The 57,671-nt window shown below is 52.0% G+C and carries 49 protein-coding genes (1 of these 49 running past the window's edge); 23 read left to right on the top strand and 26 right to left on the bottom strand.

What is annotated here, in order from left to right; translation table 11 throughout:
• From secD to ACK5LI_RS11445, 10 genes are all read left to right on the top strand, one after another.
• On the top strand, nt 1-1,227 hold the 3' portion of the coding sequence (gene secD / locus ACK5LI_RS11490) for a protein translocase subunit SecD (RefSeq protein ID WP_416949408.1). Its footprint begins 366 nt before the window's first position; only the last 1,227 of its 1,593 coding nucleotides appear in the window; its start codon lies off the left edge, out of view; the stop codon is at nt 1,225-1,227.
• A gap of 12 nt (nt 1,228-1,239) precedes the next feature.
• Nucleotides 1,240-2,310 carry a protein translocase subunit SecF gene (secF, locus tag ACK5LI_RS11485; RefSeq protein WP_416949406.1) on the top strand — a complete coding sequence of 357 codons (1,071 nt, stop codon included), beginning with the start codon at nt 1,240-1,242 and terminating at the stop codon, nt 2,308-2,310.
• A 163-nt stretch (nt 2,311-2,473) separates the two neighbouring features.
• Nucleotides 2,474-2,785, top strand: coding sequence for a c-type cytochrome (locus ACK5LI_RS11480; protein ID WP_416949403.1), 312 nt, complete (start codon nt 2,474-2,476; stop codon nt 2,783-2,785).
• 26 nt (nt 2,786-2,811) lie between these two features.
• A complete protein-coding gene (locus ACK5LI_RS11475) occupies nt 2,812-3,747 on the top strand; it encodes an SCO family protein (RefSeq protein WP_416949401.1) in 936 nt (311 codons plus the stop codon).
• Between the two features lie 38 nt (nt 3,748-3,785).
• A complete protein-coding gene (gene ctaD, locus ACK5LI_RS11470; RefSeq protein WP_416949399.1) occupies nt 3,786-5,417 on the top strand; it encodes a cytochrome c oxidase subunit I in 1,632 nt (543 codons plus the stop codon).
• On the top strand, nt 5,410-6,009 hold the full coding sequence (locus ACK5LI_RS11465; RefSeq protein WP_416949397.1) for a cytochrome c oxidase subunit 3 family protein: 600 nt from the start codon (nt 5,410-5,412) through the stop codon (nt 6,007-6,009). The genes ctaD and ACK5LI_RS11465 overlap by 8 nt, the downstream gene beginning before the upstream one ends.
• Nucleotides 6,010-6,017: 8 nt before the next feature.
• Complete coding sequence (locus tag ACK5LI_RS11460; RefSeq protein WP_416949395.1) at nt 6,018-6,305, top strand: cytochrome C oxidase subunit IV family protein; 288 nt, start codon at nt 6,018-6,020, stop codon at nt 6,303-6,305.
• A gap of 6 nt (nt 6,306-6,311) precedes the next feature.
• On the top strand, nt 6,312-7,553 hold the full coding sequence (gene coxB, locus ACK5LI_RS11455) for a cytochrome c oxidase subunit II (protein ID WP_416949393.1): 1,242 nt from the start codon (nt 6,312-6,314) through the stop codon (nt 7,551-7,553).
• 1 nt (nt 7,554) lies between these two features.
• A complete protein-coding gene (locus ACK5LI_RS11450; protein WP_416949390.1) occupies nt 7,555-8,403 on the top strand; it encodes a protoheme IX farnesyltransferase in 849 nt (282 codons plus the stop codon).
• Nucleotides 8,404-8,432: 29 nt separating this feature from the next.
• On the top strand, nt 8,433-8,861 hold the full coding sequence (locus ACK5LI_RS11445; RefSeq protein WP_416949388.1) for a DUF4079 domain-containing protein: 429 nt from the start codon (nt 8,433-8,435) through the stop codon (nt 8,859-8,861).
• A gap of 111 nt (nt 8,862-8,972) precedes the next feature.
• On the opposite strand, the gene nadB is transcribed toward ACK5LI_RS11445, so the two are convergent.
• From nadB to nadC, 3 genes are read right to left on the bottom strand one after another with little or no spacing between them, the layout of a single operon-like run.
• Complete coding sequence (gene nadB / locus ACK5LI_RS11440; protein WP_416949386.1) at nt 8,973-10,577, bottom strand: L-aspartate oxidase; 1,605 nt, start codon at nt 10,575-10,577, stop codon at nt 8,973-8,975.
• Between the two features lie 19 nt (nt 10,578-10,596).
• Nucleotides 10,597-11,634 (bottom strand): quinolinate synthase NadA, encoded by a 1,038-nt coding sequence (gene nadA / locus ACK5LI_RS11435; protein ID WP_416949384.1) that lies wholly within the window; start codon nt 11,632-11,634, stop codon nt 10,597-10,599.
• A gap of 4 nt (nt 11,635-11,638) precedes the next feature.
• The gene (gene nadC, locus ACK5LI_RS11430; RefSeq protein ID WP_416949521.1) at nt 11,639-12,538 is read right to left on the bottom strand and encodes a carboxylating nicotinate-nucleotide diphosphorylase; all 900 of its coding nucleotides are present in this window, start codon (nt 12,536-12,538) and stop codon (nt 11,639-11,641) included.
• A 158-nt stretch (nt 12,539-12,696) separates the two neighbouring features.
• On the opposite strand from nadC, the gene mgtE reads away from it, so the two are divergent.
• Nucleotides 12,697-14,097 carry a magnesium transporter gene (gene mgtE, locus ACK5LI_RS11425; protein ID WP_416949381.1) on the top strand — a complete coding sequence of 467 codons (1,401 nt, stop codon included), beginning with the start codon at nt 12,697-12,699 and terminating at the stop codon, nt 14,095-14,097.
• Between the two features lie 113 nt (nt 14,098-14,210).
• On the opposite strand, the gene ACK5LI_RS11420 is transcribed toward mgtE, so the two are convergent.
• Together ACK5LI_RS11420 and ACK5LI_RS11415 are read right to left on the bottom strand one after the other, a co-directional pair.
• Complete coding sequence (locus ACK5LI_RS11420) at nt 14,211-14,897, bottom strand: queuosine precursor transporter (RefSeq protein WP_416949379.1); 687 nt, start codon at nt 14,895-14,897, stop codon at nt 14,211-14,213.
• A gap of 99 nt (nt 14,898-14,996) precedes the next feature.
• Nucleotides 14,997-16,460 (bottom strand): diguanylate cyclase, encoded by a 1,464-nt coding sequence (locus ACK5LI_RS11415; protein WP_416949377.1) that lies wholly within the window; start codon nt 16,458-16,460, stop codon nt 14,997-14,999.
• Between the two features lie 191 nt (nt 16,461-16,651).
• Between ACK5LI_RS11415 and ACK5LI_RS11410 the strand changes: the two genes are divergently transcribed.
• Entirely contained in the window at nt 16,652-18,310 is a 1,659-nt protein-coding gene (locus tag ACK5LI_RS11410; protein ID WP_416949375.1) for a glycosyltransferase family 4 protein, read from the top strand.
• Nucleotides 18,311-18,849: 539 nt separating this feature from the next.
• A complete protein-coding gene (locus ACK5LI_RS11405) occupies nt 18,850-19,422 on the top strand; it encodes a glycosyltransferase (protein ID WP_416949373.1) in 573 nt (190 codons plus the stop codon).
• On the opposite strand, the gene ACK5LI_RS11400 is transcribed toward ACK5LI_RS11405, so the two are convergent.
• Entirely contained in the window at nt 19,409-20,116 is a 708-nt protein-coding gene (locus ACK5LI_RS11400; RefSeq protein ID WP_416949371.1) for an esterase/lipase family protein, read from the bottom strand. The genes ACK5LI_RS11405 and ACK5LI_RS11400 overlap by 14 nt on opposite strands.
• A gap of 182 nt (nt 20,117-20,298) precedes the next feature.
• Here ACK5LI_RS11400 and ACK5LI_RS11395 point away from each other — a divergent pair, with 182 nt between their 5' ends.
• The 3 genes from ACK5LI_RS11395 (at nt 20,299) to ACK5LI_RS11385 (ending at nt 22,567) form a co-directional block, all read left to right on the top strand.
• Nucleotides 20,299-20,517: a hypothetical protein gene (locus tag ACK5LI_RS11395; protein ID WP_416949369.1), complete on the top strand. Its 219-nt coding sequence runs from the start codon at nt 20,299-20,301 to the stop codon at nt 20,515-20,517.
• Between the two features lie 160 nt (nt 20,518-20,677).
• On the top strand, nt 20,678-21,859 hold the full coding sequence (locus ACK5LI_RS11390) for a hypothetical protein (RefSeq protein WP_416949367.1): 1,182 nt from the start codon (nt 20,678-20,680) through the stop codon (nt 21,857-21,859).
• Nucleotides 21,860-21,976: 117 nt separating this feature from the next.
• Nucleotides 21,977-22,567, top strand: coding sequence for a hypothetical protein (locus ACK5LI_RS11385; protein WP_416949365.1), 591 nt, complete (start codon nt 21,977-21,979; stop codon nt 22,565-22,567).
• A 54-nt stretch (nt 22,568-22,621) separates the two neighbouring features.
• Here the strand turns inward: ACK5LI_RS11385 and ACK5LI_RS11380 are convergent, their stop codons facing one another.
• On the bottom strand, nt 22,622-23,176 hold the full coding sequence (locus ACK5LI_RS11380; protein WP_416949519.1) for a MarC family protein: 555 nt from the start codon (nt 23,174-23,176) through the stop codon (nt 22,622-22,624).
• On the opposite strand from ACK5LI_RS11380, the gene ACK5LI_RS11375 reads away from it, so the two are divergent.
• A complete protein-coding gene (locus tag ACK5LI_RS11375; RefSeq protein ID WP_416949522.1) occupies nt 23,148-23,270 on the top strand; it encodes a hypothetical protein in 123 nt (40 codons plus the stop codon). The genes ACK5LI_RS11380 and ACK5LI_RS11375 overlap by 29 nt on opposite strands.
• An 18-nt stretch (nt 23,271-23,288) precedes the next feature.
• Here the strand turns inward: ACK5LI_RS11375 and ACK5LI_RS11370 are convergent, their stop codons facing one another.
• Nucleotides 23,289-24,041 (bottom strand): SDR family oxidoreductase, encoded by a 753-nt coding sequence (locus ACK5LI_RS11370; protein ID WP_416949363.1) that lies wholly within the window; start codon nt 24,039-24,041, stop codon nt 23,289-23,291.
• 230 nt (nt 24,042-24,271) lie between these two features.
• Here ACK5LI_RS11370 and ACK5LI_RS11365 point away from each other — a divergent pair, with 230 nt between their 5' ends.
• From ACK5LI_RS11365 to ACK5LI_RS11340, 6 genes are all read left to right on the top strand, one after another.
• On the top strand, nt 24,272-25,024 hold the full coding sequence (locus ACK5LI_RS11365; RefSeq protein WP_416949361.1) for a (Fe-S)-binding protein: 753 nt from the start codon (nt 24,272-24,274) through the stop codon (nt 25,022-25,024).
• On the top strand, nt 25,017-26,459 hold the full coding sequence (locus tag ACK5LI_RS11360; RefSeq protein WP_416949359.1) for a LutB/LldF family L-lactate oxidation iron-sulfur protein: 1,443 nt from the start codon (nt 25,017-25,019) through the stop codon (nt 26,457-26,459). The genes ACK5LI_RS11365 and ACK5LI_RS11360 overlap by 8 nt, the downstream gene beginning before the upstream one ends.
• Complete coding sequence (locus ACK5LI_RS11355; protein ID WP_416949357.1) at nt 26,452-27,111, top strand: LutC/YkgG family protein; 660 nt, start codon at nt 26,452-26,454, stop codon at nt 27,109-27,111. Before ACK5LI_RS11360 ends, ACK5LI_RS11355 begins: the two co-directional genes overlap by 8 nt.
• Nucleotides 27,112-27,457: 346 nt before the next feature.
• Nucleotides 27,458-28,795, top strand: coding sequence for an alanine/glycine:cation symporter family protein (locus ACK5LI_RS11350; protein ID WP_416949355.1), 1,338 nt, complete (start codon nt 27,458-27,460; stop codon nt 28,793-28,795).
• A gap of 279 nt (nt 28,796-29,074) precedes the next feature.
• A complete protein-coding gene (locus tag ACK5LI_RS11345; RefSeq protein ID WP_416949353.1) occupies nt 29,075-29,896 on the top strand; it encodes a hypothetical protein in 822 nt (273 codons plus the stop codon).
• A gap of 281 nt (nt 29,897-30,177) precedes the next feature.
• The gene (locus ACK5LI_RS11340; RefSeq protein ID WP_416949350.1) at nt 30,178-30,519 is read left to right on the top strand and encodes a PilZ domain-containing protein; all 342 of its coding nucleotides are present in this window, start codon (nt 30,178-30,180) and stop codon (nt 30,517-30,519) included.
• A gap of 327 nt (nt 30,520-30,846) precedes the next feature.
• On the opposite strand, the gene ACK5LI_RS11335 is transcribed toward ACK5LI_RS11340, so the two are convergent.
• The 18 genes from ACK5LI_RS11335 to ACK5LI_RS11250 all read right to left on the bottom strand — a co-directional run.
• Nucleotides 30,847-31,470: a Fic/DOC family protein gene (locus ACK5LI_RS11335; RefSeq protein ID WP_416949347.1), complete on the bottom strand. Its 624-nt coding sequence runs from the start codon at nt 31,468-31,470 to the stop codon at nt 30,847-30,849.
• Nucleotides 31,448-31,654 carry an antitoxin VbhA family protein gene (locus ACK5LI_RS11330; RefSeq protein WP_416949344.1) on the bottom strand — a complete coding sequence of 69 codons (207 nt, stop codon included), beginning with the start codon at nt 31,652-31,654 and terminating at the stop codon, nt 31,448-31,450. The genes ACK5LI_RS11335 and ACK5LI_RS11330 overlap by 23 nt, the downstream gene beginning before the upstream one ends.
• 471 nt (nt 31,655-32,125) lie before the next feature.
• Entirely contained in the window at nt 32,126-32,326 is a 201-nt protein-coding gene (locus ACK5LI_RS11325; protein WP_416949342.1) for a tyrosine-type recombinase/integrase, read from the bottom strand.
• A gap of 736 nt (nt 32,327-33,062) precedes the next feature.
• The gene (locus ACK5LI_RS11320) at nt 33,063-34,073 is read right to left on the bottom strand and encodes a tyrosine-type recombinase/integrase (RefSeq protein ID WP_416949340.1); all 1,011 of its coding nucleotides are present in this window, start codon (nt 34,071-34,073) and stop codon (nt 33,063-33,065) included.
• Nucleotides 34,074-34,543: 470 nt separating this feature from the next.
• Nucleotides 34,544-34,978 carry a hypothetical protein gene (locus ACK5LI_RS11315; protein ID WP_416949338.1) on the bottom strand — a complete coding sequence of 145 codons (435 nt, stop codon included), beginning with the start codon at nt 34,976-34,978 and terminating at the stop codon, nt 34,544-34,546.
• Between the two features lie 36 nt (nt 34,979-35,014).
• Nucleotides 35,015-36,400: a hypothetical protein gene (locus tag ACK5LI_RS11310; protein WP_416949336.1), complete on the bottom strand. Its 1,386-nt coding sequence runs from the start codon at nt 36,398-36,400 to the stop codon at nt 35,015-35,017.
• A 114-nt stretch (nt 36,401-36,514) separates the two neighbouring features.
• Nucleotides 36,515-39,637 carry a DEAD/DEAH box helicase gene (locus ACK5LI_RS11305; RefSeq protein WP_416949334.1) on the bottom strand — a complete coding sequence of 1,041 codons (3,123 nt, stop codon included), beginning with the start codon at nt 39,635-39,637 and terminating at the stop codon, nt 36,515-36,517.
• Nucleotides 39,627-40,043, bottom strand: coding sequence for a hypothetical protein (locus ACK5LI_RS11300; RefSeq protein WP_416949517.1), 417 nt, complete (start codon nt 40,041-40,043; stop codon nt 39,627-39,629). Before ACK5LI_RS11300 ends, ACK5LI_RS11305 begins: the two co-directional genes overlap by 11 nt.
• 419 nt (nt 40,044-40,462) lie before the next feature.
• Nucleotides 40,463-41,218, bottom strand: coding sequence for a hypothetical protein (locus tag ACK5LI_RS11295; protein WP_011927925.1), 756 nt, complete (start codon nt 41,216-41,218; stop codon nt 40,463-40,465).
• Entirely contained in the window at nt 41,218-43,212 is a 1,995-nt protein-coding gene (gene pglZ, locus ACK5LI_RS11290) for a BREX-3 system phosphatase PglZ (protein ID WP_416949332.1), read from the bottom strand. Before pglZ ends, ACK5LI_RS11295 begins: the two co-directional genes overlap by 1 nt.
• A complete protein-coding gene (locus ACK5LI_RS11285; RefSeq protein ID WP_416949330.1) occupies nt 43,209-46,115 on the bottom strand; it encodes a DEAD/DEAH box helicase in 2,907 nt (968 codons plus the stop codon). The genes pglZ and ACK5LI_RS11285 overlap by 4 nt, the downstream gene beginning before the upstream one ends.
• 14 nt (nt 46,116-46,129) lie before the next feature.
• Nucleotides 46,130-48,892, bottom strand: a complete 2,763-nt coding sequence (locus tag ACK5LI_RS11280; RefSeq protein ID WP_416949328.1) for a TrlF family AAA-like ATPase — start codon at nt 48,890-48,892, stop codon at nt 46,130-46,132.
• A gap of 2 nt (nt 48,893-48,894) precedes the next feature.
• Nucleotides 48,895-51,684, bottom strand: coding sequence for a DNA methyltransferase (locus tag ACK5LI_RS11275; protein ID WP_416949326.1), 2,790 nt, complete (start codon nt 51,682-51,684; stop codon nt 48,895-48,897).
• Nucleotides 51,685-51,775: 91 nt separating this feature from the next.
• The gene (locus tag ACK5LI_RS11270; RefSeq protein WP_416949324.1) at nt 51,776-55,507 is read right to left on the bottom strand and encodes a DUF6079 family protein; all 3,732 of its coding nucleotides are present in this window, start codon (nt 55,505-55,507) and stop codon (nt 51,776-51,778) included.
• Nucleotides 55,504-56,019, bottom strand: coding sequence for a BREX-3 system P-loop-containing protein BrxF (brxF, locus tag ACK5LI_RS11265; protein WP_416949322.1), 516 nt, complete (start codon nt 56,017-56,019; stop codon nt 55,504-55,506). Before brxF ends, ACK5LI_RS11270 begins: the two co-directional genes overlap by 4 nt.
• A gap of 9 nt (nt 56,020-56,028) precedes the next feature.
• Nucleotides 56,029-56,232 carry a helix-turn-helix domain-containing protein gene (locus tag ACK5LI_RS11260; RefSeq protein ID WP_416949320.1) on the bottom strand — a complete coding sequence of 68 codons (204 nt, stop codon included), beginning with the start codon at nt 56,230-56,232 and terminating at the stop codon, nt 56,029-56,031.
• Nucleotides 56,233-56,369: 137 nt separating this feature from the next.
• Nucleotides 56,370-56,909, bottom strand: coding sequence for a gamma-glutamylcyclotransferase family protein (locus ACK5LI_RS11255; protein ID WP_416949318.1), 540 nt, complete (start codon nt 56,907-56,909; stop codon nt 56,370-56,372).
• A partial coding sequence (locus tag ACK5LI_RS11250; protein ID WP_416949316.1) for a glucosamine 6-phosphate synthetase occupies nt 56,906-57,671 on the bottom strand: 766 nt, incomplete at its 5' end. The genes ACK5LI_RS11255 and ACK5LI_RS11250, both read right to left, overlap by 4 nt.

The following is a 57,671-nucleotide window of genomic DNA, read 5'->3' as shown; positions in this document are numbered from 1 at the left end:
CTGGCGGTTGCTCCACCTCAAGTGCTGAACGATGGCCGTGTGAAATACACTCTTTCGTTCAAGCAGGACTACAAAAAGTATGTTTCTGACCTCGCGCTTGATCAGGCAGTAAAAACCATTCGTAACCGAATTGACCAGTTTGGTGTATCTGAGCCCGACATCCGCAAGCAGCAGGATAACCGCATTCAGGTTCAGCTGCCCGGTCTTAAAGACCCGGAAAGAGCCATCCAGATCATCGGCAAAACCGCACACCTCGAGTTTAAGCTGGTTCGAGACGATGTAGACCCTGCAAACGCAGCAAAAGGCATTGTCCCCCCCGGCACCGAAGTGCGTGAGATGCAGCAGAGAAGCGGCGAAGGCGCACCGGCCACTATTGTTGTCAACCGCGAATCTGTGATGACCGGTGAGAACATTGTCAACGCACATGCCAGCTTTGACCAGTTCAATCAGCCATATGTTGTGATGGACTTTAACGAGCGCGGCGCACGTATTTTTGAAAACGTCACAGGTGAATATAAAGGACAGAGACTTGCCATCGTTCTTGACGGCAAAGTGTATTCCGCACCTGTGATTCAGGACAAAATCCGTGGCGGACGTGCAAGCATCACCGGCAGATTCTCCGATGCCGAAGCGCATGACCTTGCACTGGTACTCCGGGCCGGCGCACTTCCTGCACCTGTAAACATCCTTGAAGAACGTTCTGTCGGTCCTTCTCTGGGGCAGCAGTCCATTGATCAGGGCGTGATGGCAGCTCTTGCCGGTGGCGCACTGGTTGTCGTCTTCATGATTGTTTATTACGGCTTTGCCGGTATTGTCGCCAATATTGCTCTTGGTTTTACGTTGCTTCTTATTCTGGCAGGGCTCTCCGGTTTCGGAGCAACTCTTACTCTGCCGGGTATTGCAGGCATCATTCTTACTCTGGGTATGGCTGTTGACGCCAACGTTCTTATTTTTGAACGAATCCGCGAAGAGTTGCGAAACGGGCTGACGCCGCGGGCAGCTATTCAGGAAGGCTATAGCAGAGCCACGCTTACCATTGTTGATGCCAACGTAACCACCATCATTGCTGCTGTGATTTTGTACCAGTTCGGTACCGGTCCTATTCGCGGCTTTGCCGTTACGCTGAGCCTCGGTATTCTGGCCTCCATGTTCACCGCGATTTTTGTTTCGCGCGTCCTCATGGATCTCTGGAGCATTAAGCGGCAGGGCCAGAAGCTCAGCATTTAAGGAGAGGAATTCATGGGATTGTCCATAATCAAGCCCGATATCAATATTGATTTTGTCGGCCTGCGTAAAATATCTCTGTGCCTTTCCGGTCTGGTTCTTCTTGTTGGGATTTGCTCGCTTATCTTCAAGGGTGGCCCCAGCTACGGAATCGACTTTGCCGGTGGCGTAGTGGTTCAGGTTCAGTTTGACCGTGAAGTAAGCCCCGCAGACCTGAAAGAAAGTCTTGAAGGTCTGGAGCTGCCCGGTCTGTCAGTTCAGCGCTTTGGCGACGATGCTGACAACGAATACCTTGTCCGGGTTTCTCAGGCAGGGGAGAACCCTGAAGAGCTGCGCGGCGATATTGCAGAAGCCTTCGGTGCCAAGTTGACCGGAGCAAAGTTTGAAATCAAACGCCTTGAAATGGTCGGCCCGAAAGTCGGGGCTGATTTACGATCAAAAGCGGTCGAAGCTTTGTACTTTGCGGTTCTTTTGATTGCTATTTACATTTCGGGCCGTTTTGAACAGCGATGGTTTACCGCAGGCCTTATGGCAGCTGCGCTGGCAACAGGCATGTACCTGCTTGGGCAGCTTGGCATAAGCAAGGCAGGCCTTGTGTTTGCAGCGTTGCTGCTTACGCTTGTTCTTTGCTGGAAACTTAAGCTTAACTTCGCATTAGGAGCACTTGTTGCTCTCATTCACGACGTGGCAATTACGGTTGGGTTGTTCTCCCTGCTAGATAAGGAGTTTGACCTGACCATTGTTGCAGCGCTGCTAACCATCATCGGTTATTCGCTGAACGACACCATCATCGTGTATGACCGAATCCGTGAATACAGACTGGCTCACCAGAATGAGCCGCTGGGTTCTGTGATCAACCTTGCAATCAACCAGACTTTGAGCCGTACCATCCTTACGTCCGGCACGACTTTGCTGGTAATCCTAACGTTGTACTTCCTCGGCGGCGGCGTTATCCATGACTTCGCGCTGGCGATGCTTATCGGCGTGGGTGTAGGTACATATTCTTCAATATTTGTAGCCAGCCCTATTCTGCTTATGCTCGGGGTGGATATTCCTGTTGAAGAAAAAGTAGCTGAAACGCCGTAAGCGGCACCAACAGCAAGCTTTAAGAGCGTCCTTCGGGACGCTCTTTTTTTTCAATAAAATAAAAGCAAGAATTCGTTGCATTTATTATTAATAATTTGCTAACATTTAAAGCAGTGCAACTATCTTGTTTTATGACCAATGCCTAACAATTGCGGAGGATATGATGAAAAAGATGATTACAGTACTGAGCCTTTGTCTGGCTCTTGGCACCGGTGCAGCCATTGCAACGGCAGCAGAGGACGGCGCTTCACTGTACCGTAAATGTACCGGATGCCACGGTGCTGACGGCAGCAAGCAGCCCATGGGAGTAGGGACCCCTGTTAAAGGGCAGAGCGCAGATGAGCTCTACAACAAGATGAAGGGATACACAGACGGCAGCTTCGGCGGTTCGAAAAAGGCTGTCATGGTCAACATCCTGAAGCGTCTTGATGATGCTCAGATTAAGACACTGGCTGACTATATCGCCACATTGTAACGCCTTCATACTTTCGGGAGGAACCTGTGAAATCTCCTGCCGCTCAGATGTTGCTGATAATTGCTCTGTTACTGTGTTCTGTCTTTGCATATGCGAATGAGGCCACTCAGCACCGCATGCACGAGATGGATGCGGCAATGTCTGCCGCTATGGATAACCAGCACGAAAGCAATCATACCGAGGCAGGCGGAGAGCATGTTCGTACAGCATCCGGCGTGGAGCTTCCGCCTGATGCTGTACATGTACACCCGGCTGCGGCCGAGCAGGAAAATGTAGCAGGCGTTGACGAAAAGCTCGGCAACTACATTCCCGAAGGACTGATCTTTAAGAATGAGCAGGGGGATGATGTTGATATACGTTCACTGATGGACGTTCCCACCATCATCGCCCCTGTTTATTACACCTGCCCGACTGTCTGTAATATCCTTATGAGTTCAATAGCCAGCGTCTTGCCGGGAGTGAGGTTGACCCCCGGAAAAGATTACAAAGTTCTCAGTGTCAGCTTTGATGAGCTTGACACCCCAGAGCTTGCTGAAAAGAAAAAGCATAATTACATGCAGGCGTTGGACAACAAATTCTCATCCGATTCATGGGTATTTTTAACTGGAACCAAACAGAATATCGACGCGTTCATGGACAGCATCGGCTTTCGCTTTCAACGAGTAGAAAAAGATTTTGTTCATCCTGTGGTATTAATTGCAGTTTCTCCGGAAGGAAAAATAGTGCGCTACCTTTACGGTAATGGCTTTCTTCCCTTCGATATCACCATGGCTGCAACAGAAGCAGCAGAAGGCAAAATCGGCCTGTCTGTCAAAAGGGTTCTTGCTTACTGCTTTTCCTACGACCCCGAAGGAAAACGATACGTTTTTGATTTTATGCGCATAGCAGGCGTAGTTGTTCTCTTCGGCATCGGAATCTTTGTTTTCATTCTCTTCCGAGGCGGTAAAAAGCGATCAGGTTAAACTTCAGGTAAACTGCTAACGTTCTACATGAGGTGGATATGGTGACAACTGAAGCTTCAGACTCTGCCAGAGGCTTCTGGGGCCCTCTGGATGGAACCAAAAACAACATCGGATCTTGGATTTTTTCCACCGACCATAAGCGCATAGGAATACTCTATTTCTATGGTATTATCGGCTTTTTTCTGGTCGGCCTGTTACTGGGTTTCCTTGTCAGGCTGGAGTTGATCGCGCCAGGCAGAACCATCATGGACGCACAGACGTACAACGCAGTGTTTACGTTGCACGGTGTTGTCATGATTTTCCTGGTCGTCATTCCCAGCATTCCTGCAGCATTCGGTAATATTTTTCTGCCTATTCAAATAGGTGCCGAAGATGTCTCCTTCCCAAAATTAAACAACTTTTCATGGTGGCTGTATGTTACCGGCGCTGTTCTTGCGCTCAGTTCGCTTTTTACAGGTGACGGTCCGCCTGATACCGGATGGACGTTTTACGTTCCGTTCAGCAATGTGACGACAACCAACGTCAATGTTGCAGTAGCTGCCGTGTTCATTCTCGGCTTTTCTTCCATTCTCACCGGACTTAACTTCATCACCACCATTCACCGCTTGCGTGCACCGGGAATGACATGGACCCGCCTGCCCCTTTTTGTATGGTCTCTGTACGCAACAGGCTGGATACAGGTACTGGCTACACCGATACTGGGCATTACCGTTCTGTTAATTTTTGTTGAGCGTGTAATGGGAGTGGGGCTGTTTGATCCTTCGAAGGGTGGAGACCCGCTTTTGTATCAGCACCTTTTCTGGATTTACTCACATCCCGCTGTATACATTATGATTCTGCCTGCAATGGGCGTTATTTCAGAGATTTTGCCGGTTTTCTGTCGCAAGAAAATTTTCGGGTATAAAATGATTGCCTTTTCCAGTCTTGCGATTGCATTTGCAGGCTCACTGGTGTGGGCGCACCATATGTTTACCAGCGGAATGAGCGACACGGCTGTTCTTGTTTTTTCGTTTCTGACCTTTGTGGTTGCCATTCCGTCTGCAATCAAGGTGTTTAACTGGGTTTCAACCATGTTCAAAGGAGCGATTCACTTAGAGCCGCCAATGTACTACGCCATGGCATTCATTTTTCTTTTTTCCATAGGCGGCCTTACAGGATTGGTGCTTGGTTCTGCCGGAACGGATATCCATGTACATGACACATACTTTGTAGTTGCCCATTTTCACTACGTAATTTTTGGAGGGTTGGGCTTTGGGCTTTTCGGGGCCATGCACTATTGGTTCCCGAAAGTATACGGCAGGATGTACAACAAAAAAATCGCTAACATTTCCTGCCTGATTACATTCATCGGCTTTAACGTTCTTTATTTCCCGCTGTTTATTATCGGTCTTCAAGGGATGCCCAGAAGGTATTACGACTACCTGCCCCAGTATACTACAGGACACTTCATCTCCACTGTCGGGTCATGGATTCTGGCGGCAGGGCTTCTTTTAATGTTGTGGAATCTCTTTAAGGGAGCAAAAAGCGGTGCACCAGCAGGTAGCAACCCGTGGGCTGCAGCCACACTGGAGTGGACAATTCCTTCGCCCCCGCCTCATCATAACTTTATAAAAGAACCGGTTGTCACCCACGGGCCATATGACTTTGAAGGGGTTAGTGCTGATGAGTAATGTCCATAACGACTATCTAGGTGCCAAAATCGGTATGTGGCTATTTTTATTCACAGAGGTTCTGTTGTTTGGCGGATTATTTCTACTGTACGCAGTATATCTTCACCAGCACCCGGCAGAATTCCATGCAGCCAGTAAAGAGCTGAATACCGTTCTGGGTACCTTTAATACAGTTGTACTGATTACCAGCAGCTTTTTCGTCGCCATTTCAATCAGTGCCTTGCAGCAGGGCAAGGTCGTTCTGTGCAAAAGAATGTTAATCCTTACAATAGGGTGTGCGCTCATATTTCTAGTCGTCAAATACTTTGAGTGGAGTGCCAAAATCTCGCATGGCATCTTTCCGGACAGCCCGGAATTATTGAAGCGACCTGCCGGAGAAATCGTCTACTTCGGACTGTATTACGTCATGACAGGATTACATGGCATTCATGTAATCATCGGGGGAGCAGTCCTGTTGTACGCCTATCGTCTTATTGGTCTGGGCAGGATGACTCCCGACAATTTTGTGTTTTTGGAAAACAGCGGACTGTATTGGCATCTGGTAGACCTTGTATGGATTTACCTTTTTCCGCTCTTCTACCTCATCGTTTAGGAGTAGCCATGAGCCAGAACAATCACAGCCATGCGGTAAGCTTCAGATTGAATACAATAATATGGATTGCTTTGCTTGTGTTGACAGGCATCACCGTTACAGCCTCACGCTTTGATTTCGGTTTTCTGAATGTCGTTGTGGCGTTGACAATAGCTACATGCAAAGCGGGGCTGGTAACGTTATTCTTTATGCACCTGAAATATGAGGGTACGCTGATACGGATAATGGTTTTTCTGGCATTTGCAGTTCTTGCAATAGCCATAGGGTTCACATTCTTTGATGTCGCGTACAGGTAGGTGTTTATGTTTCCGCAGTCACTAAATCCCGTACAGCAAGTTGATTTTGCCTTTTATATTATTTTCGGATTTTCAATCGTTGTGCTTATCTGCATCACGGCGTGCATGGTGTGGTTTGCTTGGCGCTATCACCATACACGGCACCCCAAACCGGCAGACTTTGACGGAAACATAACCGCAGAAGTATTATGGACGGTTATTCCTACGATCATCGTTATGGGAATGTTCTATTACGGATGGCAGGGCTTTAAAGCACTGCGGTCTGTTCCGGCAAATGCGCTGGAGGTAAAAGTCACCGCACGCATGTGGTCCTGGGCGTTCGAATATCCTAACGGGAAACGCTCCAACATCCTGTATGTTCCGGTTAATCAGGCTGTCCGTTTGAATATGACTTCCGCGGATGTACTGCACAGTTTTTATGTTCCGGCATTTCGCATAAAAATGGACACGGTTCCAGGCATGGAAACATACGCATGGTTTAAGGCGGAACGTAAAGGCGAGTACGACATCTTGTGTGCCGAATACTGCGGTCTGAAACATGCCAACATGCTTTCAACTGTTGCAGTGCTGCCAGAAAAAGACTTTGAGAACTGGCTCACCCGGCAGAGCAATTCCGGCGGAGCAGCAAAAGCACAAGCTCTTATGGAAACGCATGGTTGCACTTCCTGCCATTCTCTGGATGGCAGCGAAGGCTTGGGACCGACACTTAAAAACATATACGGTAAAAGCCGCAAAGTGATTCTGCCGGACGGCACCCTGAAAGAAGTAGTAGTTGACGAACCCTACCTGCGCCGTGCCTTGTTTGAACCGAACAGCGAAGTAGTTCAGGGGCATGATCCCATAATGCCGTCATATACTGATACGATGTCTAAAGACGAAGTGGACAGCGTTGTTAACTGGATGATGAATGGCAATCAGACTCCCGTTGAAGAAGGAAGAAGGCTTGTTCAGGAAGAGGGTTGCATTTCCTGTCACTCGACAGACGGTTCTGAAATTGTAGGTCCAAGTCTGAAAAATCTATACGGCTCCGAGCGGGTAATTCTGAAAGACGGCGTTGAAAAAAAACAAATCGCAGATGAAGCGTACCTCAGGGAAAGCATTGTCGATCCCTTGACGTTGCTGACGAAAGGATATGACCCGATAATGCCGCCGTATGAACTTGAAGAAAGCAGAATGACAGCATTGATTGAATACATGAAAAGCCTGTCGGATAAATCTGCTCCTGCACCGGAAAATAAGGAACAGTAGCGTGATTCGCGGCTATCTGCCTTTATTCAGAATAAAAGTAGCCTTTATGGTGGCAACCTCAACCGCATTCGGCTACCTGCTGCAGGCAGGCACTGTTGACTGGCGGCTGTGGGTATGCTCACTGGCTACGTTCACGCTTACTTGCTGTTGTTCCGTATTCAACCAGATACAGGAAAGAGAGCTTGATGCCAGAATGCCCAGAACATGCCAGCGTCCTGTGGCAAAAGGGCTTTTAACTCCCGCAGCCGCACTTATTCCGGGCATAGTTCTTTTACTGGCCTCTGCGGGGCTTCTGCACGCGAGCGGGGGAATAACGCTTCTAGGTATGGGGGCTTTTGTTATTATCACATACAATGGCCTTTATACGCCTTTAAAGCGCATCAGTTCCTTTTCTCTGCTTACAGGCGCTGTTCCCGGTGCACTACCACCTGCATTCGGCTGGGTTGCAGCCGGTGGGAGTGTATTTTCGCCACAGTTGGTTATAGTCACAATGGTCTATTACTTGTGGCAGGTTCCGCATTTCTGGTTACGGGCAGAAAAAGATCGTGCAGCCTATGCAGAACAGGGGTTACCGTTGCCTTCCATACAATTGGCAACACGCTTTTCTCCGCTTCTTAACCTCTGGTACTCATCATATCTTACTGCACTGTTGCTGATACCTCTTTTTCCATTCATGCATTCTGCGGTATTGCGCGTAGGTATTTGCTTTACCGTTATTGCAGCATTTATGGTTACAGGCATAATCCTGCGTTCTCCTGAGCGTGGATTTCATATTATTAATGCCAGCATGCTAAGTGTTATGTTATTGCTGGTAGCAGACAGGCTTATCGGTGGCAGTCTGATTTTTTAAGAATACGCGCGGAGTAAAGGAGGAGAGCCATGCTGATTATGTGGATACATCCCATCCTGCAACTGCTGGCCACAGTGGCAGGATGCTATGTGTTATATCTCGGCTTTCACCGGTTCATGATGCTGCATATGAACAGAAAAATGCCTTTCGACTGGAAAAAGCATGTTTACTGGGGAAAAATAGCTATCGGTATCTGGATGATAGGCCTTGCGCTGGGACTTTTCTTTGCATGGGTAGGCTGGGGAGTTATTCTGATCACGGACTGGCACTATCTTATCGCTTTCATGGTTATTCCCACCGGCATATGTGCTTTCGTTACCGGATATATACTTGATAAGTACAAAAAAAGACGAAAGCTGCTCCCGCTTCTTCATGGACTGAACAACCTGCTGCTTATGGTTCTTGTTTTTTTCCAGCTATACACAGGCATTCTGATTATCCGTGACTATTTACTATAGTCTTTGTCTTCTCACATCACCCTGAATGTCCAGCGTAGCTGAGAGGCTGCATACAAAAAAGAAGCGGACCACCGTCAGGTGGCCCGCTTTTCTGTCAGTAAGAACAATCTGCTAGTCTACACGATAGTGGCAGCCGACGCTCTGTTTGTTGCGTCTGGCAGCCATTGTGACCACATAGCCAGCCTGACAACCGTGGAACAGGTCGACAAGAGGCTTTGAAATGGGCGTACGTTTGTAAAAATCACTCACATGGCGCCACAGGTCACGCATTTCATCATGGGCTCTCTGAAGGCGGCTGGAGGTCCTTGTAATGCCCACATAGTTCCACATGGTGTTCCTGAGAGTTGTCCAGTCCTGCGCAATCAACGCCGGATCGTCATTTTTCTCATCTCCAAGCGGATTCCAGTCAGGGATAGACTCACGTAAACGCTTTTTAAGGGCAGAACGCCGGCTAAGCCGCTTCTTGATATCAAGAGCGGAATTACGGCCCCAGAGCAGTGCTTCCAACAGCGAAGTGCTCGCAAGACGGTTCGCACCATGCACACCGGTACAATTGCATTCACCAACGCTGTAAAGCCGCTCCAGAGTGGTCCGTCCGTTCAGGTCAGCCAACACGCCGCCGCAGAAGTAGTGGGCAGCGGGAACAACAGGAATAGGCTGGTTACGAATGTCGATTCCAAGCTTCAAGCAGCGCTGGAAAATTGTGGGGAAGCGTGTTTCAAGATTGTGCTCCACGTAATTGGCAGCATCAAGAAACACACAATCTGCACCGGTAGAAAGCATTTCTTCCACAATAGCCCGTGCAACAATATCACGCGGAGCAAGGTCTGCGCGGGGATCATAGCGCTGCATGAACGTCTCACCCTTGGCATTCACAAGCTTGGCACCTTCACCACGCATAGCCTCTGTAATCAGAAAGCGCCGTTCGGCCCTGTGGTAGAGAGCAGTGGGGTGGAACTGTACAAACTCTGCATTTTCGATACGGGCACCAGCTCTGTATGCCATAGCAAGGCCGGAACCAACGCATACCGGTGAATTTGTGGTATGCAGATAAATCTGTCCGATACCACCGGTTGCAAGAACAGTGTAATCGGCAAGAATGGTTTCTACGCACTTCAGCTTTTCATTAAAAACATACGCTCCGGCACATTGATTATTCAGCTGGTATTTAAACTCAAGGCTGCGACCATGGTGATGGCTTGTCAAAAGGTCAATGGCTGTACGGTTGGTCAGCACTTTAATATTCGGCGATGCCTGCACTTCCCGAATCAGGCCATCCATGATTGCCCGGCCAGTGTAGTCCGCGCAGTGCAAAATACGCTGGGCAGCATGGCCGCCTTCCATGGTCATATCCCATTCACAGTCTGCGCCGGACTTTCTGTCATCATGCTGTCTGGCAAAAGGAATATTCAATCGATCAACAAGTACACTCTGCACCGCGGGCGGACCTTGCACACTCACATGGCGTACAGCGCGGGAAGAATTGTAGTGGTGTCCTGCAATCAGAATGTCTTTTTCCAGCTGCTTAGGGTCACTGTCATGCGCTTTAAAAACAATACCACCCTGAGCCAGCGCAGTATTTCCCAAATCCAGAGAGTCCCCGCTGGTAATAAGAGTTACTTCCACGCCAAGGTCAGCGAGAGTCAATGCTACGGTTGCGCCAGCAATGCCGGAACCGATAACAAGTACGGGGGTAACCGGACGGAAATTGGACATCAGAAACTACTCCTGCGTGTTAGGCGCATGCCTTCAGCATACGCTCGAGGGCAACACGGGCGTTGTCCTGCATTTCCATGGGAACCATAACTGGTTCATAGGTTCCGGCCTCAACAGCAAGCAGGGTGGAGGCCAGCTTTTCTTCAGTAACACTGTTCATGTGCGTACATGCGCTTTCCAGCAACGGCATGATGGTCTTTTTGCCCGCATACTGCTTTGCCAGACGCTCAACAAGGTTGATTTCCGTTCCGACAGCGATAGTCGCACCTTCCGGAGCCTCATCAACATATTTAATAATAAAAGAAGTAGAGCCGGCAGCATCAGACATGTGCACAACTTCCTGACTGCATTCAGGGTGCACCACGATACGAATACCATGATGTTCTTCACGCATTCTGGAAATCTGCCGCAGATTGAAGCGGGCATGAATAGCGCAGCAACCGGGCCACATCAGCAGCGTGGCTTTATCTGCGGCTTCAAAATCAATAGCGGTGCCGCCCTTACGAATATCCAGTATGTGGCGCCTATCCTCGGGCAAGCCCAGAATATCCGCTGTATTTGAAGCAAGATTTTTATCAGGAATAAACAGTACGGCATCCCCCTGTTCAAAAGCCCACTCAAGCATCTTTTTTGCGTTGGCAGAGGTGCATACAGAGCCGCCATGTTTACCCACAACAGCTTTTACAGCCACAGAGGAGTTCACATACGTAAGCGGAACAATACGCCGGCCACGTTCAGCAAGTCGTGAAAAAACGCTTTCAACGCGTTCGGCAGGAGCCATCTGGGACATCACGCAATTGGCATCCGGTTCCGGCAGATAAACTTTTTGTCCGGGCCGAGAAAGCAGTGCCGACGATTCTCCCATAAAGTACACACCGCAAAACACGATGTGTTCAGCTTCGACCTCAGCAGTTTTACGGGCAAGCTCTAACGAGTCGCCACGAAGATCAGTATGCCTGATCACCGTATCGTGCTGATAATGGTGCCCCATAATAGTGAGCTTTTTACCCATACGGGACTTGATTTCAGTAATTTTTTCAAAAGAAGGATTCGTCATAATTCTACTCGCTGATTCGCATGCTGAAGTCGGCAGAAGGAGCTGAATGAGTAAGCCTACCTACAGATATATAATCCAGCTTGCGACCGGACGCATCTGCTAGAGTACGGATAGTCTCCAACGTTACTCCGCCGCTTGCTTCAGTTTCAATATGCGCAGGGATGTAAGGCAGGGCTTCTGCCAGACCTGCAGCATCCATATTGTCCAGCATAATTCTGTCCACGGAACAAGAGACTGCCTCTTGTACATCCGCCACGGTCCGACATTCAACCTCAATCGGCGGACAAGGAGCGTATGCCGTACGTAAACGTTCTACCGCTGCGGTTATACTTCCTGCCAGATCAATATGGTTATCTTTCAGCATCAGCATTTCGGCAAGATTACGCCGATGGTTCAGGCCTCCGCCGATGATTACCGCATATTTTTCCGGATAGCGCAGCCCGGGCAAAGTCTTACGTGTATCAAGCAGACGTGTGCCCGAGCCTTCAAGCGCAGCTGCATAGCGTGCCGTAAGGTTGGATATGCCGGAAAGATGTGTCATAAAGTTTAAAATAATGCGCTCGGCTTTAAGCAATCTGCGCGCAGAGGCTTCCAGCCGGACCACCAGAGACCCGTTTGAAACACGGTCTCCGTCGGCGGCAAACGTTTCTACCGTGTAGTCGTCAAAACCGGCAGGTTGAGGATCGCGCTCAATGACCCGATCCATTATATATCGAACATACGTCAGCCCGCATACAATAGTGTCTTCTTTGGCCACAATCTGGGCCTTAAGTCGCTGTTCGGGCGCAAAAACCGCATTACTTGTCAGATCCGGACCATCTTCATCTATGGCCAGATCAATAGCGGATAACGTGAACTGCAACGCCTCACCGGTGAAAAAAAAGTTGATACTGCTCGTTGTCATGGGATTGTTAAGGTACATGCTACATGATAGAGGCACAATGCCTCTTGGGTATTGATTCTTGGGGTGTTACGACTCAGACCATTTTTCGTCAAGCGGTTCTCAAACATTTGATGGAAACATTGCGCTGCCAATATACAGCTTTCATAGGATAAAATCATATGACTGATGAAAATACCCACCACGAGCCTGAGCAGCGCTCAAACGATACAATGCAGAAGGACAAAGGAATCTCGGAAGACAGCCGCGAGCGTCGTGAGATTGCACTGCACTTTTGTCGTGAAGAAAAAGCGGAAGCAGAGTTTGCACACCCTGCAGACGTTGCAGAGCATATGGAAAACCTGTCGCTTGAGAAACAGGTTTGCCTTATGCAGCACCTTTCAGCAGAGGATGCGGCTGAAGCTCTAGCTGAAATGGACGAGTACTCCCGTACGGAGATTCTGCAGAACCTCGACTGGGATGAGGCCGCCAGTATTCTGGCGGAGATGTCGCCTGACGACGCTGCGGACGTTCTGGACGAGTTGGATGAAGAACTCAGTGACGCGCTGTTACGTTATTTTGAAGCCGACGACGCAGAGGAGCTGCGAACCCTGATGGCATTTGACCCCGACACGGCGGGCGGGGTCATGAACACGGAAATAATTATCCTCGATCACAACGTGACTGCAGATCAGGCGATTATGCAGATACGTCGTGAGATCGAGGATAAGGAAATTCCTTACTACGCCTACATCGTTGATGAACAGGAACGCCTTGTGGGTGTTCTTTCCTTGCGCAACCTGCTGCTTTGCAGACCCCGTACCCTGTTGAAAGATGAAGTCAGCGCACAGAGCCTGATTTCTGTTGTTTTTGACGCGGACAAAGAAGAAGTTGCTCACCAGCTTGCTCACTACAACTTCATGGCCATGCCGGTTGTTGATTACGAGGGACGGTTGCTGGGCGTTGTTACCTACGACGACATCATCGACATCATTCATGACGAAGCAAGTGAAGACATGCTCGGTATGGTTGGTGCCGGTCAGGACGAAACAACAGATACACCGTGGCTGGAGTCCGTCAAAAAACGACTGCCCTGGCTTGTCATCAACATGGCAAACTCTGCGTTCAGTGCATGGGTGGTCAGCCTTTTTGAAGGTTCAATCGCCACTATGGCAATCTTGGCAGTTCTTATGCCGATTGTTGCAAATCAAGCAGGCAATACCGGTCAGCAGGCGCTTGCTGTTATGATCAGACAGCTTGCGACAGAGCGGTTTGACAGAAAGAAGTCTTGGCTTGCCGTGTGGCGTGAAGCAAAAATCGGCATGTTGAGCGGGCTTATTGTAGGTGTTCTGGTACTGATTGCAGTATTCATGCTTACAAACAATCTGCTGCTTGCCCAGATTATGGCTACAGCACTGCTGCTTGATATGCTGCTGGGCGCACTGGCCGGCGCGTCAATTCCGCTTATTCTTAAGGAGCTGGGAAGAGACCCTGCGCAGGCTTCCAGCATTTTTCTGACGGCGATTACAGATGGTGCAGGCTTTTTCATCTTCCTAGGACTGGCAACAACGATTCTGCTATAGCCACGAGGGGCTTGAGCCACTTGCAGCTAGGAATTTCCACTAACAGACATATATAAAAAAGCCGGAGAGCATGCTCTCCGGCTTTTTTATCACGTACCTGCCAGTCACAACTGTTACCAGCGGGAAGTAGGATTTGCATTATGGATTCTTCGGGCAATGTACATGAAAGGAGTATCAAGCAGGGCAACAACCCCTTTGAAAATGTATGTTGTCAGCATGATTTCAAGAAGAATCGGAGTGGGGAAAACACCCCAGAAAGCAATAAGGCAGAAAACAGCAGAGTCGATCATCTGGCTGACAAGCGTACTTGCGTTATTGCGCAACCACAAAAAATGCCCTTCGGTTTTCTTTTTCCAGAATTCAAAAGCCCAGACATCATGCATCTGGGAGGTGAGGTACGCTGCAATACTGGCAATAGCCAGACGCGGAAGCACGCCAAATATCGCCGAAAGGTGCGGCTGTGCAAAATCATCTGCTGCAGGAGTGAACATCAGCGCAATCTGCATATAAATTGTGGCCATCACCACAACGGTGAAGCCCAGAAGAACACCGCGCTGTGCTTCTTTGCGCCCATAAAATTCACTCAACATGTCTGTAGCCAGAAAAACACCCGCATAAAGAATGTTACCCAACGTCGTCGTCATGCCGAAAAGCGTAACCGTTTTAAGCACCTGAATATTGCACAACAGCAGGTTGAAAACGATAATCCCGTAAATGCCAGCTCTTCCGAAAAAGCGAAAGAGAGCCAAGGCCAGTGTGAGATCCAGCAGCGCAAAGCCTATCCATAATATTTCGTTCAAAACTATACCTCCGGCAAATGAAAAGACAGAGCGCGTGGCTCTGTCTTTATTATGATAAGCTGAGATGCTGTATTACCGAAAAAGGGTCAAGTCAACGCTCTATTGAGCATGTTTAATCTTCTCCGAACAGCCGTTGGTAAAGGAGCAGACCACGTTTCTTCCGTTTGCTTTTGCAAGATAAAGTGCTGAATCAGCTTCCTTAACCAGGTCATCCCGCGAGTTTAATGCTCCAGGCCTTACACCGGTCAGACCAATGCTGATAGTCACCTTAATTGCTTGTCCATGGTGCCGGAAAGTTCTCGCCTCAATGGCTTTACGCAAACGCTCCGCAAGCACCCGAGCCTGCTTTTCTTCGGTATGAGGCAAAATGGCAACAAATTCCTCACCGCCATATCGGGCACAATAGTCTGTAGAGCGGATAGTATCGCGCAACAAGCTTGAAAGCTCACGCAAAATGGCATCACCTACCTGGTGGCCATAGCGGTCATTAATTTGCTTAAAGTAGTCAATATCAAGCATCATCAGGGTAAGGGGCAGACGGTATCTGCCATGCCTGTCAAGTTCATCCCTAAGCTTGCTATCAAAATGACGACGGTTATGCAGCTGTGTTAAACCATCATGGTCGGCCTGAGTACGCATCTCACTAAAAAGCAGTGCGTTTTTTACAGCCAGTGCAAGATGACGCATGGCCGAGTGGAGTACCTGCACCTGATCCTTACCCAGATTGCAATCATCCTGCGTCAAAAGGGCAATACAACCGACTGTTTCTGTACGCATCTTGAGCGGCAATAAAATGACTTTCCCCGGTTCCGGCGCATCAGTTGCTGGACCATCCCCCAACAATTCAACTTTGTATCCGGCGACAGGGCTTCCGCTCAGCTTGGCAGCAGCCTTAAGCAACATCTGCGACCACTCAAAGCCTTCAGGAGAATGTTCATTCACGCCAAGGAAAAGCTCTGCCTCAATGGAGTCTGCCTGCTGGGGAAGCCACAACGCAGCATGCAGCCCCTTCAGGGGAAGCAACATACCAAGGTCTTCACGGGCATTATTTAATATTTCAACAGGATCAAGGCTTTCAGCAGCCCGTGAAAGGAAGGTTACAATAAATTCAAGAATGTCATTCTTGCGGGCAAGCATCTCGCGCTCAAGGCATATCTCGCGCGTCATCCTGATGATATCATTATATAAGGTCTGCATTTCTGCAGCACGCAAAAAGACTTCGCGCACCCGCGACTCTATCAGCGGTGCATTCAGAATATCAGTGAATCCGGCATCCAGAGCTGCCTGCACATACTCTGGTGACACATCTTCTTCCAAAAGCAGGACGCGCGGAATAAGGTGCAAAAACTGCACGTCTGCGTCGGGCAAAGCGGAAATCTCTTCCCATCCTTGCTGTGAAATCCAAACGAGTGCGGGTTCTTCTGCATCAAGAGAAAGGTTATCAGGCAGCTGGTCATCCCAGTTATGCATGGCGCATCCGTTGCACGCTACACTTTCAAGAAAAACAGCGACTTCGGACTCCAGCTTGATTCCCCACATCATCAGCGGATTCTTATGGTTCACGTATATATCCTCCCCCCAGAGTAACTGGGTGATTCTTCATAGACGCCCATAAACATGCAAATAAAGATCCCCAAAATATATACATATCAATTTCAATGGATTACAAATACCAGCAAAAACACTAGCAGTAATCAAAGTCAAAAGACTGCCTGAGATTTGACATTCGTTAATTTCTATGTCTTTTCAGGATAATGCTTAACCCAACTTCATCCGGTCGCATCTGGGCTTCCATTCATCCTTTCATTGAAACTGGTGAAATAATGGGACGGAGTGTTGCGAATGCGACATTTCTACAGCAGCTTTTCAAACAAAACCCGTACGATGAATACCACTTTTTTTTACAAAGTGATTCGCACTGTACACAATTGCGGCAATGGGCAATGCGGGAAGCACCTGCGCTGTTCGAGTCCTGCAGGGTTCATATTGCAACAAGAACAAGCCTTCTTGATGCGATAACAAATAATAAATACCACTGTTTCCATCTCTCTGACTGCATTGTGGATGCGGCAAGTCTTTCCCGAGTACGAAATAAGTTCGCCTGCAATATTTTCCCCATCACAGGGGCAACTCATTCGCTAAGTTACTCATGGTACCCTTCCGCGTTTCTGGCGCATATGTGGCAGGGCACCTGCCGGCGTGACGCGCTTATTGCAACATCTCATGCCGGAAAAGCGGTCGTACGCAAAATGTATGACACTCTCGCAAACATGTACCAGCTTTCTCCAAGCCAGTTTATTGCACCCCGCATAGAGCAAATTCCACTTGCAGTATCTGATTCGCTTTTAAGGCATAGCGCGCAGGAAAGAGCCTCAATGCGGGCACAACTGGGACTTGCAGACACCCAGCGCATGGTGCTTATCACAGGCAGAGTTTCGCACTATTCCAAAATGGACGTAGTTCCTGTGTTAAGAGCCTTTCAGCGGTTATTTGCTGAGGGTATAACGCCTTCAAGCGTAATGCTGGTACTGGCTGGCTGGACGGATGAAGCCGACAACACTCCGCAGGCATTGTATCAGCTTGCGAAGGCGTTGAATTTGCCTTTTGCCATCGTCAACAGACCTGATGATGAAACCAGAAACACGCTGTATCAGGCTGCGGATATATACCTTTCTGCATCTGACAATGTGCAGGAAACTTTCGGTCTGACGATTCTGGAGGCTGCTGCAGCAGGGTTACCGGTAATCGCTTCTGACTGGAACGGATACCGTGATTTAGTTGTTCATGAACAAACGGGATTCCTGATTCCTACAATCGGTACTCCGGACTCCAGCGAGTCTGACACACTTGCAAGAGTTCTGTTTGATAACCAGTACCACCTTAATCTGGCCCAACAAACAGCTGTTGATATACCGGAGCTTAGCAGCGCACTGAAAACACTGCTGAAAAACCCTGAGTTGGCCCGCCAGATGGGTGAAGCTGGTCGAAACAGAGTTGCCGGCAAGTTTGTTTGGAGCAGGGTCATCGAACAACATGAACAACTATGGAACTCTCTGAGTACTGAACCTGTAGATGAACAAACATTGCGTTCAGCCGTGCATCCGCAACAGCTGAACTACGCTTCCATTTTTTCAAAACACCCGTCTGCCATTCTGGATAAAAATCAAACTGTTCAAACAAGCAGGGCAGGGCAGGCAGTATATCGAGGGCACGATCATCCGGTAATTTATCTGGCCATAGAAGACAGAGTGCCGCAGAACGCTTTACGAAGAGTGCTTTTCTCCGCCCGTAACCCCGTCTCGACAAAAGAATTGCTACGTAACCTCGCCGAGCTGGGACTCACCGGAGAACGGGCCTGGTTTTTAATTTTATGGGCACTGAAACAAGACCTGCTGGAGCGAAGCGACAGGTGAGGCATGTTCACACACACAGCTTGCTGTGCAGACGCGGAGGAGCAGCCAGAATTGCCACACTGATCCAGAATCAGTTGGCAACCGGTATATTAGCTAACAACCTGACGTTTACGCGTTCCGCAGAAGTTGATGACAGTGAAAGGGTTTTGCCTGAAGAAGGCTCCTGCCTGCAACTGGACATACAGCACCTAAGCTCCTGTGCTCAAAAAAATACTACCCTTCACCTGCACAGCACCCGTAACTGGGCGCTAGCTCTGGAACAAGCTCTCAACTTTTCTGAATGTTTTATCACGTTGCATGATGCCTCACTTCTGACAGGGGGCTGCCCATTTCCCATGGGCTGTAAAGGCTGGCTGGAAGGTTGCTATTCACCCTGCCCCCGTAAGTATCCTGATGCGCGGAGTCGCCAGCACCTGCAAAAAAAACTGCTTACAGCTCTTGCCCCGCGGCTTGTCAGCCCCAGTGGCTGGCTCAAACGAATGGCCAGACGTACACTTCCTCAGCTTTCATGCACTGTCATTCCCAACGGGGTAGAAGATATGCTTTACCCGCAAGGGAAAAAACAGGCAAAAAAGGAATCAGGGATCGCTGCTGACGCAAAGGTAGTTTTGTTTCTGGCCCATGGTGGTCAAAATGCTGCATATAAGGCTGGAAACAATTGGATTTCTGTATGGAAGCAGATTGAAAACTTTCCTGAAGTTCTTTGCATGATGGCAGGTGGGGATACGACAGAACAATATGGCAGGCTTCTCATTTTGCCATACCTTGACCGGACCAAGCTCTCATTGGTGCTTTCTGCCGCAGACATTCTTGTTTATCCGTCATTAGGGGACAACCATCCTTTGGTTGTACTGGAAGCGCTGTCTGCAAAAACACCTGTTGTTGCTTTTGCAGAAGGGGGAATCATTGAACAAATACAGCACGGGCAGACCGGGCTAATTACAAAGCCCGGAGATTGGAATTCACTGACTGCACACTGTAAAAGCTTGCTCAGAAGCACACATCAGCTGAAAACGATGGGAAAAAATGCGCGCAGTATATGGAAAAGCTCATTTACTGCAGAGCAAATGGTACTTGAATACCGTAATCTTTTTGAAGTTACTGACGAGTAGTGCGCCTTCCGGAAATTTTATCCAGCTCTTCAAGCAGCTCTTTAAAGCTCACTTTACTATACAGCATAAAAATATGGCTCACCGGAGTCAGCTCTCTTAAAGTCCAGCCAGCTGCGCGGGGTTTTAAACCTTCCATAGGAAGCACCATATTATCCATTCGAGAAAACAAAGCGACAGCAGGCACTGTTATTGACGGCTCATCCGCTTCCAGCTTGCGGATAAGCGCTCCTCTGAATGCCAAGCTGTGACACAAGCGGCCAAATCCCAGTCTGGCCAGCTTGCTGCCTTGATGAGGCGTACCGAACGTTATTACACCGCGAACCGGACTATGCGGGTTCATTTTCAACCACCCGCGGATAATTAATCCTCCTAAAGAGTGACCAATGAAAACCGGCGGGGTTTTAGGATACAACCGTTCAAGCTCTCTTACATGCTTGTCAAACTGCGCAAGCAGGGTGCTATAGTCCGTTCTCCAGCTTGAATATGAAAAAGCAAAAACATTGTCATACCCAGCAGCACGAAGCCTTGCCTTAATAAACAACCATGCCGAGGCGTTATGATACAGGCCGTGCACAAGCAAAATCGGAGGATTATCCGGGTTGACTGCAGCATTTGCACCACGAGGAAGCCAAAGCCGCCTGAAGTATGCTAACGGGTAAGAAATAAGAACAAGCAACTGTCCTGCCATACTCATGATAACGCCGCGGAAGATCAACGCCGGTATCAGAAGTTTTTGCTTTGAAGCACTCCGGGCATTTACAGCTTCATAGGAGTAGAGAAGATGCGAAGCTGTACTCACTGCAACGGATATGCCCAGTACAAGCAGAATAAAGCAGGTGATAAGCCAGAGCATAAAAAACTTAAGAAGATGTTGATATGACCTTGCCCGTCGTACCTTCAGGCACGGCAGACACATCAGCAGGTTGTGCCGGTGCCGGCATGGAGGAAAGCCCTGATGTTTCCAGTTCAAAATGCTTTTGCCCGAGAGCGCGCTGGATGGTGCTGGAGACTGACTTTGAAGTGCCTGAAAATGAAATGATGGATTGCCAGATTTGCGTTGTGGAAAGACTCATGATTTGCCGCACGGTTAACTAAGGCCCACAAAAATGCAAAGCAGACCTTTCAGTGATTAAAAAGGGTTAGAGTAGTGCCTCAAACTTGACCACCGCACAATAGCCCATTATGTACTGAGCAACAAGAGTGTTGCCGGAAGCTTTCCCCGCAGCATGTATTCCAACGTACAGGAAATAATATTATGCAGTTAACGTTCCGGGCAATTGCAGCTTCGGTTGCACGGTGTGCCCTGTGCTTTATCGCCTTTAGCTTTCTGACTTTTCTCGTCACATCACAGGCGGTAGCCGCTAACAAAACAGAAAAACAACTCGTTCCGCAAGATTCCGAACAAGTCCTTACCGTGTTGCTAAATGCGGTCTCCGCTCCCTCAGCCTCTATTTCTGCAGAAAACATTAAACCATTGCTCGAACTTGTTGTCGGCAACGTCAATACGCCTAACAATTTGCCCCAGCCGGAAAAACGCGATGCAGGCTCCGGCATTTTCATGCGTTCCACTATCAATGTTCCTTTCGATAAGTTTTTGGAATATTGTTACAATCCTGCAATTTCCCCCGCTGCACTTTTTCCGGCCAGCGTCAGACTGGGCTACTGGAAAGATGGAAGTGATATTCTGAAGGGCGTTAAGCTATGGGAAAAAGCAGAAAACCTTGATTCCATGGTGGTACTGCGAGGCTCGGAATACGAAGAAATCACTCCGGACCATTTCAGCGGCTGTTATTACGGGTACGACCTCAACAGGCTCGTAATCCTGATGCCCTGGAATAACAGAAGAGTGCTTATCAGCATCTCAAGACAGGCAGCACCCTCTACAATCGGCATGAAAGGGGCAATTGTCGGCGAAGATACCGACTGGGAATATGTGTATACGACAGAGGAAGGAGGCACAGCCCGTTCTATCGGCTGGATGGATACATATATGTATGATTCCGCAAGCGTCGCTTTCTTCTTTGATGACGAATCAGGTTCAGCTACCCACTATGCCATGTTCAAATGGCTTAAAGCCGGTTGGGCTGGTTTAAACGTGGTTAAAAAAAGCCACATAATTTCAGGCACTGAACGCTTCCTCAATGGATTCAAGGGTGTAATCGAATCGCCGGAACTTCCTTCTGCCGGGCAGCTGGAGGCATACATCAAAGATGTCCGATCTCAGGACGACAACGCCCAGATTGCCAGCCTTGCAGAGTACAGCGCAAAGCTGGAGGCTATTTCAAAAGAAGACGATATTCTCAAGCGTTCTGATTTTCAGGATGTGCTGAAGGGCGGCAGCTACGCCAGCACGCTGACTCCGGAGCAAAGAGTAAGCGTTTTGATAAAGCAGTTTATCAAACGAGAACTTGGAAAACCCGCTTTTGCCAGTCTATAAACTAAAGCCGCCTTCAGGCGGCTTTTTTTATGGAACAAAATCTTTGCAAAGAACACTCAGGCTGGCTAGAATTCCTCACTCAATCCATTTCCCGATACCATTCCACCGGAGAATCTGATGAAAAAAATGCTACTGCTCACTTTACTCCTTCTGCTGTCCGGCTGCGCAGCAGGAGGCAATATTCCCAACGGTCAGGAAGAGTTGTATACGCAAAAGGCTCTGGGAGCATCTCAGAAAGTATACACGGATGTTACGCAGGAGCAGGTGCTTCAGGCTGCTGAAAAAATACTGCTGCTGGCTGATCCGGAAGACACTATTGTCAGTCAAAGGCGGGATGGAATTTCAGCCAAACGCGAATTTTTCAGATATCTCATTCTTTCTGCCTCTACAGGTACAGACTACTGGACTGTAGCCGCAAAACAGACAACTTCCGGCATTGCAGTACAAGTGGCCGCAACGGCGGAACAAGCTTATGTATTAGGTCCCGAGTCAGGCAGCAGACCAGTTGCTGACAACTCTATTCTTGAAAAAGACATCATTGCCAGCGAAGCTCTGTATTCACTTTTTTATGAACGACTGGACTATCTTCTGGGCAAAAAAAAACAGTGGCTTGATTGTTCTGCAGCCAAAGATGTCATGAAGAAAAAACAGTGGCTCGGAGACATAGACCTCCTGTGCGGGAGAGGCACCTCTGATGCACGGCCCTGAGAACTGAAGAAGGTGATAAAAAAGCCCGCCAGAACAAACTGGCGGGCTTTTTTATCATTGATTCATAAAGTTTCGTATCCCTGTAAAAACTATCTGTGCAGACAAAGCCGCAAGAATCAGACCTGTAATTTTAGTAAGAATGGCAAGCCCGGTTCTGCCCAGAAGCCGCTCTATGGCAGGAGCCAGATAAAAAAGGATGCCCAGCCCCATAATGGCAGTAACAAGCGCAAGGCTGCCAATCAACCGTGTAGTTGTGCCTTGCATTGTCGCTCCCATAACAAGCAGAGTACCAATAGTCGCAGGGCCGACTATAATCGGCATCGCAAGCGGAACCACGCTGATATCACCATCACTGGCAGTGGAAACACCGGCTCCCGGTCCGCGGATAAGGTTAACCGCAGATAAAAAGAGGAGCGCACCGGCACCTATTCTGAATGCATCCAGAGTTATGCCGAACAGTGAAAAAATGATTTCGCCAAAATGAAACAAAACCATTGAAATAATAACCACTGCGGCGATACAGCGCAGCGCAAGTCTGCGTTGCTGGCTCCGTTCCATGTTCTCGGTAAAGGCAAGAAACATGGTTAATCCAAAGAAAGGTGTCAGCAAAAAGAAAAATTTAATTGCCGTTGATACAAATAAGTTTGTAGCGTCCATAAAACTCCCCCAAAAAAAAGCTGCGGGGGAAACCGCAGCTTTTTAGTCCAAAAAAGTATAACGGTTATTCCCGAAACACCGAAAGCGGCGCCCACGATTGACACGTAGGCATGATTTCAAGTGCGTTTATATTAACATGCACAGGCAAACTAGCAACCCACCAAATCGACTCCGCGATATCTTCCGGAGTCAACGGTGCTGTGCCTTCATATACCTTTGCAGCTTTTTCAGCATCACCACCAAACCGCACAACAGAAAATTCGCTCTCTGCAAGGCCTGGTTCAATATTCGTAACGCGCACTCCGGTACCATGAAGGTCACAACGAAGATTGCGGGAAAACTGCTGAACGAAAGCCTTGGTGGCACCATACACGTTTCCACCAACATAGGGCCAGCTGCCTGCAACTGAGCCAAGGTTTATTACATGACCGCTTTTACGCGCAACCATGCCGGGCAAAATTGCACGCGTACAATGAATCAACCCTTTAATATTGGTATCAACCATAGCGTCCCAGTCTTCGGTATCACAGGACTGTGCCGGCTCAAGTCCAAGAGCCAGTCCTGCGTTGTTTACGAGGACGTCAACTTCCCGAAAGCCTTCAGGTAACGAATCCACAGCACGCTCAAGTGCCTCTTTATCCCGCATGTCAAAACAAAGTGTATGAACCCGTTCTTGCCCGTACTCTTCGGCAAGGGATGCAAGGCGATCCGCACGACGCCCCGTCAATACAATGTTCCACCCGAGAGAATGGAATTTTTTGGCGCATGCAGTGCCAAATCCAGAAGTCGCGCCCGTAATAAATGCTATTTTTCTCATACTGCCTCCATTCTCGAAACAATCAAAAGTCAGCTTAATACAACTAGCCGCAGGGTAATACTATGCCCTAGGTCAAGGAGCAAGATTTATAGATAACAAGCCATTTTGCGGGGATATCGACACAGGGTGCCAACTATGGTAATTTTACAAGCAAGTTCAATCAGGCTTCAATCACGTATTGCAACCATCTGCAATTAAAGGTTTAGCCACCAAAATGCAAAGGGAAGATTATGAGCACTTACCCTGATCAGATTAAAACAGTGTATTATTTTGGTACCTGCCTAGTTGATATGGCGTACCCACAAGCAGGTATGGCAGGCATTAAACTTTTACAAAAACAAAATGTTGATGTCATTTTTCCTTCGGCACAATCATGCTGCGGACAACCGGCGTATAACTCCGGATTTCCCAAAGAAGCGATGGCTGTTGCCTTAAAGCAGATCGAAGCTTTCTCCAAGCATGACTATCCTATCATTGTTCCTTCCGGTTCTTGTGCAGGCATGATGAAGCTTCACTATCCTGAACTATTTGCAAATCATCCAGATTACTATGAAGTAAAAAAGTTCTCTAACAGAATATTTGAGCTTGGTGATTTTTTACTGAATGCGCTTAACGTGCAGTACGAAGATAAAGGCAGCTCCATCAAAGTTACGTGGCATTCGTCCTGTCATGCCAAAACAGAGATGCGTGTTACAGAACACGCGAAAACGCTTTTACGCCAGTTTAGTAATGTAGAGTTAGTAGAATTGGAAAATGAACATGAATGCTGTGGTTTTGGCGGTACTTTTTCCATCAAGCAGCCTGAACTGTCGGGAGCGATGGTTCAGGATAAAATTGATGACATCTTGAAAACAGGAGCTTCCCGCGTCATCACAGGTGACTGTGGCTGTATGATGAATATCGTAGGCGCGATGGAAAAGAAAAATATGGACATCAAGGGTCAGCATCTTGCTGAGTTTATCTGGGAGCGCATCCATGGCTAGCCAAAAAAACTTCGATTTTGCCGCCCAAATTCATGAAGCGCTTAATGATCAGCAGCTCAGAAGCAACTTCAAGTTTGCCATGGGCACCATGATTCAAAAGCGTAAGGCTGTTTTTGCCGACCCCGAAGAAACCGCGGCTTTACGCAAAGCCGGCAATACCATCAAGCGCAGGTGCCTTACAAAGCTGCCTGAACTTCTGGAGCAACTGGAAGCAAAGTGCAAAGCAAACGGCATAAAGGTGCATTGGGCAGAAACAACGGACGAAGCCAATAGCATTGTTCTGGATATCATGCGCAGTCATGACGCAACAAAGCTGGTTAAAGGCAAGTCAATGGTTTCAGAAGAAATGCACCTGAACCACTTCCTTGAAGAACGCGGCATAGAGGCTCTTGAAACAGACCTTGGTGAGTTTATTATCCAGCTGAATAATGAGCCGCCTTCACACATTATTGTTCCTGCCATTCACAAAAACAGAAAGCAGGTTGCTCAGATTTTCCATGAAAAGTTGCCCGATACACCTTACGTGGAAGAAGTGGAAAAGCTGAACGCCATTGCCAGAAAAACACTACGTGAAAAGTTTCGAAACGGTCAGGTAGGGCTTTCAGGCGTTAACTTTGCCGTGGCAGAAACAGGCACTCTTGTCCTTGTAGAAAACGAAGGGAACGGCCGCATGTGTACTACGGTACCACCTGTTCACATCGCCCTGATGGGGTTGGAAAAGGTGGTAGAAAAAATGGAAGATGTTCCGCCGCTGCTTCGCTTGCTGACCGGCTCTGCAACCGGCCAGATTGTCACGACGTACGTCAACATGATCACTTCTCCCAGAAAAGAGGGAGAAAAAGACGGTCCGAAAGAAACCCACCTTGTGATTCTTGATAACGGCCGGTCAAAAATGCTGGCAGATAAGCAATTGCGCCAGACTCTCCAGTGCATCCGCTGCGGAACCTGCCTTAACCATTGCCCCGTGTACACCCGTATCGGCGGCCATGCTTACGGCTCTGTGTATCCAGGCCCTATCGGCAAAATTCTTACGCCGCAGATTGACGGCCTTGATATAAAAGGCGCGCTGCCCACGGCATCAAGCTTGTGCAATGCCTGTCAGGACGTCTGTCCGGTTATGATTCCCATTCCGGCAATTATCCGGAGAATGAGAGATGAAAGTTACGACAACTCGCCTGAAAACCATGCAGAAGGCATCATCAAGGGACACGGATATAAAAAGAATATTATCGAAGCAATAGTCTGGAAAGGTTGGGCTGCCGTATACCAGTTGCCATTCCTGAACCGCTTTGCACTGCGCATGCTTGGCAAATTCGGAAACAAGCTGCCGAAAGTAGGTCCTCTCAAGGCATGGACCAGCGTGAGGACCGCTCCCAAATTCGCACCAAAGAGCTTGCATGACCTCGTAAAAGAGGAGGGCATTCGCAATGACTAGTCAGGCAAAAGAACACATTTTAGACAGATTAAAGGCTGCCTCTGCAGACGTGGGCGTTTATTACCCCCAAAGGTATGACTGGAAGCCTCCTGTATTCACACCTAAGGAAAGGGCAGAGCGCTTTGTCAAGTTGCTGGAAACAATGAAAGCGCAGGTTGTTCCGGTTAAGAAAAAAGAAATGCTTTCTTCGTTACGAGCCCTGTTGCAGGAAAAAAATGTCAGCAGACTAGCCTATGGCGCGGGCTCAAAGCTTGCCAAACAGCTGGAAGCCTCGTGGCGGCAAAACAAAGCCGAGACAGAGCTTGTACCCATCGTAGGCTCTGCCGAAGAATTCAGGGATGAGCTTTTTGGTATTAATGCGGGCATCACATCTTCACTCGGTGGCATTGCAGATACGGGAGCCATTATAGTCTGGCCGGACAAGCATGAACCGCGCCTCCTTTCTCTGGTGCCCCCCTTGCATATCGTTATCGTAGAAAAAAGCCAGATATACTCTTCATTTTCAGAAGTTATCGAAATGCAGAAGTGGCCGGAAAGCATGCCCACAAATGCTCTTTTGATTTCCGGCCCGTCAAAAACTGCAGACATTGAATTAATTCTGCAATTCGGAGTGCATGGCCCCAAAGAGTTACTTGTCCTGCTGGTTGAGTAGCCACAAAAAACCAATATAAGCCGGAGGCAAAAAGCCTCCGGCTTATTCTTTTCCAGTAGTTACCTGTGCCAAGTCTGGCAACCACCTTATATCATGGCCTGTAACCTCATCTTTTTGATGACAAAAATTAGCATTTTTGGCAAAAAGAAGTACTGAGAGCGACCCACTTTAGTGTTTTCTTATAACGACATACCAATCATATCTTGCAAAAACGTCACCCATGAGGCATTACCGCATGAAGTGGCACGACACTTTAGTTATAGTGCGCTACTACTTATGACGCCGCATCCTGTCGGGGGATGCATCATTGCTCTATGTGTACCTTGAATAGGAGGAGACTACCGGTATGCAAGATTTTCTTAACTTGATCGGCGGCTACGTATGGGGTTGGCCCCTTATGGTACTTTTGGTCGGCACAGGGGTGTGGCTGACCTTGCTGCTCAAAGGCCTTCAGTTCACCAAGCTGGGTTATGCGCTGCATCTGGCCCTTATCAAACGGAAAGAAGAAGAAGGCGAAGGGGATATTTCCCATTTCCAGGCTCTGATGACCGCGCTTTCTGCTACTGTCGGTACCGGTAACATTGCCGGGGTTGCCACAGCTATCTTCATCGGTGGCCCCGGTGCTCTGTTCTGGATGTGGATGACCGGCCTTGTGGGTATGGCAACCAAATACGGTGAGGCTGTTCTGGCTGTTAAGTATCGTATTCAGGACGAAGACGGCACCATGAGTGGTGGCCCTATGTACTACATTTCCAACGGACTCGGATGGAAATGGCTGGGCTCGCTTTTTGCCTTTTTTGCAGCTGTTGCAGCGTTTGGTATCGGCAGTATGGTACAGTCCAACTCTGTAGCAGACGCCATTGACCATAGCTTCGGCATTGCTCCTGAAATTACCGGTATCACGCTGATGGTATTCACCGCTTTCGTTATCATCGGCGGTATCAAAAGTATCGGCCGTGTGACTTCTGTTCTCGTGCCCGTCATGATCGTCCTTTACATGGCCGGTTCGATGGTTATCCTTGCACTGCACGCCGACAAGATTCCCGGCGCAATCGCCATGGTCATCGAATATGCATTCTCGCCCGTTGCTGCCAGCGGCGGCTTTGCCGGTGCTGCTGTGATGCTTGCTATCCGGATGGGTGTTGCCCGTGGCCTGTTCTCTAACGAATCCGGCCTTGGTTCCGCTCCTATCGCTGCGGCAGCAGCCCAGACCAACTCGCCTGTGCTTCAGGCTCTCGTGTCTATGACTCAGACCTTTATCGACACGATTATTGTTTGCTCCATGACCGGTCTGGTAATTCTGGTCACCGGCGCGTGGACATCTGGAGAAAACGGTGCGTCCCTGACATCCTACGCTTACTCTCTGGGACTTCCCGGAAGTATGGGCGGCCTGATTGTTACCATTGGCATTATCCTTTTTGCTTACTCCACAATCCTTGGCTGGAGCTACTACGGCGAAAAGTCCATCGGCTACCTGCTGGGCAGCTGGGCTGTTAAGCCTTATCGCTGGCTGTTTGTGGTCTCTGTAGGCTTAGGTGCTGTTCTCAAGCTGGATATGGTATGGACAATTTCTGACATATTTAACGGTTTGATGGCGTTCCCCAACCTTGTTGGTCTGATTATGCTGTCGCCCGTTATTGCATCTGAAACAAAAAAGTTTTTTGCTAACATGAAGAACAAATAGACACAAAGAACCATGAACCAGCTAAGGGCCTCAGTTGAGGCCCTTTTTTTTGGGGAGGAGCAAATGTTGTCATTTTTGACAAAATAATCTTTGCACAACGTTGCAGGTCTAGCCAGATGCCGAGGCAGTATTATATCTTGTCAACGCCGCTTTTAGTTTGAGTTTTGCAAGCTAGAAGAGTAGAGAAGTATCCACACGCACAGATTGCTGCATTTTCAACTACTTTCACATTTCGCAGCACAACCTCTAAAGCTTGGCATCCACACTAAGGAGGACTGAATGCAAGAAAACAGCGCCGATACCGGAAACGACAAACGTCGCTCCATGGTCGGCACCCTGCTTAGCGATAGGGAAAAGAAATCGCTGCTCGCTTATATTGCAATAGGAATCATTCTTGTGGAATTTGTAGTGACAGTGGTCGCTATACTGCACGGTGTCACAAACATCCAAAAAATGCCTGATGGCACAGTAAGTTACGAATTCCCCTGGAAAGCCTATATAATCGGTTTGTTTATCGCGCCAGTTGCGGTCATGTTCATTACGCAAATGGTAGGAGTCTGTTTTTCCAGACTTATGGGTGGAGACTCGACAGAGCAGGTAAAGGAGCAGCTGCCGAAACGTCTGCGGCGCTGGCTGACTATGGCTCAAGGGTTACCCACTCTGATCCTTCTGGGCGGTTTACTGCTGCTAGGAGGTTTGCTGTACAAGCTTGACTCTATCATGGCTGCTCTTGTGAGCTTTGGCACGGCTGCAATGAAAATAGCAATGTGGGTTGGAATAGCTGTGTTTGTAGCATGGCTGGCCAGTTATTTTGCTAAGCTTTTTCTGATGTATAAGACAAGAAAATTGCAGGAAGAATACGCCTTCCGCCGTGAAGTTCTTGAAAAAACAGGAATTGCCATTATCGATGATAAAACCGCGTTAACTGCGGACGGCAAACTGATAAAAGCGCTAGGCAGCGAGCACACCGCGACAGAAATTACCCCTGTCACAGCGTTGGGGGCATCTCGTAAAAGTCTGCCTCAGGGTACGTCTTCCGAACCCAAGCAGAGTGGCGATGATACGATAGATATTTCCCCTGACTCCTCAAAAAACTCATAAGCTAAACGCCTCAATCGAGGCGTTTTTCTATTTTCAAGGCCTTCACTCAAATTTTTTCTCAACAACCTTCGTCACACCTGCATTCATAACCCTCACTCACCTTTTTCAAAACTCGGGTCTATGTGCTGCTTCCTGTACTCAATAACGTCAGCCCGCATTATTTTTTAGTTTATAGCAATTGAAAAGTAGCCGGACCGCACCTATCTTAATAGTAGAATATTGGCCTGAGCGTCAGGCTATCTTAAATTGCCAAACCCCAAAAAAGGCGAGGGGAGGTTGTTATGGAAGATCGCAGAAAGTACGACAGAGTGTATCTGAGTGAGTACGATTACGACTACCCATGCTACATTCAGTATGGCGATGCAGAGTACTCAGTCAAACTGCTTGACATCAGTCAGGGAGGAGCGCGGTTCTACATGGAATACGGTCAGATGCCCGCGTATCAGTACAGCCAGGGAACAATAATGCGCATGGCTGAGAACTCACCGTATTACATGAAAAATGTCAGCTACAACGTTGCATGGCAGTATGGAAATGAATTTGGTGTAACCTTCAGCCAGCCGCTGTCAACAAGCTACACTGCCCTGCAGCAGGACATGGCGCCACATTACTATTATGATTAACGCCCCCATCCTCTACGCCTCCCGCTAGCCAAGTCCGCAAAAGAGAAAAGCTAAAGCTGCCCCGAACAGGGCGGCTTTAGTTATAAAAAATACCAATCCGTTTTCAATCTTTCCAAACCCCTACGCACTGATGCAGCAGTCCATAAGCTACCTTTAGTTATTCAGGGCGGCAGCGATGGTCCTGAGCGACGCACTAGGGCCTGCATTCATGATGTCTTCGAGGTAGGGTTTCATTCTTATAGTGCACTCGCCGCCTTCGACACTACCGCCTTACGTGCTTTGAGGCAGTTCACCACCACATAGGCGTGTACCCGAATTCAAACGACTTTACGCCCACGGTGCGCTTTTACCTTGATCCCGACCGCAAGGTGTTCTGGCAGCGCCTGATAAAGCCACGCCCCAACAGCGGCGGCAAGGCGCGCTTTTTTGGCGAATACAGGGGCATGGTAGCCAACCACCCTCTAGTATATCAGAGTTCAGATCATATCCGGCATTTTCGGCAAGCAGAAACAAAAACAACCGGATGGTTCTTCCGTTTCCTTCTCTGAAAGGATGGATGGCGTTGAGTTCACTTAAATGAAAAGCTGCTCGTTCTGCAAAGGTGTCCGGATCAGTCTCCGCAAGGCATCCTTCATTTGCTAACGCGCCAAGCTGTGTAGCTAATGACCACTCAATAAACTGAGGCGCGCAAAAAGGAGAGTTTCCCAGACTTATATGAACATCACGTATGGTGCCTGCCCATGTGTACACGTCCTGAAAAAGATGACGGTGCAAAGCTAAAAGGTGTGCGGTATCAAAGTTGCCTTCTGGGGCGGGCTGGGTAGAACGGATAACACCAAAAACAAGCTCAGTCCGTTTAAGCTCATCAGCATTACGAATGCCAAGCTTATTAACCAGAACAGAAGAGTCCGGATACGTGTAGTGGTCGTTATCCGCGTACCGTTGTGACATTGGTGGGTAAGGTATGCTGCAGCATGGCAGTCATTTGCTCGACATCGCACTCTAGCTGGATGCACAGTTCAAATGCTGCGGCCATCTCGGGCGACAGGTGAAGACCTTCAATAGCAAATGAAGCTTTGGCAAATTTGTAGCGGCGCAGCATTTGTTCACGCTGCGTTGTGGGCCGTTTCTTCATAGTGCACTGATTAGGTGTCGTGGTGTTCATACTAAATATCATAATACCCACAGCCACAAAAAGCAATGAAGCTTCCTGCTAGCCACGTTCCTGCATCTCCACACCCACCAGAAAAATCCGAACTCTCCTTCCCCCGCCTTGCCGGTTTTTGGATCATTTTTGTGCAATAAAGAAGGGCATGCAAACAGGGCCGGAGATAAGGCATGGCGCGGGTTAATGCAGAGTAGGGGCTTTTGCACTCTGTGCAAGCTTTTGCAAAATATTGCAAAGAATGCAGAACGCTGATGTGGAGCGAAAAAGGCGGAAAGCAAGAGGGCGTGCGGAGACTACATACTTTTTTAGTGCAAAGCCAACGACCAGTGATGAAAAATGCATCGCTGCTTCGGCTTGTTGAGGGGTGTTTTTAGCTAGAATGGCGGGGAGTTGCTTGTACGCGAGTGAAAGGCTTTGCTTTGCACTGGTATGGCGCTGCTATGATTCGGCTAGGCTATCCAGCAGGTCAGCCCATTCTTGCATCACCTTGCGGCGTTCATCCAGATATTGCGTTCTGTGATAAGCCGCTCGAACTTTGTTTGTCTCGACGTGGGCAAGCTGTCTTTCTATAATGTCAGGGTCGTACCCCTGTTCATTCAGCAGCGTAGAGGCCATGGCCCGAAAGCCGTGGACCGTCATTTCGTCTTTGCCATACGCCGGATAGCAGCATTTGCCGTATTGTTCGACATAGGGCGGGCAGCAGAGCGGAGGGACGGAAAAACAAGGCGACCATGCCCCGAAATAGGTTGAGCGGCTTTCAACACATTCAGTGCTTGATAAGACAGCGGCACCAGATGGACGATTACAGATATTCAAGTAACTGACCTTACAGCAGGGGATTTATACAATCCTTCTGATCTAACTCATTATGACAGCACAGACACCCCGATACGGCGTGTATATCTTGGTTGGGTGGAAAAGTACGGCGGCGTAATTACTGATGTGCATTGCTACAGTCTGTATCATACCGCAATACTTCCTGTCCGCAATGGTAGTGAGGTTAGTGTTAACTCTTATTATACTCAGCCGACACCTTATCCTGTATCTGAGGCAACGGATGCGCATGTGCGTCTGTATTCACCACGTATATCGGATTGGACAAAACCTAATTGGATTTATGTCTCTACTGCTGGAAGTGCCCAAGGTACTAACAGTGGTCGAATTGGTGATAACATCGTAGTACAGACAGCCGTTAGTCGGATTATGGGAGATTATGCTGTTGCAGGTAACCTTGCAGGCCCAGCCGCATCTGATTTGACCACCGGAAGGTGTAAAGTCATTGTAACTAGGGGGTATTAAGATGCCAGTATATGCAATAGTAGGACAATCAGCGCAATATGAGATGTCTGCCTCACAAGCACGAAGGAGGACAGACCTAATCCGTATGGAGACAGAACGCCCCAGCGATGAGCATGTAACCCAGCCGTCGCAGGGCCGCGTTAACGGTGTTGCTGCTCATGGGGCGATCAGCAGTACGTTGTGAAGGAAAAATGTATCGCCCACGGCCTGATATGAGGTGCACGTTTTTCAATATTCCTATGGACTGTTTTGATAACGGGACAATATGCTCCCGCTTCATTTTCATTTTTTCAGCGGGAATAGCCCACATTGCCTCATCAAAATCAATCTCTGACCATTCTGCTTGTCTTATTTCGCCGGGACGGCAGAACGTGTAGGCGTGCATAAAAAGGGCGTATTGGGTGATTGCCGCACCGGCATAATCTGATATTGCCCGCATGAGTGCGGCAGCTTCTTTGGGAGTTGTGATAGCGGCAAAGTTCCCCCGAATGACTGGAGCCAGTGCCCCCCGCAAGTCTCTGGTTGGGTCACTTTCAATGATGCAAGACGCTACTGCATACCGAAAAACCTGAGAACAAATGCTCATGGTTTTATGTGCAGACTCGCGTACACCACGTGCTTCCATAATTTTGATAGTATCCAGAATATCCACGGGTGCTAGTTCGGCAATAGAACGATTCCCAATGTATGGGAAAACATTACCTTCAAGACGCTGAATTACGGTTCTGTAGTGGGAGTGTGCCCACTTCTCTTTATTCAGTTCCAGCCAGTTATGTGCAATTTTTTGAAAAGTTGGCCCGGCATCAATGGTCATTGCCAAAGGGCTTTTTTTCTTCTTTTCAACACTTGGGTCTTTACCTTCTGCAAGCAGGTCTAAAGCACTGCCACGGGCACTTCTGGCCTGCTTTAGAGAGATCGCAGGGTAAACACCTATTGAAAGCTGCTTCTCTTTTCCATCAAAGCGATATTTTAACCGCCAATACCTTTTTCCATTTGGATGCACCTCTAAATAGAGACCATGACCATCAAAGTATCGTTTCCGCTTTTCTTCTGGTTTAAGCTGCTTAATTTTTATTTCTGTCAGCATGGCAGCCCCCGTGCTATTTGTCTGGGGGGACTTTTTGCTAGGGGGACTTTTTTGTCCCCCCAATGTCCCCCCGTTTTGCCTGAGCTGGTATGATACACAGGGACACTACAAGAGACAAGTTGAGACAGGAAACCCTTGAAAACCAAAGTCCCCCGACACATCGTGATATGTCGGGGGACTTCTAGAAACAGGGTATTGGTGGAGGGAACGACGACCTACAACAAAACAGTCTCAAAGCCCGCGCCCCTCGTAACTCCTTGATAATAAACGCCGAAGTCATCTCACGCAACCACTTCCCGACAACCCGACCAGAGAAACGAATTTCTCCCCTGATTTCCCGTCACCGGACGAGGGTGACGGGTTTGCAGTAAAACCGGATACCTGGCGCTGAGCCGCAACAACTTCGAATCCGGTTTTCGGACGCCGGTTCGGTTCCCAAAACGGGAATCGAATTGGCCAGACCTGCCTTGCTAAGATTGGATCAGCATCCGCTCCTCAGCATGGTCAACACGCCACTCCTTGCCTCGGTCATCGGTCAGGATCACGGTGAAAACGGATCTGCCAATCGAGGCAGAACGGCCGTCCTCTGAATAGTCATCGATCCCGAAGTGGGCAGAAAGAACGGCCGTGGCTACAGCTCCAGGTGGTGCCAATTGCTCGAAGTTTCTGAAGAGCGTTCTCTGACACATCCCGGCAAGAATCCGGTTCCTCTCAATGTCGAAATCAGCGGGTTCAATTCGCAGTTCCAGGAGGTCAATTGTCACCATCGGTAACCGGTGGTGGTATGCCAGCCAGGCATAATGCTGAGCCGAGCAGGCAAACATATGAGCGATGCCGCTGGCGAAGCTATTGATATGCTTGCGACCCAATTTTTTCTGCTCGAATGGCGTATCTGCCGTTTCCATTGATCAATCTCCGCGCTGTGACTCAACCAGACAGGTTCACTCCGGCTGCCAGGCGCAATCTGCCCACTGCGCTTCGTAGCGTTTCACGAAGTCCTTCATCTCCGGGATGTTGGAGGCAGGTTCGCGGCAGGCCCGGGCGCAGGTAGAAACGACATCCCGGTAGAACTCCGGGGCGACAGTCTTGATACCTCCATAATTCATAAGCAGCTCAGGAAGGCGCTCCGTGATTTTTGCTCCGCGAGGTGCCATCACAATGCTCGGGGGCTCTCCATAAGTGTTGATCAACACGTATCGCCAGCTTGGATCGGCGACTCCCTGACGAGGGACAATCTCACAGGGGCATGCATCTCCACCGCCGGAAATGCCTTCATAGACTTCCTTGAGGGCCAGTGGTTTGTGGGCCACCAGGACATAAGGCCCGGCCTCTACATATCTGCCCATGCTTTCGTCGTATTCGATGCCGAGCAAGGCTTCCAGGTCAAAACGCGCATGCCGGTCAAGGGACGCCTTCCCCGAAGTGAACCATTGAAGTTCCCGCAGGGTGATCCCGGCACACGTGGCAATTTCTGCAGGTGAATTGGGCCAGCACGCCACGAGGTTCTTGGCGATCCCGGCCGCGTTGTCATAGTCACTGTCGGCCCAGAAATCATCATCCTCGACGATTTCCTCCGGTGCTTTCTCTCCCGTCAGCAGCCAGGTACTGCCATCAAACCCATCGTGGTTGAAATAACGGGGCTGGTCTGGCGGCAGAGATGTCTCCCAGGATGACAGCCATGGACCGGGTTCCCAATCAAGTCCACCGGTCACCGTTAACACCGGCAATTGTGTCGGTAAGGTCAACCACTGCTGGATTCTGTCTTCAACCTCGCGGCTATTCACGCCCCTGTGGCCATCCCTGACACGAAAATCGTGGTCAACTTGAGCGTACCGGCAAAGGGCCTGTATGGACCCGGTAAGAGATCGGTCATTTCCATCGTGCTTCCTCAGCAACCACCGGCTGGAGTCCTGGGCTGAGCGCAGGGAAGCTGGAAGGGATTTCTCCTTGGCATCGGCGACCTCGACCCGGACACCGATTTTTGCCATTTCCCCTACCAGTTCAGGGCTGGCCGTCGCGATGTGGCGGTTTATCCGCAGGATGTCCGGTCGGCCACGCAAGCCCTCGGCGTTTCGCCACGCATCCATAAGGACATCCCGGAGGGGCCTGGGCTGAGCGACTGGAGAGAAGGTCATCCACCGGATGGGCAACCCGGCAACGGTCAATCCATAAAGTATGAGCGGGCTGAGCCCGTACCGCTCTGCATCCTTGATCTTGATCGGGTCCCCCACCGACACCATGCCATGCTCCGGATGGTGGAAAAGGAACTTGGCTATCGCAACGTAGAAATGATGCTCTCTTGGTGATGGCTGCGTCTGCTGATTCATGCCCACTCCTGGGGAAATGCGAGCTTTCCCAGAGAACTGCCGTGGGCTCTGCGGTCCGCCAACAATATGGCCAACAGTAGAGCGCGAGATAGCCTGGGTCGATGATCTGGATTTCTATTGCAGGAGTTCATTCATTCGCTCCTGGAAATAGCTTGGGTATTTCTCCATCACCGCCCTGGCTCCGTCCTGATCCTTTTTCAGCGCCTTCACGAGATCCTTCTTCTGGGTCGCTGCCAGGTTCAAGGATGCGGCGAGGTCCTGAGCAATGACGCGGTCCGAAAAGCCAAGCTCGTAAAGGGCAATGGTGGTTTCGGTCGGCAGACCATATTTCAGGCGCTTTTGAAAAAGCTGCAGACGATTGATCAGGTCTCCAGTGCCATCTTGGTCGAGGGTTTCGATGAATTCACACACAGCGCCTACAACGAGCGCTCCGTCATAAGCGAGCGTCCCTTCGCAGACATCGACGACATGATCGATTTTGAACTCCCTCCGGCGGGTGCCCCATATCATCTTGGCTTTTCGCTTACGGATGATTTTCAGGAGATCGCTGAAGGGCTTTCCACTGATCCACCCATGTGCGATTTCTTTTAGCACCTCCGGCTTATCGAACTTGGTGAATACGCCACTGTTGATATGCCGGGTAAGCAATGGCCAGGCAAGATCGAGCGCGTCTGTTTCATCAACAATCGTAAGCAGACTGTCGGCGTTGGTTTGGACCCATCCCTCGATGGCTTGGGCATCTTGAATACCGTAAAGCGTCCGGCCATAGATTTTACGGCGAGCCGGATCTGTGATGTTTGCAGAGATGTTCCCAGCGAGAAGCTGAAACAACTCGCGGATATGCTCCTTTTTCTGATCATCAGCCAGGAAAAAAGCCAGCGTCCCTTCGGCCAGGCGGATCACATCAGCTTCCGAAAGACCATTTTCAGATTCATCCCAATGAGATAGCAGGAAGTTCTCGACGGCACAGATCAGGCTGATTCTCCAGGCGATTTGCCGCTCGACACCGTCTCGGGAGAAATTTTTGTCTCCATGTCGTGCGGCTATCCCGGCAGCCAGCTTGGCAATTTCATCAGGATCGTCGATATAGGCCTTGGCAAAATCCAGTGCCTCCATGGTGATGGTGTATTTCTCGTCATCGCTCTTGATGGGATCGAAGATCGATAGAAGATTGCTGATGCATGGCTCAGAATTGCGTGGCTCCAGAAGTTCTTTCACCTGATCCCAGCGCCATTTGTCGTTACGAGCCTTTCGCTTGTCATAGATCACCGGGTCTGCAAACAGGATGCTGCCTTCGGTATGCATCCCGGCTCGACCCGCTCGGCCAATGAGGTTGTGGAAATCGCGAACCTTGATGCGCTCCATGCCCTGGTAGACACTGGTCACGATGAGGTATCGAATCGGAAGGTTTACGCCCTGCGCCAAGGTGGATGTGCAAACAACGAATCGCACAAGGTCGTCGCGCATGGCATGCTCCACCGCCAGCCGGATACCATGCGGCGTATTGCCATGATGGGAGAAAATGCCGTGTGCCGCACTCTGGGACGCCGGGGCGTCAGCGCCAAGATTCTCGACATGCAGATGTGTCAGCCGCGCAACTTCCTGGGCGTCTGAAAAGTCTGACGGCAGGGCCAGGGGTGCGCCACGCTCGATAATATCGACGGCCTTCTCGCAGACGCTGGCCGCTGTCGACTTTCTTCCGCAGAAAACAGCGATACTGCCATTCGGGACCAATTTTAGACCGAGGTAAAGTGCGATAGCCTGCCCGTCTGTCTTTTCAGGGAAAAAACGGTCCGTCCTTTCCCGCTTCTTCCTTCCGAGATTGAATCTTTCAATCACCCTCGGAACGAAAAACTCACCTTGTTCGGCGTCACGGCTGTCGACGTACTCGATCCTTCCCAACTGATCGAGCCAGCTCGCGAACCCGACCGACCTGAAAGTCGGAATCAGGGTTGTGCCTTCGACGACATTGGGTTCCCCGTTCAGCCATTCTCCAACAGCCTCGGCGTTGCTGATGACCGCTGAGATCAGGACCTTCTGGGTTCCTTCAGGAATCATGGAGCGGAGCGACGTCAGAAGCAGCTCGTATGTGATGCCTCGGGTGCCGCTGTCGAACTGGTGGCCCTCATCAAAAACCAGCAGGCCAACGTGGGCAGCCAGCTCCGGAGCATGCCGAAGGACATAGAGCAGCTTCTCGGGGGTTACGACCAGGATCTGTTGGTGTCCCAAGAGTTCGGCAATCTCGAAGTCGGTCTGTAGGGCATCGGATAATTCATCCACCTTGGTGGTTTCGTTGTGGAACGCCTCGACGAGGCTGTTCTTGATCTCATGGCACAGCGCCCGGAACGGGGCGATGATGATGGCCAGTGACACGCGGTCGGCCAGAAACGCACTTCGGAGGATCAGCTCCGTTGCCTTCGTTTTGCCAGCGCTGGTGGGCATTTGAACGATGGCAGACTCGCCTTTGAGAACATCAGCCTTGCCCAAAAGGTGTTGCGCAGGCCAGAGTTCCTTGATGAACGAATCCTTTTGCAGCGCATGGAGCCATTTGTCGCGAGGCAACCCGGAATATGACGGCAAAGCCTTCCAGGCGGAATTCTCCAGCTTTTTCCTCAGAACGGCCACGATCACATCACCAAATAGAAGCTGCCTTGGGGTGCCGAACTCATAGACGGCGTCCCTCAGCTTCGTGGCCAAATCGAGAAGATTTTCTTCGCCATTCCCATCCTCGAAAAACTGGAGAATCCATTTTGAAATCCCGTCGATGAATTCGCCGAATGGTCCCTCGGCTCCATCAAAATAGGTCCCCAGATCGGCCTGCAGCAACCAGAGCAACAGATCTTCTAAACCATCGCCATCCAGATCCGGGCAGTCGCCATCGATACGCTTCGCCAATACCGACGCGCTTCCGGGAAGATCGCATAGGTAATAGGAGGCGGAGCCCAGAAGCACGAGGTATGGATCAAGTGTCTCGTTCAGCTTTGATTGGAGGTAGGAGTCGAAAAAGCGGGCGGAAAACAGCAGATTGGTTCTCAGCTCCGAGAGGGAATCGGGATCTGGCTCGTCCCGGTTGATAGCGGCGGCAAGATCGCCCAGCAAACCAATCGAGATAGTGAAGAGCTTGGCCGGATCTTGAGTGATCTTGATGTGATGCTCTTCAGGAACACTGTACTCGAGCATCTTGGCCTTTGACCGTGTGACGCCCAGCAGGAGTTGGGATTTCTGTTCAGGCCTCATCCGCAGCCCTCCTGTAGAGCTCGTGGACGAGTGCCATCATCTGATCCCCTTTGATGACCACTAACGCAAGGTCACCTGAATGCGGATGAGAGGAGGCATCGGTCGAGGATGTCAGGTGGCCGTCAAAAAGCGGATTCTCAAAGAGCGCGACAGCTCCATAAACCTCCTTGTATGGGTGATCCACTTCGTTCTGGAAGCGCTCAATTTTTTCGGCATCATCGAGCTCATTCCGACCGTGCAGCCTTTGCTTGATCGCATTCAAAGACTCCGCCTTCCGTGCGATGTCTTTTGCTGAGCCATCCACAGCATCTTGAAGTCTCGCCTTCGCCTTTTTCCCTGAGAATTGCGCCTTCGCTTCAAAGATCGCCAGTCTATCCTTCGAAGAGGCTTTGCCATCCTTGACGATATGGAAGCCGATGATGTCACTGCCTTTTGTCGACTCGTTCCGGATGGTTTGTCACCATAGCGAGTGCGTGGAACCCAGTAGCCAAGCAGGTATTCAAGAAAATCGGCAACCAGCACTTCTCCAAAATCGCCAGCGCGGATACTGGGTCCTGGCGCATCTTTTGGGTCCGGGAACTTTATGGTGTTGAGATACTCTCCACGAGAGCACTTGTACCCTCTGCGCCAATAATCAATCTCGCTGTCAAAGCAGTAATGATTCCGGAAGTGTTTCGCCCAGGCCGAGAGCACTGCCTCGTCGTTCTCATGACGAAACTCCCAGACCTCGACCTCCTTGCCGTCGGCGGTCTTCAGTCGTTCGCCGGTGTCAACCAGCCATTTAGTGTGTTCCGAAGTCCAAGGCATTCACGTCCCATCCCTGATTTAGTTGCCCTTCAATTTCAACAGCTCATCGTCCAGTCCATAGCGAACCACGTCGATCCGGTCGCTGCGTTGGGATACAAAATCACCGGTCATCACGGGGAGCTGAAATGGGAAGAATGCCGGGTTGTTCAGGAGCAGCCCCAATGCGCCCTTGGCCTCCGGGGTGGCCAGGAGTGCGGATTCGAACATCAGGATGGCCAGGTTTGGCTCGGCAATGCTCACCGGAGCGGCTTTCTCATAGCAGCCTTTGGCCTCGGAATCCTTCAGGGCTCCCCAGGCGACAAAGGAGCGGATGACGAACCGGGCATAGCGGCTGACGGTTTGCCGGTCGCCGTACTGTTCCTTCAGGCGGTTGATGATCTGGGTCTGAGTCACCTGATCCTGCAAGGCCAGCAAACGGCCGGTCTGGCGGGCCACGTTGAACCAGAACGGATAGACCGCCGAGATCATCCCCCAGTGAACCGCCAGGGCCATGGACGGGTTTTCCCGCAGAAACGCCAGCGAGGCATCCCGGAATGGAATCAGCTCGGGGTCAGGAGAGACCCAGATCTTCATCAGGTTGTTGACGACAAAGGTCCGGGTCTGATCGCTTCGTTCGCCCTCTGAGCCATTGCCTTTTCTGTCCGCGAGGAACTCGTGCAGCTCCTGGCGGATGGTTTTGGCGTCGAGTCCTGCCAGCAGCAGATTGGCTGCCTTCTGCATCCACTCGAAACGGATCGCCTGCTTGATGCCGATGGCTTCATGTCTTTTGCCCATCACCGTGTTCTCCTTTCAAACTTCACAAGGGGCACGATGACTTCTTCGATGGCTACACCGCCGTGACCTACGATGGCATCTCCCGGGTTTACGAATGCGTCGCGGCCACCGGCCACCAGGGGGAAATAATCTGCGGGCAACCCGACCGGCTGCCACTCGTGGGCAAACGGAAAGGCCCCAGCCACCTGAGCGCGGAGTTCCGGCGTGGGATAGACACGAACACGCTCGCCGCGAGTTTCGGCAATCACCCCTTCAGATGGGCGGCCTTTACCGTCGCATTGGATGTTGCCGTGATCGGCCGTCAGCCAGACCTCATAGCCGTAATCCAGCAGTTGGCCGACCATCACTGAAAGAAATCCGGCATGGCACCACTGCTTGATCTGGTTGTGCATCCCGGCCGAACCGAGTTGCATACCGTGCATGATCTTGTCCACTTTATCCACGACCAGCCCCACCACCTTGGTTTTCCCGGGGTGGATTGCGGAGTCGAGGACGCCCGCAGCATCACCGTCGCCAAGGCCACGCTGGTAGGCGACATCGAGCCGAGACAGACCATGGCCTTCCCAGAACTGCTTCCAGAGCTTCTCTTCGCTGTTGGTCGAGTTAATGGATGACGGGAAATAGAGCGGCGGCTTGCCCGAGAAGATCGACTGCCGCGATACCGAGGTCAGCGTCGGAATCCAGGCGAAGGTCGCGGATTCCCGCATGACAAGATTGGCATCTTGCTTTTGCAGAAGCTGGCGAATGGTCACCCACTGGTCCAAGGCCAGGCCGTCAACTACGATCAGCGCGGCACGGCTGCTACCGGAGTCCTCAATGTCCCTTGCCAGGCGGCGCGGCACATGGTGCAGCATGGCTGGATTGGTCGGCGGCAGGTTGATCAGACTGGAGTAGTGGTCCGTCAGCCAACCGGCGAAGGTCGAGTTCAGTGCATCGCCGATTTCCCTGAGCCGGGTCTGATACTCGGTGCTGTTGCCGCAGTGAACCAGCGAAGAAAGTTCGGCCCATTTCAATGCAAAGGCGGTCCAGTCCGAGTAACGTGCTTCCGCAGTGGGCAGCTCCTTTTCGACAAGGTCAAACAGGCGGGAAATCCGAAGCGCGTCATTGTCCGTGCCGGAGGTGGCGATGCCGCTACGGACCCAGGACCCGGCATCCACTTCAATATCTGTGGCCTCGACCGGGGTGAGTTTCCCCTCCAGGAACAGGTTGTCGATGTAGACCTTGATGTCCTGATGGTCGAACGGCAGGCGGTCAGGGCCGGGATACTTGAGGCCGTATTCCGGAGAATCTTCCCGCACCTGATTTGTGCCACCGAGCCGGGAAAGAAAGAGCGGCCAGCGTTCCTGCAAAAAGGCGAAAAAGGCCTCATCGTCCGGAACGATTTCAGAGAGCGGCCAAGCCTTGAATCCATCATGCCCTTTGAGAACCTGGATGAGCCGCTCGGCCAGCATCAGCGGGATTTGGAGCTTGCCGTAGTGCAGACGGAGCAAGGCGCGAAGCAGCTCCACCTCGTTGGCGATCAGTTCCGCCGCAATGCCGAACACATGACGGAGAATGAAATCCTTGGTGGCGTTGTCGCCCATGCGATCCGGCGGCGACTTGCGCTGGGCCTCGAATAGCGCGTCCAGCAGGCTCCGGTCGAGCTTCTCGATGACCGGGTAGCTCAGATGGGGAAAGAGATCCCCCAGGTTGAATGAAAGCTTGCGGCCCGCCTGGAGCAGATCGTATGGCAGGGACTCCAGCTCCGCATTCTGCAAGCGAAGGACCACCACCAGATCGGTGTGCTCCCCCCGGTCCCAGATCGAGCGGTACTTGGATTCATAGGCGTATCTGAATTCGACCGGGTCACTGAACTCGATCAGGTCGAAACCGCGCCCGCGAAGCTCCAATGCCAGTTTCTCCTCGGTCAGCAGGCAATCCGGGTCCGCGACCAGGGTCAGCTTGCTGACGTTGGGTACAAAGTCGTTCAGGATGGCGTCTCGCCAACTACTCATTGAGCGCCTCCTTTGATAATCCGCAGCATCAGCAGCGGCCGGATTTCCGGCACGATCTGCCGCGCCGATTGCAGTTCATGCCGCCACTCGGATTCGTCCGCATCGCAACGGGACAACCTGAATTGCCGTACCTCCGGCAATCCAACCCGCTCGATGGCCTTGCGGCGCGAGGCAAAGGAAACGATGCCACGTTCCTCCTCGCGAGCCACAGAGGCGAGATGCGCCTGCTGTAATGCGTCGAACAGCTCCTGTCCGGCCTGCTCGGCCGCTTCCTGCAACCGTTCATGGGCGATGATGGATTCGTCCTGGCCGAGGGTGGCCTGCACCTGGGCTTCCGCTGTCTGCAGCGCATCCCAGATATGCCGGGCCGTGGGCAGAAACAGTTTGCCTTCCTCGCTCAGGAACACACTGACATAGCCACGCCGCACCATGGGAATGCGCAGGAGCTGTGTCTTCTGGTGCATCCCGGCCTGAAGGCGTATCTCAAAGAGCCCCCAGAGTCCGGAGATGCTGGCTGGCAACCCACTCACGCTTACGCAAGGCAATGGCTGGCCAGCCGCGATCTGCGGCAGGTTCAAAGCGAGCCCACGGACACGGCTGTTTTCAAGATTGAGCAGGGTCGCGTCGGTCAGACGATCCGCTTCCCGGGCGTTGAACACGGCCTTGCGATGTTCCTGGCCGTCTGGCCAATTCAGATCCCACCAGGAGCGCTTGCGGCTGGCCGCGCCGCCGTGAGAGTTGAGATAGCCCACCGTCATCCGTTCCACCCAGTGGGGCAGCGGATGAGAACGCAGACGCTCAGCCGCCTGCACGTCCGGCTCTTCGGAGATGCCATAGATGGCGGAGGCCTCGCGCACCTGCTGAATCTCATCGCGAAGCCGGGCCACCGTGTGATCGACGGAGGTTTCGATGCCGTCAGGATTGAGGATGGCCGAGGCGAACACATCCTCAAACAGCTCACCGGCCTGGGCGGAGTCGAGCACGTCGCCAGTCTTGTCGATGCCGAACTCGTCGAAGATTACCGAGAGCTTCTGCTCCAACACTTCGCGGACGCGGAACTCGACCGAGTCCTCAAACACGAAGTTGATTGCCCGTACCTTCTTGGGCTGCCCGATACGATCCACGCGGCCGATCCGCTGTTCCAGCCGCATCGGGTTCCAGGGGATGTCGTAGTTGATGATGACATGGGCAAACTGCAGGTTCAGACCCTCACCGCCCGCATCGGTGGAAACCAGCACGCGGTGCGATTTGCGGAAGGCGTCCTGAGCCTGCTTGCGTTCCTCCATATCCATGGAGCCGTTCAGGGTGACGACCGAGATGCCACGGGCTTCCAGAAACTCTTTCAGCATCTGCTGGGTCGGCACGAACTCGGTGAAGATCAACACCTTAAGGTCCGGTTCGTTTTCCTCGGCTTGCAGTTCGTAGACCCACTCGATCAACGCCTCGGCCTTGGCGTCCGGACCCGCTTGTTCGCAGCGAACCGCCGCATCGAGCAGGGTCTCTACATGGCTGCCTTCGCTCTGCAGAGCCGACACATGAGATTTCAGCAGCTCATCGAGCAGCTCCTGGCCGTCCATGTCGTAGAGTTCGGCCATTTCATCGTCTGGGCTTTCCGATCCCTCCGTACCGTTTTCCAGCTCCGCCAGCCGCAGGCTGGCCTGCTGTTCGCCTTCCTTGAGTGCGGCGAGTCGCCGTTCCAGCGTGGTGCGGATCGCCCGGGTGCTGGAGACCACCAGACGCTGCATCAGGATCATCAAAAAGCCGATATGGCGCTTCTTCTCGCGCAGGGCCTGGTTGTAGCCCTCGCGCACATAGTCGGTCACTGCCTCGTAGAGGAGCTGCTGCAGGTGATGACGGCTCTCCCAGGCCACCGGGGCCATCTGCGTCCGCCGGGGTTTGAAGAGCGGCTTGCCGTCGGCATCGATGGCCTTGCGCTTCTCGGTACGGATGACATACGGAGCCACCCGCTCGCGGGAGACGCTATCCATGTCTGGAAAGGCGTCGTCATCCAGCAGGTTCATCAGGCGATGGAAGGCATCGGTCTTCCCCTGGTGGGGCGTAGCCGAAAGGAGCAGCACATAGGGCGCGGCCTCCGCCAGCCCCTTGCCGAGTTTGTAGCGGGCGACCTGATCGGTGCTGCCGCCCAAGCGGTGCGCTTCGTCCACCACCACCAGATCCCAACCAGCGGTGATCAGATCTTCGAACCGGCTGCGGTTGTATTCTGCAACGCGCTCAGCGGTCCAACCGCGCCGTTTGTCCATGGGCTTGACCGAATCCAGGGAGACGATGACCTGATCGAACATCGACCAGGCTGAGTTCCGGTGGTCCGCGCCTGTAGCCAGGCGCTGCAAGGTGCCGGTGTCGTCTCCCAGCACGAGCTGGAACTGCTCGTTGAAGTGCGTCTGCATTTCCGCCACCCACTGGGTGGCGATGCCTTTGGGAGAGACGACCAGAATTCGCCGAACCAGCCCGCGCAGCTTGAGCTCGCGCATGACCAGACCGGCCTCGATGGTCTTACCGAGGCCCACCTCGTCGGCCAGCAGGTAGCGCACGCGGTCGCCGGAGATGGCCCGTGACAAGGCGTGGATCTGGTGCGGCAGTGGAATGACGTTGGACTCCATGGGAGCCAGCAATACATGGCCGTCGGTGGCGCTGGTAGAGCCTTCGAGCACCTCGGCCACCTTGGCTGCGGCGGCCACATAGGCAATGCGTCCGGCTTCAATCTCTGGCCGCAGGTCGGCACTCAGCGGCCGCAAAGCGGAGCGGGGCACGCGCACCACCGCGTCCTGATTCGGCAACCAGATGCGGCACACCGTCTGCCCCCACAAGGTCTGTTCTTCGATGACCTTGCAGGCGCTGTTATGAACGGTGCTGTATTGCCATATGTTTTCGCTCGATGCCATTCCAGCCAAAGTCCTTATCGTCCTGCATTGATTCGTTTGTATCGCTGATCAAAGGCCTCTTTGCCGCCTTCCATCACACGGCATATCTCATCCCGGATGGAAGGCTCCTGGAGTCCACCCTGTGTCACGATTCGGGTCTGCCCAGACCTCACATCCAGGGCGATGACGTTTTCCGCATCACCATTCACGACGATGTTGGCGTTATGCGTAACCACCAGCACCTGTCGTTTCTGTTTAATCTCCCGCAGTTGCGTCACGATCAGGTCATAGATCAAGTGGTTGTCGAGATCGTCTTCTGGCTGATCAAGCACGAGAGGCTCATTGCCATACGAAAGGATAAAGGCCAGGAGCGCGGCCGTTTTTTGCCCCGGCGATCCTTGCGCTACGGGTTTGAAGCTCTCACCGTCTTTGAGGCTGTATCTGACGTCCAGGGAGTCATCGGGAAACCAGCAGCGAATTCGATCTATTTGCTCGGGAGTCAGTCCCTGGATATGGGAGACAAAACGTCGATCTTTGGCTGCCGTCACGGCCGTTGTATCGTTCGCATGGATGGCAAGCAGCGATGATTTCAATGCCGCAATTTTTTCTTCCATGGTTTTGGAAGAATTCTGCGTCAGTGTAGCCAGCAGGCCCTCATCCCCATCGACCACGCCGATGTCGCGGTCAAAGCCGCCATTGCCCCGGTCGATCAGGTTACGGAACTCTTCCTCAACCGTGATCTTGTTTCCAAACGGAATGACATTGATCTGTACATATGAATTGCCGACGAGAGTATCCTTGAGAAAGTCCTCGCGAAGCTTGGTTATCTTGGCCCGATGCTCATGGAGCTTGGCCAAGCACTCTTCCGCGCTCTTCTGATGCTGCGCAAGAGTTTCTCTCTTTTTGTTGAACCCCTTGAGCTTCTCCTCGAGATCTTGCCGCTGCTTAACCAGAACACCATATGCGGAAGGATCGCCCGCACCTGCTGCGCTGAGCTGACCAAGGAGGTCGGTGTATTCCTGGTTCGCCGTTGTGATTTTCTTCGATATTTCCAGACTGGGCCGCGCTTGATTCCACGCGCTCTTCGCATCATCAATCCGCTGCGCGATTGAATTCATCTCATTCTGGAGTTTTTCAAACGTCGCACGAATGCCCGCTGCAGCGTCGATCAGCTCTTTATCATCCGCATTCCCAACGTCGAAATGCTGTGAATCCAATTCTGGTGGCAACAGGCTTCCTGAAACATCCCGGACCTGTTCGGCGGAACCTTCCCAGTTCTTTTCCCAGGAGTCGATAGCCTTGCTCTGGTTCTGTCTGAGCTGGTAAGCCTTAAGGACATCCGCGTGGCCCGCCTTTTCAAAAACCTCAAGCTTGCGTTTGACGTCCTCAAGCTGACCTTTGATTACCGATTCTTCCTGAAGTCCGGCCTGAACTTCACGCTCCTGGGCGCGAATCGAGAGATATTTGGAAACCAGTTCCTCCCACTCAAGTTGCCAATCACGATGATTGACCGCCGGGGCATCATCGACAACCTGCAAGAGCGCCTGGGGATGCTTCGCCAGCTCGAAAATCTGCTTCTGGCTGTAAATCCTGACAGGAAATCGTTGTGCTATGTCTCCCTCGGAAGCGCTCCAGGTTCCGGGAGCGGTCTCTTCCTCTATGGCGTGCCTGTTGTCGGCGTTAGACCAGGTGATTCGAAAGCGGCCACCGTCTTTTCGGAAGCCGACAGTGATTTTCGTGGCATCTTTTAGCAGCCCTTCATCCTGGCGGTCGCTCGACGTTTGACTGTATTTGGTAAATTCCTTTTCAAGGCTCTTGGGGATTTCTCCCTTCCGTTTGAGAGCAATCCGCAGGAACTCCAACGAAGTCGATTTCCCTGTGCCTCGTCCACCAATGATGGTGTTGAGCCAGGGGTTCAGTTGGCAGGAAAAGGATTGCCCTCGGCCCAGGTACTTCGCATCGTCAACCACGATGCTTTCGATGGCGAGTTGTCCATGGGTATTGGGGTCACCAGTGAAGCGGTCCGACCGCTTTAGGGAGAGAGCCCCATCAATGAGCGCCAGCCGTAATCCGTCATAGGATGGCTCCGACATTTTTACCCAGGTGAAATGGCTCCCAGGGTAGCGTTGACCGCCGGTACCGGACGGATGATGGGAATCGGTTCCAAGAACCTCCGCCCAATTCAAATTCTTGCCGATGTAAAGCTGCGGTTTTGCCTGAGCAAGGTCCGTGACCTCCATGGCAAATACACACTTGTTGTCGAGCACCTGCTCCAGTGTGTTGCCGGTACAAACCGTAAAAAGTCCGTTGGCCTGATCGACATGAGCAGGTATTGCAAGCCCTCCTGACCTTGCAATTTCGTCAATCACTTCAACAGCGGAGCATTCAGAACAGCCGTCGCTCTTTCCCTTGGTGGCGCGATACCTCACCGCACCGAGCAGCGAATCGATATCCGAGGTGGTCTTGTTTGGGCCGAAAATGGCCAGGATATGGATATTTCCCTGAACGGTAATCTCAACGCCGGGGAAGAGGTAGAGGGGTCGATAATCCGGATGACCTTCGGATGCCAGCTCCTGGAGTGCCTGCTTGAGTGGATCAATCCAGGCACCAGAATTGTGATCCGTCACCGCGACACAATCGATGCCTTGCCGCATGTAGTTGAGCAGCCAATCCTTATGGGAGATCTGTTTATGCTGGGCCTGGTCGGGGCCTTTCCCATAATCGTCCGATGCCGGAGTGTGATTGTGGAAGTCGAACTTCCACCATTTGGCGCTGGCCCAATCCCAAGCGGCAGACATACTCATTCCCCTCCCATCCGTGTTACCGCCTGGTCGTACCACATGAGCAGCTTGGGATCTTCTTCCAGGACGTTGTTGGGGATCTTGTCGGCCACGGCGACGATGACGGCGTAGTCGCGTTCCTGCCAGGCTTTCTTGAATCCGGCGCGGACAGCTTCCAGGCGGAAGACCTTGAGTTTCTTTTTGACCTCTTTGTATTCCTCGAACTCCTTGAGCAGCGCCTTCTCGCGCAGCTTCTCCAGGTCGCCCGCCTTGTTGGGATCGGGCACGTACCAGCGGTCGCGGGCCTTGGCGACGAGGGTCGGATCATCCTTGGGCAGATTGCGCAGCTCTTTCCAGTTGGTGGAGAGGTAGGCGTGGACCTGCTCGGGTACCGGGCCTTTGCCGTCGAATTTGATAAAGTTTTGCTCTAGCAACTCGTCCAATTCGAGGAGCTTTTCTGTCTTTAGCCACCCACCAATTTCTTGCATGAACAGAGGTTTGAGTTCACCTGATGTTTGAGGCTTCTTGAGCAGTTGCTGCCTCATCCATTGAATAGCGGTATTTTCGTCAGTTATAAATAACTGTAGCTGGAGAACCTCGCGTACAGTCATTCTCTTTCTATCGTATTCTGCAATTTGATCTGGGAGGAAGTACATGCCATCACGCTCAGAGAAGCGCTGATTAAGGCCTTGATAAAACTCCGCTGCAGACAAGGGAACGGCTACCCCCCTTTGGACGTGAAATGCGACCATTCGGTCAAACAACAGAAAGTTTTGCCTCTCCGAAATGATTTCAACTTTCCCATCTTTGGAAACAAAAACGGGAAGCTGGTTGAGGTGCGTTCTGATGAAATCCCAAACTACATCTTCGGTTCCCGCTCCAATCTCAAACTTTTGTTCTAATCCATCTGTCGGTTTATATGCGGATATAACAAGGTCTTGATCAATGGCCCCAGCTCTATTTACTGCATTGAAAGACCGCTGCTGTTTATTGAGCACGCGAACATCTGCTACAACAAGCCCAGAAGACTCTATTGCCTGCTGTATCGCGCTCCAAACTGCATTCTGGCTGTTATGAAATTCGATGGTGATCCATCTCCCAGGCTTCAGAACACGAGAGTAAGTTCTAAAGGCTCCCAGCATCATATTCGAATAGAATGCTAAATCCTTCTTGTGAACATAGTTCAGAACGCAATCGCTATCGACAGAAGTCCGCGTCTTAAGCCATGCCTCTACAAACATGTTCAGCTCCGCATATTGCAGTGATTCTCCAAAAGGCGGATCTGTAAATATGTAGTCAATTGAACCATCTGGGTAATTCCTGAGATCGACAACACTTTGGGTGGATACGGTCGCAGCCCGGTGAGTCTCAACTGAAAGCGACTTCAGCTTTTTGATCTTTCTCTTAAGAACATCAAATACATTTCGCTCAAGGTGAAGAGACGGCGTAAAAAGAGTGCCCGAAACGCCACCACCACCACCGAAATAGCCTTGTTTTCTCGAAATGTAGTTATTGATTGCGGTTAAGCAGAATCTGAAAAAGGCCGTTCTTCTGTGTGTAGAGAGCGTCTTCCCCCACAAGTATCCATAAACAAATAAGGATCGCTTTGTGTACATATGCGCGACATGCGATAGACCAGATCCATTTATGAGTTTATTGGTCTGACGACCTGGGAAAAACTCATCTGAAGGAATGCTTGGCCAGTGACGTCCTTCAAACCTTAGATCAAATTCTTTTCGTTCCTCGGGCGTAACTGAGAACGTCTTTCTTGCCGTTCCCTGCTTTATTGTCTGTTCGACTAGAGCAAACTTGGGAGTGCTTACCATTTTTCCAAGCACGGGGTCGAACTCAGATGTAAATGGCCTTTCCAATTTTACCGCGCCGGAAGATTTCGACGCTGCTTTCCCTACTATCGTTCCGCAATCAGGACATGGGAACGATCCTTCCATCTTTCCATCTTTTAATGCAGCTTCCCAGAAAATGAACTCATGCGAACAGTTTGGGCAAAGGAAAACATCTGACCAGACGGCACTAAGCACTGTACCTTTTTGCTGTCCCTGATAGAGCCATTTGAGTTCTTTTTCGGCACCCTCGATAACCTTTAGTGCTTCCATTGCAAAAGAAGAGAGGGCGGAAAGATCCGAGTAATTACTTGAAATAAACGTCGCAGCTGTTGAAAGGTCATTTAAAAAGGCTTTCCTCTCCCCTATAGCAGAGAACGGTACCCATACCTTTTTCCCTTCGCTATCAATATCTTCCTGCATAACAGTTCCATCGGGCTTGATTTGATAACCGAGGGACGATATTTCGCTTTTGTCACCACACATCTGTGCGGCAACACCTGCCATACCAGTTCCGCAGAAACCGTCAAACACAATATCCCCCGGCTTTGTGTAGTGGAGGATGTAACGCATGATGGCTTTATGTGGGACCTTTGTGTGGTATGTGTGGGCGTTGTATATAGGGTCGTTTTTCCCTTCGCTCACATCTGCTGCAAACGGCTCACAATGGTATTGCCCAATAGGTTCAGGCTTCTGCGCCTCCCACTCGGCGATGAAGTCGGCGATCCAGGGATTCGGGCAGGCGGTGTAGTACGGCGGATCGCTTAGATTCAGGATGTCCTCGTCGCTGCCGATAGGAAAGCCTTCGATCTTGCGGAACTCCAGGTCCTGCAGCTTCTTGCGCAATTCCTCGGTAAAGTAGGCGCGGCGGTCTTCGTCATTCTCGAAGGTCATGCCGAGACAAGTCACCGGGCCGGAGGGCTTCTGCGGCTCTTCAAGCAGCGAGTCGAACAAACTGGTTTCTTTCATCTTCATAATCCTTGGCTTTCGTCTTGTGTCTCAGCTTGGTCACTTTGCGGGTGACCAAGCTCGGCGGAGTTGGTCACTCGCTTAGTCACTCTTATTCCATGACGATCCGCACCTTGGCCGGGTCCTTGCCCTTGGTGAGCTGATCGATGTACTCCTCAAAGCGTTTCTTCATCTCCGCCGGGGTGGCCGGGCCGTCGGTAACCTGTAGGGCCTGTTGCAGCTCCTGCGCCTTGACGGTGACCTTGACCAGACCGGAGAGCACCTCCTTCAGGGCGTGGACAAAGTTGCTGTCCAGCGGCACAGGCAGCTCCTTCGACTTGATGAAGGCCTCCAGGGGTTCGCGGTCGTCGATCTTCAGCAGATCCATGTTGGCCTGGGTGATCGGGTCCTCCAGGTTGCTGAGGATGGTGGAGGTCCAGGCCGTCACCATGGCGTCGAGCTGGGCGTCCATCTGGTCGATCATCTGAGAGCCTGCTGTCGTGCCGGTTTCCACTGAAGGCCGGAACCCGCAATGGGGGCATATGGGCGAGGTGTCGAGATTTTGCTCGGTCAGGGCGAAGCAGCTCTTCAGTCCGGCCAGGCGGTTCTGGTAATCGGTGAGCTGCTGCCGGGGCATCAGGTCGATACCGGCCAGCTTGAGCAGGGTTTGCAGGCGCTGGTCGTTGAGCAGGCCAGCCTTGCGCTTGTCGTCGTTCACGCCCAGCCGGGCCTTGGTGTGCAAGCCGATGTAGGCAACGGTGTAATCCTTCTTCAGCTTTTGCAGCTTGGCCCCGATGCTCTGGGACTGGCTGGCCAGCTCGGTGAGGTCGGCCTGCTTGAGGGCATCGAGCACATCCTGCCGGGTGGTCTTCATGCGATCCACCCAGTCATGCTCGGCGGGCAGCACCGCTTCGGCGGTGGAGAGCCAGGACGCCGTCGGGCTGTGATCCATGATGAACTCGCGCAGGGCGTCCAGCTCATCGAGCGCCTTCACGGCCTTTTCGTGGGCCAACACTTCGGGAGCGCTGTAGCGGAAGTTTTTCAGTTTGCCCGGCGAGGAGTAGGCCTGGAGCGATTCAAAGAAGCCCTTGGCCTCGTCCAGCCCGCTGGCCTGGCTGGCCAGGTCGGTGCCCGCGAGCAGATCCAGACCCCAGAAGGAGAGCCCTTCGCGCAGGGTCTGCTGGGTCATGACGATGCGCTTGACGATCTTGCCCACTGCCTGCTGCAGGTTCTGCACCGGCTCGTCCTTGCCCTGGGTGACGAGCTGGGCCATGCCCGGCGTCATGCCGAGCAGTTCGAACAGCGCTTTGAGCGCGGGCAGGTTCCATTCCTTGGGCTGCTCCAGGTGTTTGAAGCGGACCAGTTCGTCCATGCCGGTCGCGGCAAGCTGCTGCAGCCCGGTGGCGTCGAATTTCTTGCCCGGGATGGCGAGCACGATGTCGCCGGAGTAGACCAAAGCCGCCACCAGTACGCTCACCCATTCGGGTTCCAGACGCGAGCCGCCCGGGTTCATGTATTCCAGCCCATGGTCGTCCTGGATGATCTCGCTGCGGTTGACCACCTGGCCGTGTCCCTTGGCCTTGATGGCATCGAGGATGAATTTGGTGTACTTCGATTTGTAGGGGTCGATCTTCTCGCCGTCGAGCAGCTCCAGGGCGTCCAGCACGGCCGTGGCCTGCTTGGTGCGGTTCTGCCCAGCGATGGCCCGCAGGGCGTCCTGCGCGGCCTGGGCGCGGTTATTGCCGGTGATCAGGACCGAGAAGAACGGATAGTCCGGGGCCTGGTTCTCGAAGTTCGGAGCCAGGCAGACACCGGCGATAGTGTTGACCAGGTCGCGGAAGTTGATGGTCTCGTGGGGCGACAGGCCGGACAAATCGCGGATCGATTTGCCCTTGGCCCATTCGGTCATGGACTTGGCGCGGCCCTGATAAGTGACCTCGAAGGCATCGCTCATGTGCTTCTGCAGCCACTGGACCAGCTTCTTCAGGAAGCCGTTGGCCTTCGATTCATAGGTGGCCTTGGCATGGCCCGAGGAGGTGGCGGCAAGGTCCAGGGCGGCCGCGTAGCTCTTCAGCGCAGTCTGGAATTCCTCGTCGGTGCCTTTCAGGCGGAAGAAGACCTCGTCGTTGACCTTGTCGTCCTTGAAGCGCGGCGGATCGTTGGGCTGGATGAAGTAGAGGTAAAAGTCCCGCTGCGGCACGGCGGTGGAGCGCTCGTTCGGTGCCCCGAAAAAGAGGTAGCCGGTACGGGCGGCCTTGTGCTCCTGCCAGACCAGTTCGTGCTGCCAGATCTTGTAGCCGGTGACGTAGGTGGCGTCCTGGCACTCCATGACCCGCTTGAGCGCCTCGTAATAGAAGCGGTCGAGTTGAGCCTGGCCCAGGCTTTCGGCCCGCTTGTCGATCAGGGCGTCGAAGTCATCGGTCTTCTTCAGGTCGAGATAGAACTGGCGGTTGTCGGCATTGAAGGAGATGAACTGGCCGCTGACCGTTTTGTGGATCTCGCGCAGGACCGTTTCCACATGGGTCTGGAGGTCCTTGTCGGGCTCATCGCTGCCCAGCTCAGCGATCAGCGGATCGAACAGGCAGAGACGGTCGCGCAGTTCCTCGGCGGATGCGCCCATGGGAGCATAGATGTCGCCGGTGGTGAGGCGGTGGACGGACAGCGCATGGATCAGGCGTAGCGCCATCGGCTTGTATTGCTTGCGGGTGATGGCGTTCTCGATGCGGGATTCCAGCACCTGGCTGCAATCGATGACCGCCCGGATCTCGGGAATGGCGCGGAACGAGGCGTTCTGTTTGAGCGTGTTCCAGTAGCTGTCGAAAGCGATCAGGCCGAGTTCGTCCTGCGGCACATCCTTGCCGAGAATGCCCTTCATGCCCATGGACAGGGTCTTGAGCACCTCGCGCTTTTCCACCACGGTGACCCGCTCGAAAGTGTCGATGTAATCGGGATGCACCGGGAAGAGCCGGACAAACTCGTCCATGCGCTCATTGAGCCCGCCATAGTATTTGGCAAAAGGCATCAGGTAGTCGCGGATCTTGGCCTGTTGCTCGGTGGTCTTCTTGAGCAGACGCTCGGCCACAACGAATTTGACGTCGCTACGGGCAATGAGGATCTGCTCGAAGCGGTCCTTCACCCGGCGGATGCTGTCGGCGACAAAGGCGAAGCGCGGGCTGTCGAAAATGGCTTCCTGGACACCGGCCATGAAGCGGAAGCGCAGATCCTTGCAGACCTCGCCGACCTCGCGGAGGAAGTTGAGGTCGAGGATCAGCTCCTGGTCCTTGCGGGTGCGCAGGTAGTCGAGCAGTTCGTCGACCACCAGCAGCAGGCCTTGCTCGGGGAAGACCTCGCCGAACTTGGCCATCATGTCTTCGAAGGCTCGTTTGTGGCTGGTGATAGTTCCGGCTTCGGGGAACACATACTCCACGCCGAGTTTTTCGAGATGCTCTTCCAGTTCGGCCACCAGGATGTCGCGCAGGGACATGGTGGTGGCTCCGATCTCGGTACGGATGACCTTGAACCGACCGGCGATCTGAGAGGCCGCATCGCGGACACCGGCGTGGTTCAGCCCTTCCAGCAGGGAGGCGTCTGCGGCAAGACTGGAGACCACCGACATCAAGTGCGACTTACCGGTGCCGTAGTTACCGACAACCAGCAGGCCTTTGTTGTCGACCGGCTGATCGAACTGCATCTGAGGAATGACAAGCTGGGTGAGCCGTTCGGCCATTTCCTCGGAAATGACATAGGTGTTCACGAGGGTGTGCGCGGCGCTCGATTTGTCCGCGTCACGCAACTGAACGACCGACTCAATCGGGTCGAATTGGATAAGGTCTCCGTATTTCATGCTTGTCCTGCCTCTCTATTGTTTTTTGCCGAATCGACCGTGGCCGTGCCATCCATGCCCACAATCAGCGCATCGACCGAGTCATAGCTGCGGTACTCGGGATGGCCGGTTTCGGCGTACAAAAGCCTCCCGGAATTCATGATTCCGTTCCATGAAGCCACCACGGCCCGGTTTCTTGAAATGGACTGCAGCAGGCGCAAGGGGTCCTGCTGGAGATCCTTGTCGAAGAGGATCTCGAGATTATCCAGCACCACCGGTGCTTGAGCCTGGTCCGCGATCTGGTCGAGGATGCCCGGCAGCCGCAGTGACCGCTGCTTGGCCGTCAACTCAAGCAGCTCGCCGGAAAGCGCCAGATTGACGTTGACGACGGATGAACCGAACTCCTCGGCAACGTCCCGAAGAACGCCGGTCTTGCCGGAACCGGTCTCTCCCACCAGCAATACCAGGCGGTGATACAGCCCTTCGGCTGCCTGGAGGGATCGCTTTATTTTGTCGTGAATCGGTTCTGCCATGGTCGCTCCTTACTGCTCGGTGTCCGGCTTATCGGTTTTGTCAGCCGCACCGCCGGAGCGGACCCATTCGTCCACTTCGTCTTGTTTGAACATCCAGCGACGGCCGACGCGATGACCGGGCATAGCCCGTTGTTCGATCCACTTGTAGACCGTCTCGTTGCTTACATTCAGATATTTGCAAATGTCATCGACCGTCAGCCATCTCTCATCCATAGCCTTCGTCCTTCGTTCATCATGTTTTCGGTAAAAGCCCGAAGGTCTCCGGGAAACCCGAAATCCGGACACAGTGCCGCAAATTAACCTCCACAAATTACATTGGCGGATTGCCAAAATCAAGCGTTTTGTGCCGATTAGTGCCGACTTTTCCAAAAAACGGCCTGATTGTCGTTGGTGATCCGGTGTCCGTTTTGAGGCGCATACATGGTGTAAGTCCATACCGCACAGGCGATTGAGCCCCTGGCTGCTGCCACCATCACCCGCTGGTACATGCTGTGCCCGCCGGGCCGAAAGCCTTCCAGCCGGTCGATGGGCGGCAGGTCGCGCTGCGGGTCGGTGAAGGTCACCAGCTCCCCATGGATCAGGTCCCAGTCGCCGGTCGGGCGGCCGAAGCGTGGTGTGCCGATCTCCTGCTGCCTGCGGGCGTCGGCCAGTGGATCGGCGGTGCCCGGGGCCAGAATCAGGCCTTCGGGCACCTCGAGCGCCGGGAATCCGGCATGAAGATGGTAGAGCCTGCCCCAGACCACAGCCGGTTCGATGCTGCGGGCCTGGGCGCAGAAGCGTTGATGGTTCCAGTAGCCCTGCTTCAGTGTGCCGTAGACGAAAAGCCGGAGAATGGACTCGGGACTGTCTTCCGGGTTTGTGTTCAGGTTCGCGGTGTCTCCAATGTTCATGCATTCACTCCTTCGGGCAGTGTCCCTTTGCGCTCCTGGGGGATGAAGCGGAATTCGCTGTTTTCGATGGCCCGCACATCCTCGTGGCGGATGGTGAGCATGGTCATGGGCGGTACCTCCAGCTCGCGCCAGCCCTTCTCGTTGTCCACGGCAAAGTCGATAAAGGCGTCATCCGAGGCGTAGAAAATCACCCGGTGCTGGCGGTGGATGCGCAGGCAGAGCGGCTTGTTGCCCTTGAGCACGGTGATGGTGCCCGGGTCGAGCCGAGAGGCCAGCACGGCGCTCATCTGGCCGCGACAGAGGGCGAGCGCCTTCTTCAGGCCCTCCTGGTCGATGGGGCCTTCGGGCGCGAAGCGGTCGGCCAGGCGGAAGATCAGCTCGCTGTCCACTTCGGCGTAGCGCGGCAGCCCGAGTCGGCGGAACAGATAATCGGCGTTGTAGATGGTGCCGTTGTGGGTGCCGATGACGATCCCGGGCCGGATGGGATGGTTGTTGTGGTTATTGAACTCATTGCCCCGGGTGCGCCAGCGGGTGTGGCCCATAAGGATGGTGGTCTCGTTGCCGACCTGCCCGAGCAGCTCCTGGAACGGCTTCTCGTAGACAAGCTCGTGCGCCCGCATCGGCCGCTTGAAGATGCGGTGACTGCCGTCGGTCTTGAGCCAGGCCAGACCGGAGGCGTGCGGGCCGCGCTCCTCGCTGTGCAGCAGCATGCGGATGAAGAGCTCGCGCAGGTAATCCCGCTCGTCGGGCCGTCTGCGCTTG

The sequence above is a fragment of the Oleidesulfovibrio sp. genome (assembly GCF_047973035.1).
Classification (GTDB): Bacteria; Desulfobacterota; Desulfovibrionia; order Desulfovibrionales; family Desulfovibrionaceae; genus Oleidesulfovibrio.
This window is presented reverse-complemented; position numbering and strand designations above follow the sequence as displayed.

Bases quoted from the DNA above. Each gene is read 5' to 3' on its own strand.
- secF (WP_416949406.1), top strand. From the start codon at position 1,240: ATGGGATTGTCCATAATCAAGCCCGATATCAATATTGATTTTGTCGGC.
- ACK5LI_RS11480 (WP_416949403.1), top strand. From the start codon at position 2,474: ATGAAAAAGATGATTACAGTACTGAGCCTTTGTCTGGCTCTTGGCACC.
- ctaD (WP_416949399.1), top strand. From the start codon at position 3,786: ATGGTGACAACTGAAGCTTCAGACTCTGCCAGAGGCTTCTGGGGCCCT.
- ACK5LI_RS11465 (WP_416949397.1), top strand. From the start codon at position 5,410: ATGAGTAATGTCCATAACGACTATCTAGGTGCCAAAATCGGTATGTGG.
- ACK5LI_RS11460 (WP_416949395.1), top strand. From the start codon at position 6,018: ATGAGCCAGAACAATCACAGCCATGCGGTAAGCTTCAGATTGAATACA.
- coxB (WP_416949393.1), top strand. From the start codon at position 6,312: ATGTTTCCGCAGTCACTAAATCCCGTACAGCAAGTTGATTTTGCCTTT.
- ACK5LI_RS11445 (WP_416949388.1), top strand. From the start codon at position 8,433: ATGCTGATTATGTGGATACATCCCATCCTGCAACTGCTGGCCACAGTG.
- nadB (WP_416949386.1), bottom strand. From the start codon at position 10,577: ATGTCCAATTTCCGTCCGGTTACCCCCGTACTTGTTATCGGTTCCGGC.
- nadA (WP_416949384.1), bottom strand. From the start codon at position 11,634: ATGACGAATCCTTCTTTTGAAAAAATTACTGAAATCAAGTCCCGTATG.
- nadC (WP_416949521.1), bottom strand. From the start codon at position 12,538: ATGACAACGAGCAGTATCAACTTTTTTTTCACCGGTGAGGCGTTGCAG.
- mgtE (WP_416949381.1), top strand. From the start codon at position 12,697: ATGACTGATGAAAATACCCACCACGAGCCTGAGCAGCGCTCAAACGAT.
- ACK5LI_RS11410 (WP_416949375.1), top strand. From the start codon at position 16,652: ATGCTTAACCCAACTTCATCCGGTCGCATCTGGGCTTCCATTCATCCT.
- ACK5LI_RS11405 (WP_416949373.1), top strand. From the start codon at position 18,850: ATGCTTTACCCGCAAGGGAAAAAACAGGCAAAAAAGGAATCAGGGATC.
- ACK5LI_RS11400 (WP_416949371.1), bottom strand. From the start codon at position 20,116: ATGAGTATGGCAGGACAGTTGCTTGTTCTTATTTCTTACCCGTTAGCA.
- ACK5LI_RS11395 (WP_416949369.1), top strand. From the start codon at position 20,299: ATGACCTTGCCCGTCGTACCTTCAGGCACGGCAGACACATCAGCAGGT.
- ACK5LI_RS11390 (WP_416949367.1), top strand. From the start codon at position 20,678: ATGCAGTTAACGTTCCGGGCAATTGCAGCTTCGGTTGCACGGTGTGCC.
- ACK5LI_RS11385 (WP_416949365.1), top strand. From the start codon at position 21,977: ATGAAAAAAATGCTACTGCTCACTTTACTCCTTCTGCTGTCCGGCTGC.
- ACK5LI_RS11375 (WP_416949522.1), top strand. From the start codon at position 23,148: ATGGTTAATCCAAAGAAAGGTGTCAGCAAAAAGAAAAATTTAATTGCC.
- ACK5LI_RS11370 (WP_416949363.1), bottom strand. From the start codon at position 24,041: ATGAGAAAAATAGCATTTATTACGGGCGCGACTTCTGGATTTGGCACT.
- ACK5LI_RS11365 (WP_416949361.1), top strand. From the start codon at position 24,272: ATGAGCACTTACCCTGATCAGATTAAAACAGTGTATTATTTTGGTACC.
- ACK5LI_RS11360 (WP_416949359.1), top strand. From the start codon at position 25,017: ATGGCTAGCCAAAAAAACTTCGATTTTGCCGCCCAAATTCATGAAGCG.
- ACK5LI_RS11355 (WP_416949357.1), top strand. From the start codon at position 26,452: ATGACTAGTCAGGCAAAAGAACACATTTTAGACAGATTAAAGGCTGCC.
- ACK5LI_RS11350 (WP_416949355.1), top strand. From the start codon at position 27,458: ATGCAAGATTTTCTTAACTTGATCGGCGGCTACGTATGGGGTTGGCCC.
- ACK5LI_RS11345 (WP_416949353.1), top strand. From the start codon at position 29,075: ATGCAAGAAAACAGCGCCGATACCGGAAACGACAAACGTCGCTCCATG.
- ACK5LI_RS11340 (WP_416949350.1), top strand. From the start codon at position 30,178: ATGGAAGATCGCAGAAAGTACGACAGAGTGTATCTGAGTGAGTACGAT.
- ACK5LI_RS11335 (WP_416949347.1), bottom strand. From the start codon at position 31,470: ATGTCACAACGGTACGCGGATAACGACCACTACACGTATCCGGACTCT.
- ACK5LI_RS11330 (WP_416949344.1), bottom strand. From the start codon at position 31,654: ATGAAGAAACGGCCCACAACGCAGCGTGAACAAATGCTGCGCCGCTAC.
- ACK5LI_RS11325 (WP_416949342.1), bottom strand. From the start codon at position 32,326: ATGACGGTCCACGGCTTTCGGGCCATGGCCTCTACGCTGCTGAATGAA.
- ACK5LI_RS11320 (WP_416949340.1), bottom strand. From the start codon at position 34,073: ATGCTGACAGAAATAAAAATTAAGCAGCTTAAACCAGAAGAAAAGCGG.
- ACK5LI_RS11315 (WP_416949338.1), bottom strand. From the start codon at position 34,978: ATGGAAACGGCAGATACGCCATTCGAGCAGAAAAAATTGGGTCGCAAG.
- ACK5LI_RS11310 (WP_416949336.1), bottom strand. From the start codon at position 36,400: ATGAATCAGCAGACGCAGCCATCACCAAGAGAGCATCATTTCTACGTT.
- ACK5LI_RS11305 (WP_416949334.1), bottom strand. From the start codon at position 39,637: ATGAGGCCTGAACAGAAATCCCAACTCCTGCTGGGCGTCACACGGTCA.
- ACK5LI_RS11295 (WP_011927925.1), bottom strand. From the start codon at position 41,218: ATGGGCAAAAGACATGAAGCCATCGGCATCAAGCAGGCGATCCGTTTC.
- pglZ (WP_416949332.1), bottom strand. From the start codon at position 43,212: ATGAGTAGTTGGCGAGACGCCATCCTGAACGACTTTGTACCCAACGTC.
- ACK5LI_RS11285 (WP_416949330.1), bottom strand. From the start codon at position 46,115: ATGGCATCGAGCGAAAACATATGGCAATACAGCACCGTTCATAACAGC.
- ACK5LI_RS11280 (WP_416949328.1), bottom strand. From the start codon at position 48,892: ATGTCTGCCGCTTGGGATTGGGCCAGCGCCAAATGGTGGAAGTTCGAC.
- ACK5LI_RS11275 (WP_416949326.1), bottom strand. From the start codon at position 51,684: ATGAAAGAAACCAGTTTGTTCGACTCGCTGCTTGAAGAGCCGCAGAAG.
- ACK5LI_RS11270 (WP_416949324.1), bottom strand. From the start codon at position 55,507: ATGAAATACGGAGACCTTATCCAATTCGACCCGATTGAGTCGGTCGTT.
- brxF (WP_416949322.1), bottom strand. From the start codon at position 56,019: ATGGCAGAACCGATTCACGACAAAATAAAGCGATCCCTCCAGGCAGCC.
- ACK5LI_RS11260 (WP_416949320.1), bottom strand. From the start codon at position 56,232: ATGGATGAGAGATGGCTGACGGTCGATGACATTTGCAAATATCTGAAT.
- ACK5LI_RS11255 (WP_416949318.1), bottom strand. From the start codon at position 56,909: ATGAACATTGGAGACACCGCGAACCTGAACACAAACCCGGAAGACAGT.